Source organism: Alphaproteobacteria bacterium GM7ARS4 (assembly GCA_014332745.1).
Taxonomy (GTDB): domain Bacteria; phylum Pseudomonadota; class Alphaproteobacteria; order GM7ARS4; family GM7ARS4; genus GM7ARS4.
This window is the reverse complement of sequence record JACONL010000001.1, coordinates 410,329-467,999: the sequence shown is the minus strand read 5'-3', so window position 1 is coordinate 467,999 and position 57,671 is coordinate 410,329. Positions and strand designations below refer to the sequence as shown.

The 57,671-nt window shown below is 52.8% G+C and carries 58 protein-coding genes, 1 tRNA gene and 1 other RNA gene (1 of these 60 running past the window's edge); 34 read left to right on the top strand and 26 right to left on the bottom strand.

The window, feature by feature from the left end:
* The 7 genes from atpD to tsaE all read right to left on the bottom strand — a co-directional run.
* On the bottom strand, window positions 1-735 hold the 5' portion of the coding sequence (atpD, locus tag GDA54_02325; GenBank protein MBC6497144.1) for a F0F1 ATP synthase subunit beta. Its footprint begins 726 nt before the window's first position; the window shows 735 of its 1,461 coding nt (coding positions 1-735); the start codon lies at window positions 733-735; its stop codon lies beyond the left edge, outside the window.
* 36 nt (window positions 736-771) lie between these two features.
* Window positions 772-1,749: an ATP synthase F1 subunit gamma gene (gene atpG, locus GDA54_02320; GenBank protein MBC6497143.1), complete on the bottom strand. Its 978-nt coding sequence runs from the start codon at window positions 1,747-1,749 to the stop codon at window positions 772-774.
* On the bottom strand, window positions 1,736-3,292 hold the full coding sequence (locus GDA54_02315) for a F0F1 ATP synthase subunit alpha (protein ID MBC6497142.1): 1,557 nt from the start codon (window positions 3,290-3,292) through the stop codon (window positions 1,736-1,738). Before GDA54_02315 ends, atpG begins: the two co-directional genes overlap by 14 nt.
* Complete coding sequence (gene atpH, locus GDA54_02310; protein ID MBC6497141.1) at window positions 3,289-3,849, bottom strand: ATP synthase F1 subunit delta; 561 nt, start codon at window positions 3,847-3,849, stop codon at window positions 3,289-3,291. Before atpH ends, GDA54_02315 begins: the two co-directional genes overlap by 4 nt.
* Window positions 3,850-3,984: 135 nt before the next feature.
* The gene (locus tag GDA54_02305) at window positions 3,985-4,740 is read right to left on the bottom strand and encodes a nucleotidyltransferase family protein (GenBank protein MBC6497140.1); all 756 of its coding nucleotides are present in this window, start codon (window positions 4,738-4,740) and stop codon (window positions 3,985-3,987) included.
* The gene (locus GDA54_02300) at window positions 4,741-5,814 is read right to left on the bottom strand and encodes a phosphotransferase (protein MBC6497139.1); all 1,074 of its coding nucleotides are present in this window, start codon (window positions 5,812-5,814) and stop codon (window positions 4,741-4,743) included.
* Window positions 5,792-6,340: a tRNA (adenosine(37)-N6)-threonylcarbamoyltransferase complex ATPase subunit type 1 TsaE gene (tsaE, locus tag GDA54_02295; GenBank protein ID MBC6497138.1), complete on the bottom strand. Its 549-nt coding sequence runs from the start codon at window positions 6,338-6,340 to the stop codon at window positions 5,792-5,794. Before tsaE ends, GDA54_02300 begins: the two co-directional genes overlap by 23 nt.
* Before the next feature lie 102 nt (window positions 6,341-6,442).
* Between tsaE and lepB the strand changes: the two genes are divergently transcribed.
* The 7 genes from lepB to GDA54_02260 are packed head-to-tail and all read left to right on the top strand — an operon-like array spanning window position 6,443 to window position 12,500.
* Complete coding sequence (gene lepB / locus GDA54_02290) at window positions 6,443-7,234, top strand: signal peptidase I (GenBank protein MBC6497137.1); 792 nt, start codon at window positions 6,443-6,445, stop codon at window positions 7,232-7,234.
* A gap of 38 nt (window positions 7,235-7,272) precedes the next feature.
* Window positions 7,273-7,992: a hypothetical protein gene (locus GDA54_02285; GenBank protein MBC6497136.1), complete on the top strand. Its 720-nt coding sequence runs from the start codon at window positions 7,273-7,275 to the stop codon at window positions 7,990-7,992.
* A gap of 23 nt (window positions 7,993-8,015) precedes the next feature.
* On the top strand, window positions 8,016-8,930 hold the full coding sequence (gene era / locus GDA54_02280; GenBank protein ID MBC6497135.1) for a GTPase Era: 915 nt from the start codon (window positions 8,016-8,018) through the stop codon (window positions 8,928-8,930).
* On the top strand, window positions 8,927-9,778 hold the full coding sequence (locus tag GDA54_02275) for a recombination protein O N-terminal domain-containing protein (protein ID MBC6497134.1): 852 nt from the start codon (window positions 8,927-8,929) through the stop codon (window positions 9,776-9,778). Before era ends, GDA54_02275 begins: the two co-directional genes overlap by 4 nt.
* Window positions 9,697-10,581 (top strand): hypothetical protein, encoded by an 885-nt coding sequence (locus GDA54_02270; protein ID MBC6497133.1) that lies wholly within the window; start codon window positions 9,697-9,699, stop codon window positions 10,579-10,581. Before GDA54_02275 ends, GDA54_02270 begins: the two co-directional genes overlap by 82 nt.
* A gap of 6 nt (window positions 10,582-10,587) precedes the next feature.
* Entirely contained in the window at window positions 10,588-11,979 is a 1,392-nt protein-coding gene (locus tag GDA54_02265) for an HAD-IA family hydrolase (protein ID MBC6497132.1), read from the top strand.
* 11 nt (window positions 11,980-11,990) lie between these two features.
* On the top strand, window positions 11,991-12,500 hold the full coding sequence (locus GDA54_02260) for a hypothetical protein (GenBank protein MBC6497131.1): 510 nt from the start codon (window positions 11,991-11,993) through the stop codon (window positions 12,498-12,500).
* 26 nt (window positions 12,501-12,526) lie between these two features.
* Here the strand turns inward: GDA54_02260 and GDA54_02255 are convergent, their stop codons facing one another.
* Window positions 12,527-14,638 carry a carbon starvation protein A gene (locus tag GDA54_02255; protein ID MBC6497130.1) on the bottom strand — a complete coding sequence of 704 codons (2,112 nt, stop codon included), beginning with the start codon at window positions 14,636-14,638 and terminating at the stop codon, window positions 12,527-12,529.
* Between the two features lie 136 nt (window positions 14,639-14,774).
* Here GDA54_02255 and GDA54_02250 point away from each other — a divergent pair, with 136 nt between their 5' ends.
* The 8 genes from GDA54_02250 to gmk all read left to right on the top strand — a co-directional run bounded on the left by GDA54_02250 (window position 14,775) and on the right by gmk (window position 22,449).
* Window positions 14,775-15,878 carry a hypothetical protein gene (locus tag GDA54_02250; protein ID MBC6497129.1) on the top strand — a complete coding sequence of 368 codons (1,104 nt, stop codon included), beginning with the start codon at window positions 14,775-14,777 and terminating at the stop codon, window positions 15,876-15,878.
* A 146-nt stretch (window positions 15,879-16,024) separates the two neighbouring features.
* On the top strand, window positions 16,025-17,146 hold the full coding sequence (locus tag GDA54_02245; protein MBC6497128.1) for a hypothetical protein: 1,122 nt from the start codon (window positions 16,025-16,027) through the stop codon (window positions 17,144-17,146).
* A gap of 73 nt (window positions 17,147-17,219) precedes the next feature.
* Window positions 17,220-18,182 carry an ACP S-malonyltransferase gene (gene fabD, locus GDA54_02240; protein ID MBC6497127.1) on the top strand — a complete coding sequence of 321 codons (963 nt, stop codon included), beginning with the start codon at window positions 17,220-17,222 and terminating at the stop codon, window positions 18,180-18,182.
* Window positions 18,173-18,934, top strand: coding sequence for a 3-oxoacyl-[acyl-carrier-protein] reductase (fabG, locus tag GDA54_02235; protein ID MBC6497126.1), 762 nt, complete (start codon window positions 18,173-18,175; stop codon window positions 18,932-18,934). The genes fabD and fabG overlap by 10 nt, the downstream gene beginning before the upstream one ends.
* Window positions 18,935-19,056: 122 nt before the next feature.
* Window positions 19,057-19,296: an acyl carrier protein gene (locus GDA54_02230; GenBank protein MBC6497125.1), complete on the top strand. Its 240-nt coding sequence runs from the start codon at window positions 19,057-19,059 to the stop codon at window positions 19,294-19,296.
* A 69-nt stretch (window positions 19,297-19,365) separates the two neighbouring features.
* A complete protein-coding gene (fabF, locus tag GDA54_02225; GenBank protein MBC6497124.1) occupies window positions 19,366-20,643 on the top strand; it encodes a beta-ketoacyl-ACP synthase II in 1,278 nt (425 codons plus the stop codon).
* Window positions 20,644-20,649: 6 nt separating this feature from the next.
* On the top strand, window positions 20,650-21,774 hold the full coding sequence (mltG, locus tag GDA54_02220) for an endolytic transglycosylase MltG (GenBank protein ID MBC6497123.1): 1,125 nt from the start codon (window positions 20,650-20,652) through the stop codon (window positions 21,772-21,774).
* Between the two features lie 6 nt (window positions 21,775-21,780).
* Window positions 21,781-22,449, top strand: a complete 669-nt coding sequence (gene gmk, locus GDA54_02215; GenBank protein MBC6497122.1) for a guanylate kinase — start codon at window positions 21,781-21,783, stop codon at window positions 22,447-22,449.
* Window positions 22,450-22,463: 14 nt separating this feature from the next.
* Here gmk and rsmA read toward each other — a convergent pair whose 3' ends face one another.
* The 7 genes from rsmA to GDA54_02180 are packed head-to-tail and all read right to left on the bottom strand — an operon-like array spanning window position 22,464 to window position 30,213.
* Complete coding sequence (rsmA, locus tag GDA54_02210; protein MBC6497121.1) at window positions 22,464-23,342, bottom strand: ribosomal RNA small subunit methyltransferase A; 879 nt, start codon at window positions 23,340-23,342, stop codon at window positions 22,464-22,466.
* Window positions 23,339-24,376, bottom strand: coding sequence for a 4-hydroxythreonine-4-phosphate dehydrogenase PdxA (gene pdxA, locus GDA54_02205; GenBank protein ID MBC6497120.1), 1,038 nt, complete (start codon window positions 24,374-24,376; stop codon window positions 23,339-23,341). Before pdxA ends, rsmA begins: the two co-directional genes overlap by 4 nt.
* Window positions 24,377-24,396: 20 nt before the next feature.
* Window positions 24,397-25,713 (bottom strand): peptidylprolyl isomerase, encoded by a 1,317-nt coding sequence (locus tag GDA54_02200; protein MBC6497119.1) that lies wholly within the window; start codon window positions 25,711-25,713, stop codon window positions 24,397-24,399.
* Between the two features lie 15 nt (window positions 25,714-25,728).
* Window positions 25,729-27,960: an LPS-assembly protein LptD gene (locus GDA54_02195; GenBank protein ID MBC6497118.1), complete on the bottom strand. Its 2,232-nt coding sequence runs from the start codon at window positions 27,958-27,960 to the stop codon at window positions 25,729-25,731.
* The gene (locus GDA54_02190) at window positions 27,957-28,754 is read right to left on the bottom strand and encodes an LptF/LptG family permease (protein MBC6497117.1); all 798 of its coding nucleotides are present in this window, start codon (window positions 28,752-28,754) and stop codon (window positions 27,957-27,959) included. The genes GDA54_02195 and GDA54_02190 overlap by 4 nt, the downstream gene beginning before the upstream one ends.
* On the bottom strand, window positions 28,724-28,927 hold the full coding sequence (locus GDA54_02185) for a hypothetical protein (protein ID MBC6497116.1): 204 nt from the start codon (window positions 28,925-28,927) through the stop codon (window positions 28,724-28,726). Before GDA54_02185 ends, GDA54_02190 begins: the two co-directional genes overlap by 31 nt.
* 53 nt (window positions 28,928-28,980) lie before the next feature.
* The gene (locus GDA54_02180; GenBank protein ID MBC6497115.1) at window positions 28,981-30,213 is read right to left on the bottom strand and encodes an LptF/LptG family permease; all 1,233 of its coding nucleotides are present in this window, start codon (window positions 30,211-30,213) and stop codon (window positions 28,981-28,983) included.
* Window positions 30,214-30,285: 72 nt separating this feature from the next.
* Between GDA54_02180 and GDA54_02175 the strand changes: the two genes are divergently transcribed.
* From GDA54_02175 to ndk, 3 genes are read left to right on the top strand one after another with little or no spacing between them, the layout of a single operon-like run.
* Window positions 30,286-31,794: a leucyl aminopeptidase gene (locus GDA54_02175; GenBank protein ID MBC6497114.1), complete on the top strand. Its 1,509-nt coding sequence runs from the start codon at window positions 30,286-30,288 to the stop codon at window positions 31,792-31,794.
* Window positions 31,791-32,369, top strand: a complete 579-nt coding sequence (locus GDA54_02170) for a DNA polymerase III subunit chi (GenBank protein ID MBC6497113.1) — start codon at window positions 31,791-31,793, stop codon at window positions 32,367-32,369. Before GDA54_02175 ends, GDA54_02170 begins: the two co-directional genes overlap by 4 nt.
* Window positions 32,366-32,806 carry a nucleoside-diphosphate kinase gene (gene ndk / locus GDA54_02165; protein MBC6497112.1) on the top strand — a complete coding sequence of 147 codons (441 nt, stop codon included), beginning with the start codon at window positions 32,366-32,368 and terminating at the stop codon, window positions 32,804-32,806. The genes GDA54_02170 and ndk overlap by 4 nt, the downstream gene beginning before the upstream one ends.
* Before the next feature lie 67 nt (window positions 32,807-32,873).
* On the opposite strand, the gene GDA54_02160 is transcribed toward ndk, so the two are convergent.
* Window positions 32,874-33,002: an aa3-type cytochrome c oxidase subunit IV gene (locus GDA54_02160; GenBank protein MBC6497111.1), complete on the bottom strand. Its 129-nt coding sequence runs from the start codon at window positions 33,000-33,002 to the stop codon at window positions 32,874-32,876.
* 71 nt (window positions 33,003-33,073) lie between these two features.
* On the opposite strand from GDA54_02160, the gene hisE reads away from it, so the two are divergent.
* Window positions 33,074-33,430, top strand: coding sequence for a phosphoribosyl-ATP diphosphatase (hisE, locus tag GDA54_02155; GenBank protein ID MBC6497110.1), 357 nt, complete (start codon window positions 33,074-33,076; stop codon window positions 33,428-33,430).
* 29 nt (window positions 33,431-33,459) lie between these two features.
* Here the strand turns inward: hisE and GDA54_02150 are convergent, their stop codons facing one another.
* A complete protein-coding gene (locus GDA54_02150) occupies window positions 33,460-34,395 on the bottom strand; it encodes a site-specific DNA-methyltransferase (GenBank protein ID MBC6497109.1) in 936 nt (311 codons plus the stop codon).
* Window positions 34,376-34,549 carry a hypothetical protein gene (locus GDA54_02145; protein ID MBC6497108.1) on the bottom strand — a complete coding sequence of 58 codons (174 nt, stop codon included), beginning with the start codon at window positions 34,547-34,549 and terminating at the stop codon, window positions 34,376-34,378. The genes GDA54_02150 and GDA54_02145 overlap by 20 nt, the downstream gene beginning before the upstream one ends.
* Window positions 34,550-34,573: 24 nt before the next feature.
* Here GDA54_02145 and GDA54_02140 point away from each other — a divergent pair, with 24 nt between their 5' ends.
* Window positions 34,574-34,936 carry an HIT domain-containing protein gene (locus GDA54_02140; protein MBC6497107.1) on the top strand — a complete coding sequence of 121 codons (363 nt, stop codon included), beginning with the start codon at window positions 34,574-34,576 and terminating at the stop codon, window positions 34,934-34,936.
* A gap of 1 nt (window position 34,937) precedes the next feature.
* Window positions 34,938-35,483 (top strand): TrmH family RNA methyltransferase, encoded by a 546-nt coding sequence (locus GDA54_02135; GenBank protein MBC6497106.1) that lies wholly within the window; start codon window positions 34,938-34,940, stop codon window positions 35,481-35,483.
* On the opposite strand, the gene GDA54_02130 is transcribed toward GDA54_02135, so the two are convergent.
* Window positions 35,465-35,537, bottom strand: a tRNA-Thr gene (locus GDA54_02130). The two genes, GDA54_02135 and GDA54_02130, sit on opposite strands and share 19 nt — an antisense overlap.
* 54 nt (window positions 35,538-35,591) lie before the next feature.
* Here GDA54_02130 and pyrD point away from each other — a divergent pair.
* Both pyrD and GDA54_02120 read left to right on the top strand, forming a co-directional pair.
* Window positions 35,592-36,812, top strand: coding sequence for a dihydroorotate dehydrogenase (quinone) (pyrD, locus tag GDA54_02125; GenBank protein ID MBC6497105.1), 1,221 nt, complete (start codon window positions 35,592-35,594; stop codon window positions 36,810-36,812).
* A 9-nt stretch (window positions 36,813-36,821) separates the two neighbouring features.
* Window positions 36,822-37,808 (top strand): hypothetical protein, encoded by a 987-nt coding sequence (locus GDA54_02120; protein ID MBC6497104.1) that lies wholly within the window; start codon window positions 36,822-36,824, stop codon window positions 37,806-37,808.
* Here the strand turns inward: GDA54_02120 and GDA54_02115 are convergent.
* The 5 genes from GDA54_02115 to GDA54_02095 form a co-directional block, all read right to left on the bottom strand.
* The gene (locus GDA54_02115) at window positions 37,787-38,806 is read right to left on the bottom strand and encodes a methylmalonyl Co-A mutase-associated GTPase MeaB (GenBank protein MBC6497103.1); all 1,020 of its coding nucleotides are present in this window, start codon (window positions 38,804-38,806) and stop codon (window positions 37,787-37,789) included. The two genes, GDA54_02120 and GDA54_02115, sit on opposite strands and share 22 nt — an antisense overlap.
* A 65-nt stretch (window positions 38,807-38,871) precedes the next feature.
* Window positions 38,872-41,208 (bottom strand): glycine--tRNA ligase subunit beta, encoded by a 2,337-nt coding sequence (locus tag GDA54_02110; GenBank protein ID MBC6497102.1) that lies wholly within the window; start codon window positions 41,206-41,208, stop codon window positions 38,872-38,874.
* Window positions 41,201-42,127: a glycine--tRNA ligase subunit alpha gene (locus GDA54_02105; GenBank protein ID MBC6497101.1), complete on the bottom strand. Its 927-nt coding sequence runs from the start codon at window positions 42,125-42,127 to the stop codon at window positions 41,201-41,203. Before GDA54_02105 ends, GDA54_02110 begins: the two co-directional genes overlap by 8 nt.
* Before the next feature lie 113 nt (window positions 42,128-42,240).
* Window positions 42,241-43,182, bottom strand: coding sequence for a methyltransferase (locus GDA54_02100; GenBank protein MBC6497100.1), 942 nt, complete (start codon window positions 43,180-43,182; stop codon window positions 42,241-42,243).
* A gap of 9 nt (window positions 43,183-43,191) precedes the next feature.
* Window positions 43,192-43,407 (bottom strand): hypothetical protein, encoded by a 216-nt coding sequence (locus tag GDA54_02095; protein ID MBC6497099.1) that lies wholly within the window; start codon window positions 43,405-43,407, stop codon window positions 43,192-43,194.
* Between the two features lie 130 nt (window positions 43,408-43,537).
* Here GDA54_02095 and GDA54_02090 point away from each other — a divergent pair, with 130 nt between their 5' ends.
* The 4 genes from GDA54_02090 to GDA54_02075 all read left to right on the top strand — a co-directional run bounded on the left by GDA54_02090 (window position 43,538) and on the right by GDA54_02075 (window position 47,723).
* Window positions 43,538-44,587 (top strand): polyprenyl synthetase family protein, encoded by a 1,050-nt coding sequence (locus GDA54_02090; protein ID MBC6497098.1) that lies wholly within the window; start codon window positions 43,538-43,540, stop codon window positions 44,585-44,587.
* A complete protein-coding gene (locus tag GDA54_02085) occupies window positions 44,556-45,656 on the top strand; it encodes a tyrosine-type recombinase/integrase (GenBank protein ID MBC6497097.1) in 1,101 nt (366 codons plus the stop codon). The genes GDA54_02090 and GDA54_02085 overlap by 32 nt, the downstream gene beginning before the upstream one ends.
* Before the next feature lie 82 nt (window positions 45,657-45,738).
* Entirely contained in the window at window positions 45,739-46,719 is a 981-nt protein-coding gene (locus tag GDA54_02080; protein MBC6497096.1) for a CoA ester lyase, read from the top strand.
* 41 nt (window positions 46,720-46,760) lie between these two features.
* On the top strand, window positions 46,761-47,723 hold the full coding sequence (locus tag GDA54_02075; GenBank protein ID MBC6497095.1) for an acetyl-CoA carboxylase carboxyltransferase subunit alpha: 963 nt from the start codon (window positions 46,761-46,763) through the stop codon (window positions 47,721-47,723).
* 4 nt (window positions 47,724-47,727) lie between these two features.
* On the opposite strand, the gene secA is transcribed toward GDA54_02075, so the two are convergent.
* Window positions 47,728-50,487 carry a preprotein translocase subunit SecA gene (gene secA / locus GDA54_02070; protein ID MBC6497094.1) on the bottom strand — a complete coding sequence of 920 codons (2,760 nt, stop codon included), beginning with the start codon at window positions 50,485-50,487 and terminating at the stop codon, window positions 47,728-47,730.
* Between the two features lie 196 nt (window positions 50,488-50,683).
* On the opposite strand from secA, the gene guaA reads away from it, so the two are divergent.
* Genes guaA through GDA54_02050 form a run of 4 tightly spaced genes read left to right on the top strand, consistent with a single transcriptional unit; the run spans window position 50,684 to window position 53,977 of the window.
* Window positions 50,684-52,237, top strand: a complete 1,554-nt coding sequence (guaA, locus tag GDA54_02065; protein MBC6497093.1) for a glutamine-hydrolyzing GMP synthase — start codon at window positions 50,684-50,686, stop codon at window positions 52,235-52,237.
* 23 nt (window positions 52,238-52,260) lie between these two features.
* Window positions 52,261-53,301, top strand: a complete 1,041-nt coding sequence (locus tag GDA54_02060; protein MBC6497092.1) for a hypothetical protein — start codon at window positions 52,261-52,263, stop codon at window positions 53,299-53,301.
* Entirely contained in the window at window positions 53,285-53,623 is a 339-nt protein-coding gene (locus GDA54_02055; protein MBC6497091.1) for a multidrug efflux SMR transporter, read from the top strand. The genes GDA54_02060 and GDA54_02055 overlap by 17 nt, the downstream gene beginning before the upstream one ends.
* 6 nt (window positions 53,624-53,629) lie before the next feature.
* Window positions 53,630-53,977, top strand: a complete 348-nt coding sequence (locus GDA54_02050) for a hypothetical protein (GenBank protein MBC6497090.1) — start codon at window positions 53,630-53,632, stop codon at window positions 53,975-53,977.
* Between the two features lie 14 nt (window positions 53,978-53,991).
* On the opposite strand, the gene thyX is transcribed toward GDA54_02050, so the two are convergent.
* Entirely contained in the window at window positions 53,992-54,981 is a 990-nt protein-coding gene (gene thyX, locus GDA54_02045; GenBank protein ID MBC6497089.1) for an FAD-dependent thymidylate synthase, read from the bottom strand.
* Window positions 54,982-55,131: 150 nt separating this feature from the next.
* Between thyX and ssrA the strand changes: the two genes are divergently transcribed.
* The 3 genes from ssrA to fumC all read left to right on the top strand — a co-directional run bounded on the left by ssrA (window position 55,132) and on the right by fumC (window position 57,654).
* Window positions 55,132-55,430: a transfer-messenger RNA gene (ssrA, locus tag GDA54_02040) on the top strand.
* 127 nt (window positions 55,431-55,557) lie between these two features.
* Entirely contained in the window at window positions 55,558-56,184 is a 627-nt protein-coding gene (locus GDA54_02035; GenBank protein MBC6497088.1) for a hypothetical protein, read from the top strand.
* A gap of 51 nt (window positions 56,185-56,235) precedes the next feature.
* Complete coding sequence (fumC, locus tag GDA54_02030) at window positions 56,236-57,654, top strand: class II fumarate hydratase (GenBank protein ID MBC6497087.1); 1,419 nt, start codon at window positions 56,236-56,238, stop codon at window positions 57,652-57,654.
* The last annotated feature ends 17 nt before the right edge of the window (window positions 57,655-57,671 follow it).

Here is a 57,671-nt window from a genome sequence, read left to right as displayed (position 1 = left end):
CGTCAACCCCGTCAAACCAACCCGCGCACGCGCCCCCGGCGGCTCGTTCATCTGCCCATACACCAAGGCCGCCTTTGACTGCCCCTCAGGCTGTATCACCCCCGACTCCATCATCTCGTGATACAAATCGTTACCCTCACGAGTCCGCTCCCCAACGCCAGCAAACACCGAATAACCCCCATGCCCCTTCGCCACATTGTTGATGAGCTCCATAATAAGAACGGTCTTGCCAACGCCAGCACCCCCAAATAAGCCAATCTTCCCACCCTTCGAGTAAGGCGCAAGTAAATCCACCACCTTAATCCCCGTCACTAAAACCTCCGTCTCCGTCGCCTGGTCGATGAATTCAGGCGCAGGCTTGTGAATGGGCGACAGCGCCGTCGCCTTCACAGCGCCACGCTCGTCAATAGGCTCGCCTATGACATTGATAATACGCCCCAAAGTGCCCGGACCAACAGGAACAGAAATGGCGCGACCACTATCATGGACATCCATGCCACGACTGAGGCCCTCAGTGCTATCCATGGCAACCGTCCTCACGGTATTCTCACCAAGATGTCCCGCCACCTCTAAGACAAGACGCCTCTCTAAACCCTGCACCTCAAGCGCCTGATAAATAGGCGGTAACGCCCCTTCCTCGAAGGCAACATCAACGACCGCCCCCATCACTTGCGCTATGCGCCCTTTCCCCTTCTCCGCTTTATGTTCTACTTTATGTTTCGCTGTTTCCGCCATAACCTCTTCTCCTCTACGACAATAGCATAACCAATTTTAAAGGGCTTCTGCCCCTGATATAATCTCTATCAATTCCCGAGTAATCATAGCCTGACGCTTGCGATTATACTCTAACGTCAAACGGCTCATCATGTCCTCAGCATTCCTTGTGGCATTATCCATCGCCGTCATCCGCGCCCCATGCTCACTGGCGCTACTCTCTAGCAACGCCTGATAGAGAACCCAACGCAAACGATAAAACGCCATATCCTCAAACAACGCCTCGTCATCTGGCTCGAAACGATGGACGCCATCTCGCGCAATGTCAAGAGCGTTCGATGGCCGCGCCTCCGCATCACCACGCTCTCCCTCCATACCACCATAAGCCCCCATTGTCTCAGCCCCACCAAGAGGCATAAGAGGCATACATGTGATGATTTGCGTGATGGCGGTGCGAAAACGCGCATAGTACAGCGTCACCTTCCCCAATTGGCCCTCCGCCATAGAGGCGCGCACCATATCCTCTATGGCGCGCGCCTTGTCTTCATCCGTCATGACATTCTTTTCATCGATACGTATCAACGTGATGGCATGGCTTGAGCGGCGAGCAAACGGAAGAAGACCTTGATAGCCTTTCCGACCAACACACAGGACGTGATAGACCTCCCCTCTCTTGATGCCCTCAATCATATCCAGACGCACAGCACGCACAATCCCCGCATTAAAGCTGCCACACAAGCCACGCATCGACGTCATACAGATGATACGATGCGGGTGACGCAACGCCTCCTCCTTCTCCCCGCCCTCGCCCTCTGTCGCCATCGACAACAAGGGATGACAAAGGCCACGCTGACGATATTCCTCCGTGAGGCGACGCATGACATGATGGACTCCCCGCCCATGGGCACGCGCCTCCACCGCCGCGCTCTGGGCTCTACGCAAACGCGCCGCCGCAACCATTTTCATAGCCGATGTAATCTTACGAGTCGAACGCACAGACATAATGCGATGACGCAAAGCCTTAAGCTGCGACACGAGCCCCCTCCTTCTCGAAACGAGACGCCACCGACGTGATAACCTCTTGCAGGCGCTTTTCGATAGCGGGAGAGAGCTGCCCCGCCTGACGGATGTCGTCTAAGAGAGACTGCCCCGAACGACGTAGCTCCTCACGCAACGCCTGCTCAAAGGACGAAATATCCGCCAAAGGAATAGAGTCCAAATAGCCACGCACACCTGAGAAAATCACCGCCACTTGTTCCTCCACAGGAAGAGGCTCGTATTGCGGTTGCTTTAATAATTCCGTCAACCGCTGTCCTCGCGCCAGCAACTGCCTCGTCGATTCATCTAAATCGCTGGCAAACTGAGAAAATGCCTCCATCTCTCGATATTGCGCTAAATCGAGTTTGATACTTCCCGCCACCTGTTTCATAGCTTTCATTTGCGCCGCTGAACCAACACGACTGACAGAAATACCCACATTCACGGCTGGGCGCACCCCCTTGTAAAACAAATCCGTCTCTAGGAAAATTTGCCCATCAGTAATGGAAATGACATTGGTGGGAATATAGGCCGAGACATCCCCCGCTTGCGTCTCAATGACGGGAAGAGCCGTCAGAGAACCACCCCCCTCAGCATCACTCATCTTAGCCGCACGCTCCAAAAGACGCGAGTGAAGGTAAAAAACATCCCCCGGATAAGCCTCCCGACCCGGCGGACGGCGCAAGAGCAAAGACATCTGACGATAGGCAACGGCTTGGCGCGATAAATCATCATAAAAAATCACAGCATGCATGCCATTATCACGAAAATACTCACCCATCGCACAGCCACCATAAGGCGCTAAAAACTGCAAAGGCGCTGACTCAGACGCCGACGCCGACACAATGATGCTGTAGTCCAAAGCGCCATGCTCCTCTAACGCCTTGACAAGACGCGCCACCGTCGAACGCTTTTGCCCTATCCCCACGTAAATACAGAATAATTTGTCCTTATCGTCCTTTGCCGCATCGTTCATCTTCTTTTGATTGAGAATGGTGTCGATGATGACAGCCGTCTTGCCCGTCTGGCGGTCACCAATGATCAGCTCCCTCTGCCCTCGCCCAATGGGAATAAGGCTGTCGATCGCCTTGATTCCCGTCTGCATAGGCTCATGAACAGACTTCCTCGCAATAATCCCCGGCGCCTTACGTTCTACCCGCGACGTCTGTGTCGCCTTGAGAGCGCCCTTGCCATCAATAGGCTCGCCTAAAGCATTGACAACGCGACCCAATAATTCCTTACCCACAGGCACAGAGAGAATTGAGCCACTACGCTTGACAACATCACCCTCTTTAATCGCCTTATCCTCGCCAAAAATGACAACACCCACATTGTCATGCTCCAGATTGAGCGCCATGCCTTGCCTGCCCCCGTCGAATTCCACCATCTCCCCCGCCTCTACATTGTCCAAACCATAAACACGAGCAATCCCATCACCCACAGAAATGACATTGCCAATCTCGGAAATCTCACCCTCACTCTTAAAATTCTCTATATGACGCCCTAGTAAAGACGCTATCTCTGACGCTTGAATCTTCATACTGCCTCACCTTGCATACGCTGTTCTAATTGCCTTAACTGCGATGATAACGACCCATCAAAACGCACCGAGCCCACATCAACCACAATGCCCGATAATAACGAAGAGTCCTCGACCACCTCCATCGATATATCCCCCCCATAGCCCGCCTTCAATGCCCCCTCTATGTCCTTCCTCTGTGCCGCCGTCAAGCCCCATGCCGAACGCACACACACCCGCTGCGTGGCGCGCTCCTTGTTCATCACCATGCGCCACGCCTCCAAAATCTCAGGCAAAAAACCTAAACGCCCACGCAACGCTAACACATGCAAAAAACGCCTCATGACATCACAAACACCCAACCGCTCGCCCACAAAAACAACAACCGCCTTGCGCGCCGCCTCGTTCAATAAAGGATGTGATAACAAAGGACGCACGCCCCTCGTCTCTACCAACGCCTGCAATGAATCGCCGTCACGCACGACATCATCCAATACACCCTCCTTGCGCGCCACACCATACAACGCACGGGCATAACGCAACGGAAAGCGCTTCGATAAAACAGATGACGATGCCATGAACCAAATCCTAAAAACAATGTCGCCGCAAAAACGCACCCTCACTCAGACGCACGCCACGCCTCCCCATGCCTTACCATAAGAAAGACAGAGACGCAAGAAAATCACATGACGTTTATCGGCTTTTACGCGCCTTTATGGCGCTCTCGATAAACCCGTCCACTGCGCACTGGCGCGCACATGGTCAAGGCTCGATAGGTGATACCACACGCCGCCATAGGTCACGCCATAGAGACGTCCCTTGCGCCACGCCTCGTCATAGAGACGCCTCAAAGAAAAAGACACAAGCCCCTGAGTCTCGGCAAAAAGATGGGGTGAGAGCAATTGTATCCCGCTAAAGACATAGGAAAAAGGCTTGCTCCCTCGAAACAAACGCCCCCAGCCGCGCCATGACTCCTCCATATCAAAATCCCCCACCAACTCCTCATGCATGGGAACGGGTGTCGGGAGCACCATCATCGCAATATCCATGCGCTTCCCATCCCATCGCTCCACCAAACGCTGAAAAACATGGCTGTCGCCCTCCTCCCGCCACACAATGTCGCCATTGACAACAAAAAAAGGCTTGTCGCCTAAGAGAGGAAGCGCCTTTTTCACCCCCCCACCACTTTCCAATGACTCCTCCTCCACACTCACATGGAGGGACATAGAGGGACATGACGCCCCATAGGCATCAACACACGCACTGACCTGCTGTGCAAGATGACGCGCATTGACAACGCAACATTCTATGCCAAAACGACTCATATGGTCTAAGGCGCGCACAAGGCAACTCTTGCCCTGTATCTCAATCAAAGGCTTTGCAAGAGACGCCGTGAGGGGACGCAAACGCCGCCCTTCCCCCGCACATAAAATCATGCCCCGAGAAAACGCACCGCCCGTCACGTCCACTTAACCGTCACCTTCACCCACAAGCTCCTTGTGAAAAAGACGCTTGTCTCGAGGAAGATAACGCTCGAACCATTCCTTAATGGACGCCACACTGGCATGCTCTAACGAGTCCTCCAACAACGCCATCACCCTCGGCATATAGTGCTGATACCCCTCCTTCTTGTCGCGCATGGCAAGGCGCATGAAAATCCCCGCTATTTTGCAAAGACGCTGACTATTGAACAGAGCGCAATGATGTAAAAACGTCTCCCTCTCTCCCTCAGGAAGAGACGCCATATAACGCTCCATCATGGCATGACGCATAGCGCTGTCCTGTGGCACACGCACATCATACAAGAGAGAAACAACGTCATACGCCACACTCCCACGCACCGCATCTTGAAAGTCCAATAAACCACAACAGCGCGGCGGAAGCTCATCAGCAAGGAACATGATGTTATCCGCATGAAAATCCCGCAATGTCACCACCCACGCCCCCGTCTCTTCCAACCCCCGCACCACAGGGTCTAACAGCATGCGCCACCTGTCTAAAAAATTTTGCTTGTCCTTCTCACGCAATGTCACGCCACAGGCTGACACATACCAATCCACAAAAAGGCGATGTTCTCTCTGTAAAGCCTCCATATCATAGGGAGGCAAAAATAACGCCTGCTTATCCCCCTTCGAACGGCTGTGCAATGTCGCCAAAACATCTATGGCACATTCATAGAGCATCCTCTTGCGCCCCGCCCGCCCGCCACGCAAAAGCATGCCATAGACGTTTTTCTCGCCAAAATCCTCGATAAGCGCAAGGTGACGGGAAAAATCATACACATAGACATGAGGCGTGCGCAAACCAACAGAACGCAAATAATGGCCAGCGCGAAAAAATGTCCCCACATCCTCAGGAGGAGGCGCATGGACAAGAAGCACCAACGGAAGAGAAGACACATCATCTCTAGACTCTCCCCCGCCCCCGACCCCACCACGCACCCGCCAATAACGCCGCCCTGACGCATCCCCCGCCAAACGCTCGAGAGTCGGACTCGCCCATCCCTGCTGGCAGACAAAATCAACAAACGCCTTTTGAACCATCGTCCTCTCGCATTTTCTCCTCTATGGCGCCCAAGCGACCAACCCAATCATCACCAAACGCTGTCATCACAATATGTCTATCACAATCGCCATCAGCAAAGGATAATGTTATCTCTAAACGCTCTTCACCCGCAAAGAGTTCCTTCCCATGCTCAAACCACTCGATGAGACATATGCCCCCTTGACGACATTCCTCGAGCCCCAACGCCTCTAACGCACGCACCGACTCCACACGATAGAGATCCACATGCCACAAGGACAGCATACCCATATCATAGCATTGCATGAGCGCATAGCTCGGACTAGGAACAGCATCGAGGACAACGCCATAATGCGCCGCCAAGCGCAAGAGCATAGAACGCACAAAATACGTCTTGCCCACCCCTAAAACGCCATAGAGGCCAACAACATCACCTTGACGCAAGAACAACGACAACACATGCGCTAAGCGGGCGCATGCCTCTTGTCCCCTCTTCGACCATCTGTGTGTTCGCGTATGTATGACCTGTCCTCCATCGAACGCCATGACGTCATGCGCCCTCAAACCATGCGCTATGTTGCGGATATTTTACACTTGCATTCTACCCCATCCTACCATAGAAAGAAGGCATAGGAAAATATGTGCGCTATGGCCTCACCTCCCCGCGATTATCAACCCGTTTGGCGTTTTTTGTCGACACTCTATGCTCTTGTGCGTGAGCCCATGCGTATCTTTGTCTTTGCGCTCCTGACAGCCCTTGCCATTCGCTCTTTTTTGTTCGAGCCTTTCACCATTCCCTCGACCTCGATGGTGCCGTCCTTGCTTGTAGGCGACTATATCTTCGTCTCGAAGTATGCCTATGGCTATTCCCGCTATTCCTTACCCTTCAGTCCGCCTCTCTTCAGTGGCCGTATCGGGCAGGACGCGACGCCAGAAAGAGGCGATGTGATCGTCTTTCGCAATCCTAAACAACAAGATAAAGACTACGTCAAAAGGCTCATCGGTCTGCCCGGCGACTTCGTGCAAATGAAAAAGGGATTACTCTATATTAACGATCAGCCCATACAACGACACTATATAGGAGAAGTCCATGGGAGCGACTATGTCGGCCTGCACTATGATGTCTATCACCATTATGAAGAAACCATGCCTAACGCCGTGTCCTATAAAACGTTGGAACGCAACAACCGCTCGGCCTTCGATGATACAGCGCGTATCAAAGTGCCTGAAGACCATTATTTCTTTATGGGCGATAACCGCGACGACTCCAGCGATAGTCGCGACATCGTCCATGTGGGATTCGTCCATAAGAAATACTTGATAGGACGCCTCGACATGGTCTTTTTCTCACGTATCCCCCGAACGCAAGAAGAACCCTTCAACCTATGGCGGTGGCTCACAGCCTATCGACAGGAACGCTTCTTCATGTCGCCACGCTAACACATCACGCAACAAAGCACAGGACAGACTGACAACATATGCGCCTATTGTCTCTTTTTAGAACAAGACGCCATGCCAAAAGCGCATGGGAAGAGTGGCTCGACTATCAATTCACCCATAAAAAATGGCATGACGCCTCATGGAACAGGGAACATCCTGAATTTCAGAGGCTGGAATTCGTAGGCGACCGTATCCTCAACATGATTATCTCCATGTTCCTCTATGACTCCTTTCCCCGCGACAAAGAGGGTGAGCTGTCGCGACGCTGCGCCTATCTGGCATCATCATCCTGCCTCAATAAGATAGGAACGCGCCACCATATCACGCCTATCCTCTTTAGCGCCAATCAGAACACGCCCAATATCGAAAAAATTAAGCCTGAACGCCTCGTCGCCGACGCCATCGAAGCCGCCATCGGCGCCGTCTATCTGGACGGAGGCATGGCGCACGCAAAACGACTCGTCTGGCGATTATGGAAAGACGATATTCTCAACCAACCCGATACCGCCCCCAAAGACGCAAAAACAGCCCTCCAAGAATGGACCATGAAACAAGACGGACTCCATCTCCCGCTCTATAACGTGGTGAGAAAAACCCAAAACACCAACGGACTGATGTCCTTCACCGTCAATGTGCGCGTCGGCTCGCTACGCGCCAAAGGGCAAGGGTATAATGTGCGCCAAGCAGAAAAAGATGCCGCCTTCAATCTCATCTCGACCCATATCAAGGATATTGTCGAAGACGTCAAACAAAACTGAGACTCTATCATACACATCCATTCGTGTCCCATCGTCCCCCACCCCAGACCCAACAAAAAAGTCTCATGGTCGGTATTGTCGGACTCACCAACGCCGGCAAGTCAACCCTCGTCAATGCCCTCATAGGCGACTATGTCTCCATCGCCACGCCAAAGCCACAGACAACAAGAGAGTCCTTGCGCGCCATCCTCCATCATGGGAAGAGCCAAATCATCCTCACCGATAGTCCTGGCTTCTTCGACAGCAAAACACCGCGCCAACATGCGATGCTTAAAACAGCAAGACGCGTCATTCACACAAGCGAAGCGCTCCTCCTCCTCATCGATTGTCTACGCCTTCCGCCCATCCATCTTCTCCATCAGCTGCGCCAACAAGACATCCCCACTGACAAAAAAATGGTCGTCCTCAATAAAATTGACCGCATCGATAAAAAAAAATTGCTCCCCCTTGCGCAAAAAATACACACAAACGCCCCAGACATATCGCTCTGGATGGTATCGGCGCGCACAAACAGCGGACTAGAAAAACTCACGCGCCATATGGACAGCATCGCCCTCACACAGCCATGGCCCTACCCACCAGACACACAGAGCGACCAAACACTCCAACAACGCGCATGCGAACTCACCCGTGAACAGCTCATGCGTCACTTAGCCCATGAAATTCCCTACGCCATCGACGTCTATACCGATATGTGGCATGACGACAAAAAAGGCTATACCATACGCCAACGTATCGTCTTAGGGAAGGAAAGCCATAAAGCCATCGTTCTCGGCAAAGGCGGCGCATGTATCAAAGCCATCGGTATGCGCGCCCGCTCAGCCCTCACCCAACAGCTCAAGCGTGATGTCCAGCTCTTCCTGCGCGTCTGCGTCCACAAGAATAAGAATGCGCCTCACACACCCCACCATACGCCCACCTATGGTGAGACCCCATGAAAACATGGCATGACCACGCCCTCCTGCTCGATGTGAAACGCCACAGCGAATCGGCATGCATCGCCTCTGTCTTGTCGAAGCACCATGGCCTCTATACGGGATTCGTCCATGGCGGACGTAGTAAAAAACGCATGAGCACATGGCAAGCAGGCACGCTCCTGACTCTCACATGGCGCGCCCGTCTCGACTCCCATATGGGCTTCTTCACCCACACACCAGAATATGGCGCGCCTACACCCCCCCAGCTGACGCTCTATAACCACCCGCAAGCACTCGCATGTTTCGCCAGCGCCTTGACCTTTGCGCGTCAACACGCCCAACCGCGACAGAAAGAAAGCGCCCTCTATCATAGTTTGTGCGCCTTGCGCCGCCAACTCCACGCCTCACATCCTTCACAGAACGACAGCATGCGAGTCGCCCAACGATACGCATGTTGGGAATATGATTTCCTCGCCATGATGGGTTATGGGCTGGATTTAAGGGATTGCGCCTCTGGCACGCCATGCCATGCGCGCGACCTTATCTATGTCTCTCCTAAAAGCGGCCATGCCGTCAGCGCCGACAAAGGAAGAGCATGGGCAAGAAAACTCTTGCCTCTCCCGCCCTTCCTATGCCACTATGCGCACCATAGGACATTGTCGCCACAGCCATCACGCCAAGACATCTTTGATGCCCTCAATATGAGCGGGTATTTCTTGGAAAAACATCTCTGTCATCGCCATCCCCTGCCATACCAACGCCGCCTTATCCTGTTCGACATTGCACGATGCCCCCAACCAAAAAGCGCCTCGCCATCCTCTACTCGGGACAACCAAGAGATCTCAGAGCATGCGCACAAAATCACATAGAGTGCCTCCATAAACCAAATCCCCAATGGCATAAGGATGTCTTTGCCCATATCTGGTATGACCCCGACTCTGACCTGTCCAATGATGCTGTCCATAATGCGTATCTCCAGCCATGCGATAGAGATATAGAACCCTTTATCCGCACCACATGGAAACCCAAAGCCTTCACCACAGAAAAACCTAAGACTTTTTCCCTGCCCAACGTCTCTGACGCCTTCCACGAGAAATATCGTATCCCTGTCGTCATGTCCCTCTTCACTTCATTACAACAAGCCAATCGCCTAAAAAAAGACTATGAAAAAAAGTGCGGGATGCCTTATGACTGCGTCCTACGCCTCAGAACCGATAGTTATTTTCTCAAACCCCTTATCCTTGACGAGTATGACGCCACAGGTCACCATGTCTATGGCATCGACTATCCCTTCACCATACGCTATCATTTTAAGGGGCTACGCTACTGCAAACGCCGCATGCTCTATCGAAAGACCTACCGCACGATGTCTTACCCCGTCATTAGCGATAATTTCGCCTTCGGCAGCTCAAAAGCCATGGATGTCTTTGCCATGACAAGCGAGAGGCTTCCCCATGACATTCCCTTCTACCAAGAAAGGGATGTCACCCATGGTGAGATCTGGCCCGTTACAGAATTCGTTCTCAGCACGACTCTCCACAGGCATGGTATCCCCATCATCGCCACACAACTCCCCGTTGTCCTCTACCGCTGGTATCAAAAATACCATAAGCAGAACGCCCTACAACGACGTGTGGCGTCCATAAAACGCCGACTCTCTCTTGCTCCTTGAAGCGCTATGGAAAGAGCCTATCCTCTCCTTGTTATCTTCGATATGGATGGCGTGCTTATCGATAGCCGCGACACCCATTTCGACACCCTCAATGCCGCCCTCGCCCCCCATGGCAAAGACTATGTCATCAGCCGTCAAGAACATCTCTCGACCTATGATGGACTGCCCACAAGAGAAAAACTGAGGCGCTTGTCCCAGACAAAAAACCTGCCCTTAGCGCTCCATGAGCGCATATGGAAAGACAAGCAAGATGCCACCATCCAAGCCTTTCGCCTCTTAGGCAAGGACGGCGAGCTTATCAGCGTGTTTCAGCAATTACGCAAAGAAGGATACAAAATAGCCGTTGCCAGCAACAGCATACGCAACACCGTCTCTCTTCTCCTCGCCCGCTTAGGCTTGCATGAGTTTATCGACTATGTCATCAGCGCCGAAGATGTCGTCAGCGATAAGCCTCACCCCGAAATGTATTGGCGTTGCATGATGGCGCTCAAAACAATCCCCGACAAGACCATCATCGTCGAAGATAGTCCCGTCGGCTTACAAGGCGGCCATGACAGCAAAGCCCATGTTATCCATGTGAAAAACAGGCTGGATGTGAATAAGGCGTTGCTTGAGAAAATACGAGACACCTTCGCCACCAGCCATAGCGCACCCCCCATCCCATGGACGGACGAACAGATGACGATCCTTATCCCCATGGCGGGACTGGGGTCACGATTCACGCAAGCAGGCTACACATTCCCAAAACCGCTTATCGAAGTCTCAGGCAAACCTATGATTCAACTTGTCGTTGAGAATCTCAATATCAAGGGACAGTATGTTTTTATCGTCCAAAAAGAACATTATGAACGCTATTCTTTGCATTACTTGCTCAATCTGATAGCCCCTCAATGTTCCATCGTCCAATGTGATGGGCTCACAGAAGGAGCAGCATGCACGTCCCTCTTGGCGGAAAAGCACATCGACAATGGACGTCCCTTGCTTATTGCCAACTCAGACCAATTCATGGAGTGGGATACCCATAAATGCATGAGTCGTTTTTTTGCTAAAGACATCCATGGGGGAATCCTCACGTTCGAGAGCATTCACCCTAAATGGAGCTATGCCAAATTAGGCGACAATGGCTTCGTCAGTGAAGTGGCAGAGAAAAAACCCATTAGCCATCATGCCACAACAGGCGTCTATTTCTGGAAAGAGGGGCGCGACTATGTTCGCTATGCCAAACGCATGATAGAGAAGGACATACGCACCAATAACGAATTTTATATCGCTCCCGTCTTCAATCACGCCATAGAGGATGGACGGAACATTCGTATCCAACATATCAAAACCATGTGGGGATTAGGAACACCTGAGGACCTCACCTATTTCCTAGAACATTACAAAGGCCCCCTATAGACGCCGCGCCTATGCATATTATCGCCCACAGGGCAAATGTGGACGGGGTCAATAGCGCCACAGAAAATCACCCCACCCATGTCGATAAAGCCCATACACAGGGATTCGATGTGGAAATTGACATGTGGTATGTGGCGGGAAAGACTCCCTTGTTTCTGGGGCATGACGCTCCCCTCTATCCTATCACCCATGCATGGCTTGCTGAACGTGGCCATTATCTATGGGTTCATTGTAAGAATATCGATGCCCTCCATTTCTGTGCAACGCACAAGCATTTAGGCTTTGACTTTTTTTGGCATGAAGGCGATGCCTATACGCTCACCCATAAAGGCTTCATATGGACGTATCCTCGCCAACCCCATACATCCCGCTGTATCCTCGTGAAACCAGAATTGTGGCAAACACCCCCCTACCAGCTGCCTTCCCCCTTATGTGTTGGACTCTGCACCGATAGGCCGCGCGCATGGCAACAGCGTCTCCTGTCGTCCCCCCCATCATCCCCCCCGTCATTTTTGTCGTGAGGTCTCTTTTGCCTTGCGCCTCGTCTTTAGCGGGATGATGGCGCTGTAGGCGATGCCCATACAGCGGGTGTCGCCATAGAGCGCCAACAGGCTTTCACGGCAGACAAGACGATCGTCCATGTGACAAAGACAAAGAAGAGCGTCAATGCCGTGTTGATATAGTCATTGGCGATGAGCTGGTAGGCTTGTTCCTGTAGGGAGGGCGCAAGACTGCCGTCCCGTAAGCCTTGCTCGAGCCATTGGGCGTGGCTCAGAAAACCTGTGCGTCTGTCATCGCTAAACACTTTATGCCATGACGCGCTTGTCGTCACAAGCAACATCCACGCCATGGGGCAAGCCGTTATCCATGCATAGCGCGCCTTTTGGTGCTTCACGAGGAGGATGGTGCATATGGCGAGCGCCATGACACCAAGCATCTGATTTGAGATACCAAAGAGGGGCCAGAGGCTATTAATCCCCCCCAGCGGGTCGAGCGTGCCGTGATAAAGGAAATACCCCCATGCGCCACAAAAGAGGGCGCTCGTCAGCAAGGCGCCGGGCGTCCAACTCACATCACGAAAGCGGGGAAAGACTTGGGCGAGGACATCCTGGAGCATGAAACGTCCCACCCGTGTCCCCGCATCGAGAGTCGTCAAAATAAAGAGCGCCTCGAACATAATGGCGAAATGATACCAGAGCGCCATAAGACGCTCTGCCGTGACAGAGGAAAACAGAGTCGCCATGCCGACAGCAAGGGAGGGAGCGCCACCCGTGCGCGCAAAAAGTGTCTCTTCACCCATCATACGCGCTAATTCCTCCATGCGGGGCGCGCTCACGTCATATCCCCATCCCGTGATCACCGCCGCCGCGACAGTCGGGTCAGAGGATGTGAGACTCGAAGGCGCATTGATGGCAAAATAGACACCGGGCTCTAGGACAGATGCCGCAATGACCGCCATAATGGCGACACACATCTCCACCGCCATCGCCCCATAGCCAATGAATCGTATGTCACCCTCACTCTTCAACATTTTTGGCGTTGTCCCCGAACAGACAAGGGCATGAAAGCCAGAAATAGCGCCGCACGCAATGGTGATAAAGACAAAGGGAAAAACAGAACCCGCAAACACAGGACCACTGCCATCAATGAACGAGGTGAGCGCTGGCATATGAAGATCTGGACGCAAGATGATAATGGCACACGCCATCATGACAACCGTGCCAAGCTTCATAAATGTCGATAAATAATCACGGGGAGCAAGGAGCAACCACACAGGCAAAGCGCTGGCGAAAAACCCGTAGATGATCAACATCAACGCAATCTGTGACGCATCGAAATAGAACCACTGACGCAACGACTCGTGCGTATCCAACATACCGCCAGCGACAACAGCCATGAGCAATAACGCAACGCCTATCAATGTCCCTTCAATGACACGACCGGGGCGCACGCGACGCATATGAAAGCCCATGAGGATGGCGATAGGAATCGTCAACGCCACCGTCGCCGTCGCCCACGGGCTATGCTTCATGGCATTGGCAACGACCAAGCCAAGAACAGCAATGAGAATCACCATAATGACAAGCAACCCGATAAGCGCAACACCGCCCACAAAGGGACCCAGCTCGTCACGCGCCATCTTCCCCAAAGAACGCCCATCACGACGAGTCGAGAAAAATAAGACGACCATGTCCTGCACACACCCGCCTAACACAGCCCCTATCAAAATCCACAATGTGCCCGGAAGATAGCCAAATTGCACCGCTAACGTTGGCCCTATCAAAGGACCAGGACCAGCAATGGCCGCAAAATGATGCCCAAACACGACCCAACGATTTGTCGGCACATAGTTATGCCCGTCCTCCAGACGCACCGCCGGCGTCACACGACTAGGGTCAAGAGCAAGCACCTTCGCCGCAATAAACGCGCTATAGAAACGATAGCCTAAACTGGCACAGCATAACGCCGCCACCATAAGCCACAGGCTGTTGATAGGCTCACCGCGATGAAAGGCGATGGTCGCAATAGACCATACAGCAAGGACGCATACACACGCCCACAACAATGCCTGAACAAAAGGCGCGCGCCCCAACGCCACAAGCACATCCCCTAGCTTATCCCCTCTCCCCCTCCCTCTCCTATGAAACCATCCGCCCATCATAAAGCCTCTCGCCCCGCCCCTCAGTTCATGTCCTCTTCACCCTCACGCATGTGCTATACTACAGCACGACAGCACACGTTTGCAATATGGATTTCCCCAGCCAACGCTTATGCCAACGCTCCAGCCAACGCTCATGCCTAAAAACAAGAAACTCGCCCTCCTCTATTATGGCATGCCGTCCCCCTATTGCATGCATCTATGCCACCAAAGCCATCTCTCTGCCATCAGAGACCCTAACCCCTCATGGGATATTGATGTCTTTGCCCATCTCTTCTGCCCCCCAGCATACAAGAGGGAGACAGAACATGAGGACACAGACACCCCCACAGAGACCCTCCACAGAGCATCACCATGGCCCTATGGCATACCCAGCCTGACCCGATTAATCAACGCCATGTGGCGACCAAAAGGCTTGGTGATAGAACATCCTCCCTCTCCCAAGACCCTCCATACGCCTCAAGAACGCACACCGCCCCACACCTCCCCCCACACCTCTATGGCATGTCGTCAGCCTTACCACCAAGATGTGCTGAGCGCATGCGCCTCCCACGTCTTAACAAAAGGCGCAAGGCCAGCATTTTGGCGCGACGTCCTCACAGCCTATGGCATCGACATCGCCAGCACCCTCAAATCGATAACAGAAAAGAAGGACGCCTTCTCCTATGATGCGACTCTGTGCATGCGTATGGATGTTATCTTCCCCCATACAAGCGCCTTCATCCTCCCCACCAGCCTGCCATCTGATATTTTTGTGCCTCGAGAGCCATCTCTGACAATGGCTTGCGCCTTTGGGCGTTCTTCATCTATGGACATTTATGGGCGACTCTTTAAACATCTCCCCTCCCTCCTCACATCATCCCCCTCGCCCACCAGTCGCCAAGACGCCCATCACGATAGCCGTCTCTCTCTAGAGAGCCTCACCCCCTTAAGCTATCGCCATGACCACATACCCGCTCTCTACCTCTATGACGAGAGGGAAAAAAGCCTCCAACGAGACGTGCCACAAAGAGTTCGCGCCCTACAACAGCACATAGAGCATATCAAACAACGTTTACGCAAAACAAAACACAACGCCTCACGCCATGAAGACACCCCCGCCCCAGCGCCGCATGACGTCAAGGCGCTCAGGGAGGCTATCGCCCCCTTGAAAGAGGATATTATCGCCCTCTATCGTCTGTTCGATAGCACCCTCCCCGCCCAACAATGGTCCACCGCATGGCGCAAGGAACATTTCTAAGACGTTCCCACCCCAGCAGACATCATGAGAAAGAGCATAGCATGTTTCTAGAAATCACCTCCCCACAACCACCAAAGGAAGACCATGAAAACGGAAGCCCCCCAAAAGGTTCACGTGGAGAGTCGCGTAAAAGCCCAAGAAAACGCATGGCGCTCCTCTATTCAGGACAACCACGCCATATCTTAGAGTGCGCCGACAACCATAGAACATCCCTCCACAAGAAGAATCCCACATGGGATATCGATATCTTCGCCCATATCCCCTACCCCCTGACAATGGAGAGACAAAAAAATATCGAGGCCATTCACTTCATGCGTGGCTTTTGGCGCTATGGTATCGACTCCCTCAAAGACCTTCTCCATACCCTATGGACGCCGCGCCATGTCATCATCGAAGACCCCATGAAGCAGGGAGGCTATTTCGATGAAGGCGATAAACACGACCCGCCGCCATGGCGTCTCGATGCGCACTACGCTATCACCGAGACTTTCCCACCAAAAAAGAACAGATACCTCAACACCCTTCCCATGTTCTATAGCATCGAGATAGCCAATGGCCTCAAATGCGCCTTCGAGAAAGCCCATGGGTTTGTCTATGATTGTGTCGTCCGTATGAGAAGCGACATTTTCTTCTTAAAAGAGCTCAAGCCCATGGCATGCTATGACCTCAATGCCCTTCATTGTTTCACAGACAATCAACATCGTATCCATGATGTGTTTGCCTTTGGCACATCCCGTATCATGGATCTTTATGGTCGAGTCTTTGCCGACCTCATGGCCATCTATGACGTCATCCAACAACATCCCGACTTCGCACCCTATAAAGGCATGGCGACCATCAATCCACGCCTCTTATACACACAAATGGCCATCATCCATAAGATTCCCCTCCACAATTTAGGCAGCTACCATTGGGTGCTCTACAGAATGCAAAAATTCCACTTGGAACGTTGTCGCGAGATTTACGCCCACTATCGTCGATTAGAGCATATGCTTCGACAATGGGAACGCCCCCGCACACAACAGGCTTCAAACAGTGCCTTAGGTGCTGAGACCTCTCAGCAAGAGCATGCGCCCCCTTCTTTCAGCCAGGCCCACGCCATGCTTCGTGTTATGGAAACGTCCCTCAAGGAGTATCTTCTTGGCGGCGAAGAAGGCTTCATTCCCGTCGAACGTGTCGTCCCTCAATTTCCCTATCCCAGAAGCTTAGACGACCTTGTGCCTTCATCCATCAAAGAAGACCTTGACACATCCGTCTCGACGGCATAAGGGTATGGTGAGAGGACGGGCGTTACCATGAAAATCGTCATCGGTGGCATATCATTGAGTCGTGGTAGGTAACATGGGTGTCAGTTTTTTATTTTCAGGACAGGCATCCCATTATGTCGGCATGGGCAAGGCGCTCTATGATGGCTTTGAGCAGGCGCGCGCTGTCTTCGATGAAGTTGACTCGGCATTGTCCCAATATCTGTTTCGCCTGATGACAGAGGGGACGGAGGAATCGTTGCGACAAACCATGAATGCCCAGCCAGCCATCATGGCGGTGAGCGTTGCGGCGTATCGTTGCTTTCACCATGAGACGGGTGGCGCATGCGCGCCTTTATTCCATGCGGGACATTCCTTGGGTGAGTATTCGGCGCTTGTCTGTGCGGGGAGTCTTGACCTCACCGCATGCGCGCACTTGTTGCGTTTGCGCGGCCAATCCATGCAGAAGGCTGTCCCAGAAGGCGAAGGCTCGATGGCGGCTGTCCTTGGCTTAGATATCGATGCCGTCATGGCGTGCGCGCGCATCGCCAGTGAGGAGACACAAGGATGTTGTGTCGCCGCCAATGATAATGCCCCTGGACAAGTCGTCATCGCCGGCGATAAAGCCAGCGTTGCCCACGCACAAAGAGAAGCAGAAAAACATGGCGCAAAGAAGGTTCTTCCCCTCAATGTCAGCGCACCTTTCCATTGCCCCTTGATGCAACCAGCCGCTGAGACGATGGCAGAGGCGTTAGCGCAAACAGAATTGAAAGACCCCACACCGCCCATTATCTCCAACGTGACAGCGCGGGAAGAATGTCATGGCGACTCCATACGGAAACGATTGGTGGAACAAATCACCGCCATGGTCCGTTGGCGCGACTCCATGCTCTACCTTCAGGATAAAGGAACAGAGATGTTTATAGAGTATGGGCCTCGACCGATCCTCTGTGGCATGATGAAACGTATTGCCCCAACCCTGTCCTGTTCCCATGTGGGAGACGAGAAAAGCCTCCGTGCGACATGCGCCCTCTGGGAGAGCCTTCAATCATGTCCTTAGAACAGCCTTTCTTTTCGCTCACGGGGAAAACAGCCCTCATCACCGGCGCCAGTGGCGGTATTGGCAGAGCCATTGCCGACACACTCAACCGACAAGGCGCTCATGTCATCCTCACAGGGCGCAATGCTACAGCCCTAGCCTCTTGCGCCGACAGCCTCGCCAACAAAAACTATACCCTTATCCCCATAGACTTAACAAAAGAACGGGATGCCCCAAAAGCGTTAGCGACACGCGCTCTCGAGGAAAGAGAGACCATCGACATCCTTGTCAATAATGCTGGGATGACGCGCGACCAGCTGCTCCTACGGCTCAAAGATAGTGATTGGCATGATGTGGTGGAGACGAATCTCACCGCCCTTTTTCGCCTCTGTCGCGCCGTCGTGCCTCTTATGATGAAAAAACGCTGGGGACGCATTATCAGCATCTCGTCCATCGTTGGACGCATGGGGAATGCCGGGCAAACAGCCTATAGCGCCACAAAAGCAGGCATGGAAGGATTCAGCCGTTCTCTGGCAAAAGAAGTGGCACGTCGCCATATCACCGTCAATTGTATCGCCCCCGGCTTCATTACGACACCCATGACAGACGCCCTTGACGATAGGCTCAAGCAAGACATGCGCGCCCATATCCCCATAGGACGATTCGGACAGCCCCATGATGTCGCCACAGCTGTCGCCTTTCTAGCAAGCGAACAGGCATCCTATATCACTGGAGAAACCCTCCATGTCAATGGCGGGATGATGATGGCATGAGACACTGATGATGAAAAGATAGAGGCACATGCGTCCATGATAGTCATTGACAGGAAAACAGAATTCCTATAGAAGCCATGAGTGAGAGGGCAACCCGATAGATTTATTTATGGAGTGTCGCCATGAGCACAATACAAGAACGGGTCACAAAGATTATCGTCGATCAACTGGGTGTCGAGAAAGAAAAAGTCGTCGATGATGCCAGTTTCATAGATGATCTTGGTGCCGATAGCCTCGATACGGTGGAGTTGGTGATGGCTTTCGAAGAGGAATTCGAATGCGAGATCACGGACGAACAGGCATCGACGATACAGACGGTGAAAAACGCCATTGATTTTCTTGAAAAGAACAAGGCGTCCTAGGGCGAATATCGTTTTCTGTCTCGTCCATATGCTTTAGACGGCGCTTTAGACGCCTCAGGATGGTCTCTTATGTCGGAACGTGTTGTCGTCACAGGGCTTGGTTTGATATGTCCTCTCGCATGCGGTGTCGAGGCGAGTTGGAAACGCCTGATAGAGGGTGAGAGTGGTATCGATGTCATTCGCTCCTTTGATACGGAGGGGTGGCGCTGTCGTATTGCTGGTGAAATCCCTGTGCGCCAAAATGATGAGGACAAAGAAGACGTTTTTTGTCCTGATGATTGGATTCCAGCGCGGGAACGCAAGCATGTAGACCCTTTTATCGTCTATGCGCGTGTCGCTGCCACCCAAGCCATTAGAGATTCTGGCTGGACACCCTCTCATGAAGAAGAGCTCGCGCGAAGTGGTGTCGTCTTTGGTTCTGGCATAGGAGGATTGGATGGTATTTACAAAAATGCTGTTGCCCTTCATGAGAAAGGCCATCGTCGCGTGTCGCCTTTTTTTGTGCCAGCCTCTCTTATCAACCTTGCGGCTGGCGGCATTTCTATCGAGCATGGCTGGCAGGGGCCCAATGTGTCTCTCGTCACGGCATGTTCGTCTGGCGCCCATGCCATAGGCGATGCTGCCGCCTTGGTGAGACGAGGCGACGCCGATGTCGTTGTCGCTGGTGGTGCTGAGTCCGCCATTAATCCATTAGGCGTCAGTGGCTTTGCGGCTATGCGCGCCCTCTCGACCAACTTCAATGATCGGCCAACCCAAGCCTCGAGGCCTTGGGACACAGAACGTGATGGCTTTGTCATGGGCGATGGCGCTGGCGCCGTCATCATCGAGTCATACAGCCACGCCAAGAAACGAGGCGCGCATATCTATGCTGAAGTCTTAGGCTATGGACTCTCTGGCGATGCCTATCACATCACTGCTCCCCATGCCGAAGGACGAGGCGCATGGCAAGCCATGCGGAGCGCCCTACGAAACGCTCAGCTGAACCCCGATGACATCAGCTATATCAACGCCCACGGTACCTCCACGCCTTTAGGCGATGGCGTCGAAATCAATGCTGTGCGCAAAGCCTTTGGCCATGATGCCTCACATGTCCCGATGTCGTCCACAAAATCCTCTGTCGGCCACCTTTTAGGCGCCGCCGGGAGTGTGGAAGCTATCTTCTGTATCCTCGCACAGCGCGATGGCGTCATCCCCCCCACCATCAATCTCAACAACATCGACCCCGCATGCCAAGACATGGACCTTGTGGCAAAAACAGCGCGCACAAAAAAGCTACGCTATACGCTCTCCAATTCCTTTGGCTTCGGAGGCACGAACGCCACACTTATCTTTGCCCCACCGCCCTAAGGGACCATGATGACAGAAAAATATGACGGAAAAAAACGATATGCCGTCCTCAGAGAGACCATACGCGCCCTATGGCGTCGGTGTTTTCTCCCGTTATCGACCATGTCCCTACCCTTATGCCTTGTCTCGTATAAGAAACACCATATTTTTACCGCGCTCCTCGTCGCCGCCATCGCTATCCCCTTCCTCGTCATCGGTGATAGCCTCTTACGCCCTCTAGCGCGCCATATAGACAAACCCTTCACCCTCGTTATCGAAGCGGGCGACACCCCCGCCAGTGTCGCAAGGCGCATGCAACGCAACCACATCCCCATCAATGCCAGCGCCTTTCTCTACACATTACGTATCACAGGCGACCATGACGACCTCAAGGTTGGCACATATCACATAGACCCGCAACAATCCCTCCTCGAGGCCATCGACAGGATGGTACAAGGACGCTCTGTCCTCCTACGCCTCACCATTCCAGAAGGCTATAGCCTCGCCCAAGCCATCGACATCATCAATAACACACAAAACCTACGCGGGCATGTCCCGTCCAATCTGTGGGAAGGAGCGTTATTCCCCGATACCTACCTCTATCGCCATGGCGAACAACGTGCGACCCTCATCCGTCGCATGCGCGACAAGGCGGACGAGACCCTCCAGAAGATATGGCAGACGCGCGACAACGACCTCCCCATCGAGACAGCCTATGATATGCTCATCCTCGCCTCCATTGTCGAAAAAGAGACAGGACAAGCATCGGAACGCGCCCGTATCGCCGCCGTCTTTCACAATCGTCTCAGACGTGGCATGCGCCTCGAGTCCGACCCAACAGTCATCTACGGAATCACAGGAGGCACGCCCCTTGGACGCCCGTTGTTCTATAGCGACCTCAGACGTCACAGCGCATGGAATACCTACCGTATCAAAGGGCTTCCCCCTTCGCCTATTTGCCTACCAGGGGCAGATGCCTTGCAGGCGGTGGCACATCCCATCACAAGCAACGAACTCTTTTTTGTCGCCAACGGCACGGGTGGGCATACATTTGCCGAAAATTATGAAGACCATCAAAAGAATGTCGAGCAATGGCGCGCATGGCAAAGACAACATCAAAACAAAAAGAAAGACGGCGAAGAGGAACGATAAGAACCTATGGCAAACGCCCCTATCGAAAGACAAGGCATGATGATGGTCATCTCCTCACCATCGGGGGCCGGCAAAACATCGATTTCCCGCGGCATGATAGCGCAAGAATGCTCTGACCATCTTATGCTCTCTGTCTCAGCGACAACCCGTCCCCGCCGTCCCTTTGAAATCGAAGGCGTCCATTATCACTTCATGGATAAAGCGCAATTCGACAGATTGTGCCAACGCCACGCCTTCCTCGAACATGCGCACGTCTATGGCTATCACTATGGGACATTGAAAGAACCCGTGACGTCTTCCCTCCAAAAAGGACAAGATGTCCTCTTCGATATCGATTGGCAAGGCGCGCAAGCGCTCAAACGCCACCATCCCCACCATACCGTCAGCCTCTTCATCCTTCCCCCCTCCCTCAAAGCCCTAGAACAGAGGCTTAAGAAACGTGAACATGAAGGTGAGTCCCAAGATAATAGCGCCTATCGCCTACAGCACGCAGAACAAGACATCGCCCGATGGCGTCACTATGACTATGTGCTTATCAATGACGACCTGTCAGAGGCTATCGCCCAAGCGCGCGCCATTCTCGCCGCCGAACGCCTCAAAAGACAACGACTCATCGGCATGGAGTCGTGGATACACACACTTCACACTATCCCCTCTCAACAGAGGAAGGGATAGACCCCTCACACCCCTCACACCCTTCCGAGGGAAGCCGTGTAGCATTGCGCCAAACGATAGAAACATGGCGGTGGCACATCTTGCGGACGCAACGTGCCATCGATGTTGGCGTCAGCGCAAAGCCTTGCGCCGCCTCCTTCAAGACCAGCAAGAGACGTGGCAAGCATTTTACGCCTCATGCCAAAGGCTAGACGGAGAATCTTGTCTAGATCAGCCTCAACCACATCCATCTGGGGTTTTTCTCGCCTTCGCAACATCACGAGTTGCGAATCAACCTTTGGGGGTGGCATGAAGTTACGCCTATGAATCATGAAGAGCGGTTTCACGTGAAAAACACGCTGCACGGCAACCGAGAGGCGACCATAATCACGCCCTGCTGTCGCATGGAGACGACTCACCAACTCTTTCTGCGCTGTTATCAAGATCTCCCCATAGGACGCGCTCTCACGTAGCCACATCGCCAAGAGGGGAGACGAGAGATGGTAAGGGATATTGGCGACAATCTTGAGAGGATGGTGCGAGAGGCGATGGCGACGGGCGAGCTGCGGTATATCCAAGCGAAGAACATCATCAGCAAGCACCGTCATACGTTTTTGCGCATGAGACGATAAAAGCGTGAGAGCATCGAGACAGCGCCTATCATTCTCAACGGCATAGACATGGCGCGCGCCTAAGAGCAAAAGGGCGCGACTGAGCGAGCCAATACCCGCCCCAATATCGAAGACAACGGCATGCGTCAAGGGAAGGGCGGCGCGCGCTATGCGCAATAACAAAGGGTCATTCAGGAGAAAATGCTGTCCGCGATGGGGACGAGGAATGACACCATAGGCTTTCCTCAACAGAGAAGAGGAGGGAAGACACATGGTGTCTTCCTTCAGGGCGTCTTCCCTCATGCTGTCTCAGCCATGCGTCTCTGTGCCAAACCCCATGCGAGAGAAAGCGCTGCTATGATGCTCTCAACACGCGCTGTGCCTGAGTCAACAATATCGAAGGCAACGCCATGGGCGGGCGATGTGCGAATGAAAGGAATGCCGAGTGTCACATTGACGCCTCTCTCGAAGCATAAGAGCTTAAAGGGGATAAGCCCTTGGTCGTGATAGAGACAGATGATGGCGTCATAAGGGGTATGCGTGTGGGATAAAAAGAGCGTGTCGGCTGGCACGGGGCCTTCTACGTGGATGGAACGCTGACGGAGCATATCGATGGCGGGCTGGAGGATTGTTTGTTCTTCTGTTCCCATGCGTCCCGATTCGCCAGCATGGGGATTCAGGGCGGCAAGGGCGAGACGCGGGCGCGCAATGGCAAAGTCACGGATAAGGGCGTCGTGGACAATGGCCGTTTTTGACATAATGCGCTGAGGCGAGAGCTGGGCGATGACATCGGCAAAGGGACAATGTCCCGTTATCAAGGCAACCCGCCATGATGCCTCAATATCACATAACATCATCACAGGCGTACCACCGCCGTAACGCGCCATCATCTCCGTATGCCCGGGGAAAGAACAGCCAGCAGCATAGAGCGATGCCTTGTGGATGGGATTGGTCACAATGGCGGACGCATGGCCTTGTTGCACAAAGCGACATGCTGTATCGATGCTGGATAACACCTGCTCTTGATGGGAGAGACATGGCACGCCCCAACGCACCTCCTCTTGCAACGGAAGAGGAATGACGGGAAGGCGCTCAGGAAAGACGGCATGGGCTTCACGAGGATGGCTGATGGGTTGTATGGGAACGGCATCGGGATGGGAAAAACGCATGCGGACAGCCCGCTCGAGACACGCCACATCACCTATCACGAAAAAAGAGGGGACATCCTGAGACGTCTCCCGCCTATGATAGGCTCGACTCAGCTGATGCCATGCGACAACGCTCAATTGGGGCGCAATGCCAGACGGCTCTCCCATGGTGACAGCGATAGGAGGCATGGCACGACTCTCGTCATCCATCAGAGACGCCTTTCCACATAGGACGACCGCCACAAGTCGCGAATACGCTTCTGCACAAGCCTCTCCAAACGTCGATAAAAGATACGCTCATGGGCCACATCCCGACTGGGAAGAGCCACTTGCCGTGTTTCCCGCTTGCATAATTTGAGGAAAGCATAGCTATCATACGTCTCTAAAATGTCCGTCACGCCTCTCTCTGGTAGCACCTCGATAGCATTCTTAAACAGCGCCGACAAATCTTCTATCCCCATCTTGCCTAAATCCAAGACACGAATATCATCGATGGCGTCATAGGCATCATCAATGGGACAAGCGCGCCCAGGTTGCTTGGCAATACGTTGTGCTGCCTCGATATGGGTGCGCGCATCCTCTCTCCCCTTGTCAATAGAGACCTGCCTCAGGGCAACCCCAAGAGAATTTTCCTCAGCAAAAAGACGCCTATCTCGAACATAGAGAATATAGACTCCCCCCGACACGATAAGCGGCCCTTGAATATGCCCGATAGATGTCTTTTGCACAGCATCTCGTAGCTCTTGTGCTATATCGTCCAGACTCACCCATCCTATATTGCCTCCCGCCGCTGCCGACGCTGATTGCGAATACTGACGCGCAAGAAGAGAAAACTCATTCGCCAAATTCCGACTGGCCGACAAGACTCCATACACACGAAAAGCCGTATCCATAGATGTCGCCTTATCATCTTCGTCAATGATAGGAAGAAAAATCTCACTGATAAGATATTCATCACGCTTTTCGCGACTTTGGTAAGATTGTAGAAAATCGGCGATCTCGCCATCACTCACACGCACCTCAGGACGCAAAAAAGAACTCACATAGTTATCCCAATAGAGTTGGGCTTCCAATTGGCCAAACCATGCCGCACGGTCATAGCCTTGCTTGTCCATATAGTCCTCAAATTGTCCCTCAGGGACGTTGTTGAGACGCTCTAAATGGCGAAGAGCATCACTGATCTGTTGTGGCGTAATGTCCACAGCGGCGCGCACGGCCTCTTGCTTTTTAAGAATTTCCAAGATGAGATTCTCTAACACACGAGGACGAATGTCATCACGTAACGCCTTGCTGTCCTCCAAGTCTAGACTCTTAATGAAGAGCGTCATACGCTGTTCCACCTCCCCAAGGGTGACAGCCTCGTCATTGACAATGGCGGCAATACCATCGGCAGCTGAGCCATGAGGTACGCCATGAGATATGACACCACACAGAAGCGCCATCCATGCCAAAAAGCGCATGCGCCCCCGCCCGCCTCCTTCGCTGAGACAGCGGGTTGTGATATATCTTGTGATAGGGTGCGTCATAGGTCCCATGGGGTGTTAGCGCACAGACGCCCCTCCCAGATGCTTTAGTTTAAAAATAAAGTTGATGCTATCACTTGGCTCGTAATCCCTATCACGGGTGAAGTTTCTCCTAAAATCGACTCCCCATTCCAAGCAATCACAGGGACGATGAACGAAGGAAAAGCGGTAGTCCAATGTCTGATGTTCTGTAATATCATAGTTAATGCTAGCCCTGACATTCACAGCACTCCCCAGTGGGAAGGAAATACCATGCGTCATATCCTCTCGCCCGCCTCCTCGAGAACTACGTCTTTGTCTGCCAAGGGCTGTAATCCTCTCTCCGATTTTGCTGTAAGAGGAGGTAATACGTATACTGCCCAGAGAGAGAGCGCTGTTAACTTTATGTGACCGCCAATCCACGCCTTTGGGACGCAAAATGCCGTCATAAGAGAGGGTGAGACGTTGCAACAGGCTGAATTTTCCGCCTAAGAGGAGGTAGGAAAGTCTGTCATCGAGCCCTGAGCCAAGTTCATAATCGGTGCTCTTATCGAATCGATAGCTTTGACCGACAAAGATGTCGCTATAAAAGAGTCCGTCACTGCCTTCTTGTGAGAATGTCACGCCATAATCGACATGTTTGCCCGACTCGAGAACATCGCTTCCTATCAAATGATTCTCCTCAAAGAGCGCCAATGGATTCCACTCGAAGCCGATACTCTCATCATCCGTAATACGGTCATCCCTCAGCCCATTGGGCGCCACAGCCAGCAACCAAGAAGGCTCTATCATATATGTCACCTTATCGCCCACATGCACCATAGGAAAACGCCAACGTAGCGATGCTCGAGGGACAAAGCGAAACAGGGTGCGCTTGTTGTTTGGTGTCTCTGTGTCTTCCCAATCGAAAAAGTAGGCATCCGTGCGTAAAAAGCCTTTCGCATCGAACCTGTGACCAGACTCGAGCAGGAAAGGTTGGTGTAGCGTCAATTCCGTCGACAGGCGTTGTTTATCCTCTCTATCGTTGCGGTCGAGACGAACGGACTCCACATCCATAGCCCAGGACGTGCCATTCGTCCCCCTATCGCTCCCATAATGGTAAGAGAAGAACGGCAGGACATCGGCTTGCTCCGCCTTTTTGGCAGAGGGACGTAAATCCTGAAAAGACATGGTGCGTATTTCCACATAGCTGTTGCCAAAAAATCCCTCTCCGTAAATTTCCCTCTTCAATACCTGTAAATTCTCGCCAATGCGAAAAAGTTTGGAAAATGTATCATCACTGGTGTGATAGACGTCCCATCCCCAACGTATATGGGGCGTGATACCAAAATTGGCGCGCGTATGGACATACCCCCTCGTAATCCTTGATTGATCCGTTCTCTCAAAAGAGGCGGCGGAGGTGACAGCGCCCTCAACGAGTAGCGCCCCTTGTGGCGTGTTCCACCGCATCTCCCCCTGAAAGAGCCATCCCGTCAAGCGATAGTATATAGGTGTCATGGTCGCATCGAGAGATGGCGTCGGCGCAAAATAATACGGCATGCCGATAAAAACACCTAAAGGAGAGTGACGCCCAAAGATAGGACGAAGGAAGCCACTTCGACGTTTCACCCGCGGGTCGGGATGGGCGTAATAAGGAAGGTAAAAGACAGGAAAACCAAAGAGAGTCAGGGTGACGTGGTAGTAACGTATCTCTTGGTTGCGGTCGTCATGTTCGACGGTTTCAGCGTAAAGAGCCCATGTGGGTGGTGCATAGAATTCCCCTATCAAAGAACAACGGGCACAAGGCGTATATCCCGCCCTCTTCATAACGATTTTGCGCGACTCGTCTGGTGTCAGCACACCACTCACAGCGGCGACACGCTCTTTCTGCCGTAAGACCATCTGCACGGCTTGAACAATGCCACGGCTCAAATCTCGACTGAGTTCCGCCCGCTCAGACACCATGACATCACCAGAGGGAAAAAACAAACGCACAGAGCCTTCAGCAAGCACCTTGTCACTCTTCCTCATCAAAATGACCTTCTGTGCCGTCAAGACATAGTCGCCATAGGCAATATGCACATCCCCCTCAGCGACGACATGACCCTTCTCCTTGAGGTGCGTCATCGACTCTGCGGAAATATAGAGCTTGTCGCTTTGCTCCTCGTTCCCGTCATTGGCCATCACATCGCCTTGTGCCATGCCATATCCCAAGAGCGTCATCACGACAGCAAGACCATAGCGCCCCATACGTCCCCCATCTCCAGAGTCACGATACCATGCCTTTTTCATTGATAGGACTCACGATAAGACAAGAGTAACGAACTGAAGGCAACGACAACGACCACAGGAATCGATGCCGCAAGGAAAAACGGAATCTGTTCCGCTTCGCCCCGCCCATAGAGAAATTCGGAAAAAATGAAAATGATGAACCCTATGATGATGGTGGCAAGAGACACAATGAACATTCCTCCAAAACCACGTAAAGGAATCATAAGCGCGCATAAGACCGATAACGCCCCCATCCCTGCCGTGAAAAATGGCAACATCACAAGAAAGTAAAAATACATGAGGTGACGGCGTGGCGAAAAACCCGTCTCTTCCATGAGCTGAGAGAACGCAGAGAGATTCCACACCGACACGGCTTCAGGGGGCGTGAAGTTATCCTGTATCTTATCGAAACGTGTCTTTGCTGGATAGGCTATTTTTTCCACTCGACGCGACACGCCATCCGCCTTTGTGACGAGGACATTGTCCAAAGACCATATGTCATACCCGCCAGCCCCATCATGCTCGTCTCCGCTCTCTATGAGAGCCGTCTTTGCGTCCCATCTCTTCAAGAAGCGATTGTCATAGTCAAAAAAGACCATGCTGACATCAGAGAGCGTATTATCACGGCGACTCAACTGTCGGGCATGGATAATGACATTCTCTGATGCGTTTGTCTCCTTGAGCCACAAGCCCGCAGGGGATAAGGCAATATCGCCATCAATGCCACGAAAATAACGATTTTCTAAGTCTAAAAAATTCTTCATGGAGAAAGCCGTCGCAGGACTCAAAAAGAGGACAACGACAGAACCCACCACCAACGCTGGAGGAAAAAAAGCATTTTCGATGCGGCCATCGCCGCACTGGCCGTGAGGGGAATGCCCGTCCGTGTCCCTGCGCGCCTTATCCACTCGAGCCACTCACCGACAAAGACGACAAACAAAAGAAACAAAGTCGTCACAAGGAGCACAAAGGCAAAACGCTTTGCCATATACACCCCCAACGTGGAAGAAAATGGTGGTAACAAACTCATGACAGAACACGCTATCGCCTCGCCATGCCCATCACGCCACGCTTGACCAGCCATCGCGCCACAGCGCCATAGATGTCTTTGTGCCAACGATAGACGGCATCAGCCCACGCTGACGTCCGTTCAGGGTATCGAAGGTGATAAAGAAGACCGCCCACAATAACCAGCCACAAGACATAAGGAATGGCGATGACCCAGAGAAAGCGATACGCCCAGTAATAAGAGGCAATAAGGCCAAATTGCGCTAAGGCAATACAGATGACAGCCGCTAAAATGGGTTTCTTATTGTAGCGACGCGAGTGATGTGCTGTCAGCATAAACACCACGGCGATGAGGGCATAGAGAAAGATACGCGAAGAGTCGAGGAGACGCTTATGGCGTTCCACAGAAAAGAGCGCGTCTTGCTTCTTGCTTGGCGGTGAGAAAAGTTCGTGAAATGTATATTCGGTGGGTTTTTTCACCTGTCGCCGTTGATAATCGGTGCTGTAGAGGAGCATGTCATATTCCTCAAAATCAAGGGTTTCAAGCACAAGATGTTCTCGAGACAATCTCTGCCGTGAGCCTTCGATGAGCCTGAGGCGAATGCCATGCTCAGTGCGTATGAGATTGCCCTTTTGTGCCACGATCGTCACTGGATACTCTTTTTCTCGATTGTCATGGATGAACAGCTGCGAGACAGCGCCCTCCCTATCTTTTTTTGGCACATAGATAATGACATTATCGCCAAGACCGACGAAGCGCCCTTCACGGATAGGAACATACGCCGCATTTTGACGCAAATCGTGACGCAAGTCGCGAAACATAGAATGACTCATCGGCACGATATAAAAGGACAATAAAATCCCTAAGAGAACAAGCGCGCCAGACATGACAAACATGGGACGCGCCAGACGCATATTGGATAAGCCACTGGCGCGCATGACCGTGAGCTCGCTATTGACCTCCAATTGATGATACACGTAGATCACCGCCACGGCGCAGGCAAACGGCATCATGACGCTGATAAGAGACGGCATGAGGAACAAAAAAAGGGGAAGAATCGCTGTGGCTGACGCCCCATAGTCGATAATGAAGTTGAGAAGACTCATGGATTTCCCTAAAATCGCCAAGAACAAAAGCACAAAGACGACGAAGAGAAACATGCCCATCCCATACCACACGATGTAACGGTCGATGACGTGATGTTTTATGCCTCGAGCCTTCTTCTTTGCAAAGAAAGGAAAAGAATATCTTGAAAAAAAGGACATGCGATTCTATGGTAAAGTCCGTGGCGTGCTGTCGTCTCGCAGTATATATGACAATGGGTGATTCGTCTATTGATGATTAAATGCTCTTTTCGTGATAGTCAAAAAAAACGGGAGACATGGGCAGGGGATGTCCTTGTTCTTCCTATGTTCGAGGATGAATCTCTGGATATGACGGGTGTCGTAGGAGACCCGTCTCTCTATCGTGGCGTGTTAGCCCATATCGAGGCATGTCGTTTTCGCGGGAAGAGTGGCGAGCATATGGTTTTATCGCCTCCCGATGGCGTCACGGCATTCCATGTCATTCTTGTCTTAGGGTTTGGGAAAAAGGACTCCCTTGATGTGGAGGCTGTGGAGAAGGCAGCGCGCTGTTGCGCTAAGCAAGCACAGGCATTGGGGGCGCGCTCCCTTCTAGCAGTCTTTATGGATGGCGTGTTTTCCGCAGACCAGCTTGTGACATGGGCAAGCGGTGTGAGTCTGATGACATATCGCTTCGACTCTTACATCGCCTCAAAGGACGAGTCCGACAGGCGCGAGCTAGAGACGCTCACCATTGAGAGCGCCCATGCGTCAGCGTGCGCCGACAGGTGGGAGAAGGAGAAGAACGTCCTCGATGGCGTCGCCCTCACCCGTGACCTTGTCAATGAACCTCCCAACATCCTCACACCACCGGCCTTTGCTGAACGTCTTCGGGCGTTGGAGGCGTTGGGGGTGGAGGTTTCTCTCCATGACAACGTCTCTTTAGAGAAGGAAGGCATGCGCGCCATGCTCGGCGTCGCGCAGGGAAGCGTGTATCCCCCCTCTATGGTCGTGATGAGGTGGCGAGGAAGCACAGGAAAGGACCAAACCCGTCCCGTGACCTTCATTGGCAAGGGCGTGACGTTCGACACAGGAGGTGTGTCATTGAAGCCGTCAGCGGGTATGGAAGAAATGAAGAGCGATATGGGGGGTGCGGGCGTTGTGGCGGGACTGCTCCATGCTCTTGCGGCGCGCAAGGCATCGGTGCATGCCGTTGGTATTGTTGGCCTTGTGGAAAATGCCGTGTCGGGAACGGCGCAACGTCCTAGCGACATCGTCATATCACGGGCTGGTAAGAGCATCGAAGTCCTCAATACAGATGCCGAAGGACGTCTCGTCCTTGCCGACCTCCTATCCTACGCCCAAGACCATATCACACCCCGCATGATTGTGGATTTAGCGACATTGACAGGGGCGATGGTTATCGCCTTAGGCTATGAATATGCCGGATTCTTCAGCAATGATGATACTCTCGCCAACCAATTGACAGACGTGGGACGCCATATCAATGAAAAAGTGTGGCGTATGCCTCTTCACAAGGCATACGACAAAATGCTCGATAGCAAGGTGGCGGATATGCAAAATGTCACCAATCAACGTTCAGCTGGCAGTATTACCGCCGCCCAATTTCTCCAACGATTCGTCCATAAAGACATGGCATGGGCCCATATCGACATCGCTGGCGTCACATATCACAAAAAGCCCTCCTTCCTCAGCCCCTATGGCGCCAGTGGATTCGGTGTGCGTCTCCTCGACCGCCTCGTCTCCCAACATTATGAGTCATGACTCCCTCCTCACAGCGCGCGACGTTTTACATCGCGGCGCGAGAACATCACCCTGCCATCCTCTATAAGCTCCTGCTCAAAATCATTGACGCTAACCCGCCACATCGGGTGGTTGTGCTCTGTGCCCATCAGGAACAAGACCATGACCTCACCGCCCAACTGTGGACATTGGGAAGGAACACATTCCTTCCCCATGGCAATCACGAAGACGGCATGCCAAACTATCAGCCTATATGGCTCACATCCTCACAAGAGACATCACGCCATCCCCCAAATGCCAAGGAACACACACCCCACGTCCTCGTCACCTATGGGGACGCCCTCCCAACGACACAAGACTCACAAGCCACATTTTTCCAAGCCCATAGACACGCCTACGAACGTTTTGTTCTCTTGATAGACCATAAAAACGACGGGACAGATGAAGCCTATCTTGCCCAATGCCAAAACGCATGGGGACAACAGGATACCATGAAAGCCTATCGACATACGGGAAAGGCATGGCATCATATCCCCATAACCGACAAAATGACCGACAAAGAACACCACGCCACAGAGCAAGGAGACAGACCATGACCAAAAGAACGCCCGAAAGAACGCATGAGAGAACACTTTGTATTATCAAACCCGATGCTGTTCTCCGCAACTTTCAAGAGAGTATCACAAAAGACATTCGAGAGAGAGGCTACACCATCGTCAAAGATGCGCGCCTCACATTGACAAGGCAACAGGCGGAGGAATTCTATGGCGAGCATAAAGACAGGCCATTTTTCGATAGCCTCTGTTCCTTCATGACATCCCATGACATCATCGTCTATGTTCTCGAGAAAGAGAATGCGGTACAGGCATGGCGTCAAGACATCGGCAACACAGACCCCACAACGGAGAAGAGAGAGACCTTGCGTAAGCGATACGGCTTTTCAAAAGAGAGCAACGCCCTCCACGGCTCTGACTCCCTAGAGAACGCCCAACGCGAGATTGCGTTTTTCTTTCCCGCCAAAGCGCGCCCTTGACGTCGCCACCCGTGATATACTGATAGCGCTCATGACAATGTTCTTAGCGACCAGCATGTCGCCCGAGTCATGGCGACAAGTAGAGACCAAGTCCCACAAGGATGATGGCCGTGACGACAGACGACCATATGACAATCCCCATAAAGAGATTCCAATCTTGGCGGTGACGCTCTAAATCTTGCTTGTCTAAACTCATGGCAGTGACTCCTTTTACAAACGTGAAAAACAGAGTAAGTAGATATGAAACGCCATTATAGGGGATAGGTGATGTCTGTAAAGCCAAATCGACCGACGCATGTCCCCCCCCATGTTTTAGAGAGGCTCTTTGCGCGTATCCGACAGCGCCAGCGTCATGGTGATACAGCGCGTTCTTATACGGCGCAATTGCTCGCTGGTGGGCGGGCGCTATGCGTGCGTAAATTGGGTGAAGAGCATATGGAAGTCCTCCTCGCTGCTCTCACAGGCACAAAAACAGAGCTCACCCAAGAGAGCGCTGACATGCTCTATCATATGCTTGTCCTGTGGGCTCAATGTGATGTTGAGCCGTCAGCCGTATGGGAGACCCTCGAGCAACGTTTTGCCCGCTCAGGCCTCGTGGAAAAAGCGGAACGGACGAAACAATGAGGGCGTGAGAGATAAGAGTCCCACAGGCGTCATCGCTCCATTGATGATGTTCTTGCTGAGGACGCCACGTCCCCTATAGCTGGCTGAGCGCCTTGCTCCTCCAATCGTTTTTTTGCAAGGCTTATATAGTCCTGATGGATGTCTATGCCGATACCCCTCCTGTTGGTATTTCTTGTGGCAAGCAAGGTTGTTCCACTCCCCATAAACGGGTCAAGGACGACTTGCCCTTCCTTTGAGAACAGCCGTATGAGTGTTTCCATGAGGGCGACAGGCTTCACCGTCAGGTGACGATTGTACTTCTCCCTGAAAGGTTTTTCCACATGTAGCAGGGTAGATGGCGTATGGCCATTCAATGTCGTATTGTTTAAGTCGATGAGCCCTGTTTCCCACGCTAACCAATTTTCTATGAGCGTGCCTTGCGTTGGTTTTTGCGCGATGATGATTGGCTCGAATTGAGGGCGCAATTGCGCTGTTTTTCTCCCGCCAAGCTTTTCTAGGATACTCTGTTTTTCTTTGTCGCTCTTATTCATTTTGCGGACAAAATGCTCCATGCCGAAGGCTTTGCCTTGTGCTCTCGTATAGTGCCAAGCATATAGGTCGCGTATCTCGAAGCCGACATTTTCTAAGGCGATAGCGATTCTGTGAGAAAGGCGCGGGCTACTGAATGCTATGAAGAAGCCACCATGTCGCAAGACCTTAATAGACTGCTCTGCGACCTTTTCGAAAAAAGCCTGTAAATCTTCACCTTGTTTTTTATCGAACTTCATCCCCACAGGCAAGCCACCAACAACGCCAGCCTTGTTCGCTTTTTGTCGCAGTTTGGTGTCGTCCCAACGGGCATCCATGCCATCAATACCATATGGCGGGTCTGTGGCGATGAGATGGACAGAGTTTTCTTCCATAGCGCCCATCACATCGATGCAGTTGCCACACCTTATATCATTGTCAAAGGCACATCTCTTCATCGCATGCCACCCGCTCCTTATGGGAAAGACTCCCGTAGTATGTCTCATGGACATTGGTTGTCAAGGGACTCTTGCAGTGACACGCCTGAGCGTCTATAAAGCCCGTAGACCCACACACACCATATCCCACACACACCATATTCATGTGTGCCATCAACAGAAGAAGAGGTGCGATGCTATGCCCTATGATTCATCAAACATTTTTGCCCAAATCGTGCGTGGCACATTGCCAGCCAAGAAAGTCTATGAAGATGACCATGTCATCGCTTTCCATGACATTCGCCCCTTGGCGGATGTCCATGTCCTTGTCATTCCAAAGGGTGCTTATGACACCATGTCCGATTTTGCCCATAACGGCACGGATACAGAGATAACGGCATTGGTGCGCGCCATTGGCAAAGTCGCATCCCTCATGAGTCTCGAAGAGCATGGCTATCGTGTCATTATCAATCAGGGACAACATGGCGGGCAGGAGGTTGCCCATGTCCATGCCCATATCATAGGAGGCAACGCCTTAGGCCCTATGCTGTCACTGGCCTAGCATGGACACACCTCATGGCGTCTGTGGATGGCAAGCGCGTGCAAAGACGTCAAGGCGCGGCTATTATTGCGTTGCTCTGGAGCAACCTCGATTCGAAGAGAATGTGGGCGCTGTCTTGCGCGCATGTGGCGTCTATGAAGCAAATTTAGTCGTCTTAAGGCAGGGAGGACGGCTCGCCTTAGGAGGACAAGACACACTACGTAGTCATCGTCATATCCCCGTTGTCATTGTGGAGGATATTTTCACGGCGCTTCCCATCAATTGCACGCCTGTTGCCGTTGATTTCATCGAAGGCGCATGCCCCTTGCCTCACTACGTCCACCCCGAACGCGCCTTTTACATCTTCGGTCCCGAAAATGGAACATTAGCGCCAAACATCGTCAAAGCATGCCACCATGCGATCTATGTCCCCACCCAAATCTCTATGAATCTGGCGGCAAGCGTCAATGTCGTCCTCTATGACAGGGCGGCGAAACGCAACGAATGGCCACAACGCCTACAACGAGGAGAAAGAAACAAAGCGAAGGGTGCCCCCGACAGGACTTGAACCTGTAACCTACCGCTTACAAGGCGGTCGCTCTACCAATTGAGCCACAGGGGCATGCCATGCCATGCTCTTTGTCCCATCCTAGCATAAAAAGACACACAAGAGATAGTGCTATCCCTCTCAGTGTGGTATGATGACGAAAAAGGACCATGCGCCATGATGCTCTATAGCCCCACGCTCCCCCTGAAGAAACGGGAGACACAGCATAACGCACAACACACAAGCTGTGCGCATGGGGACACGCATGAGAATAACGGCTGTGCCAAACGCTATCCTATCAGACGCTTTCTCAATCGTCTCGCTCTGTCTTATGCCCATAGCTTAGACGAAGAGACAGCCCATGCCATGAGCCTTGTGGCGTTGCGTATGGGGTTAGGGCGTGTTCTCGCACTTCCCCGACCATCCCTTCATCCATCTTTAGCGCGCACCCTCTGTGGCAAGACACTCGCCCATCCCATCATGCTCGCCGCTGGGTTTGACAAAAACGCCAGCGCCGTCGCCCCGCTCCTTGCCTCGCCTCTCAGCGGCCTAGAGGTAGGGACGGTGACACGCCAACGACAAAAAGGCAACTCACGCCCGCGCCTTTTTCGCGCCCCACCCCACACTATCCACAACCGATACGGCCTCAACAATGACGGCATCGACGCCATCATCCCACGATTACAGACAAGACGACGCGCACAAGATAAACTCGTTGGCCTCAGTCTCGGCTATGGTCACACAAAAACAACAGAGCAAGACATCATCGGCGACATCACAGACTCCCTCACACGCCTCAGCAGAGAAAAGCCAGTCATCGACTATGTCGCCCTCAATCTCTCATGTCCCAACATATCCCACACGCCCGATATGTTTTTCCAAAACGCCCTCGCCCCTTTGGCGCGACTCCTAAAGGCGAGCATGCCCCTTTGTCCCTATCCCCTCTTTATCAAAATTCCCTTGACGCTAGACAAGGAGACCTATGACGCCATCACCCACCATGCCCTCAAACATCGCCTGCATGGACTCATCATTGGCAATAGCATTCCCCGTCCCTATACGCCACCACGCACCACATCACCCATCACATGTGGCGTCTCAGGCAAGCCCTTGACAAGCCACGCCCTCACAGCACTACGCCACGTCCATAAGGCGCGACAGACATATAAGGGACAGCTGACACTTATCAGCAGTGGCGGGCTCATGGATGGAGACGATGCCTATGAACGCCTGAACGCTGGCGCCGATATGCTCCAAATCTATACAGCCCTTATCTATGACGGAGTCCCATGCGTCTATGATATGCTCTCTACCATCACATCGAGGATGGCGACCCCATCCTCCTCCTGACGCTCACCCATGAAGCCTATCTCCCCAGCGCTGATTCCTCATGTGGCGTGGTGTCTCGACGAGACAAGAGCCTTCATACGCCTTCGTGGGCCAGCGTGCGTGACCTTCCTCCAGAGGCTTATCACATGCGATGTGACACATGTGACGGATGACAGAAGCGCATGGGGGGCGTTGCTGACACCGCAGGGGCGTGTCCTTTATGATTTTTTTCTTGTGAAAGAGGGCGACCATGGCATGCTCCTTGAATGCCACGAGGCGCACAGGGAGTCTCTGACAACGACGCTCCAACGCTATCGTTTAGGCGCGCAGCTCACCATCGATAGGGGCGACCTTGTGAGCGCTGTTATTTTTGGCGCTGACGAAGAGGCGGTGACGCATCATCTCCCTCTCAATATGCCCCCGCCCCATGTACGACATGAAGGGTATGACGCTGTCACGAGACGCCATCAAGACAGGATTTTCTATTATGACCCACGCCATAGGATAGGAGGCGTGCGGGTGTGTCAGCCACATGCCATGCTGAGCGCGTTCGAGACCATGATGACAGAGCGCAACGTCCCGCGCACAGCTCTCGATGTCTATACCCGCTTTCGCCTTATCCATACGTTGCCACAAGGCATACCCGATTTCGAGTCTGGCGTCAGCCTCCCCCTCGATAACAACATGGACTCGCTCCATGCCATCAGCTGGGATAAGGGGTGTTACATCGGCCAAGAAGTCACAGCCCGTATCAAGCACCGAAGCAAAAGGCGTTATCACTTGCGCTGTTTTTCCCTAGGCGACCTCCCACGTGAAGCCCTCCATGCCCAAGACACGACACCCCTCACCCTCTTTTATCACGGGAAAGAGAGAGGGACGTTACGCCATTATCAACGTCCCTATGGCATGGCCTTGATACGAATCGACAGCCCCCCTCTGGAAGGGGACGGAACAGAAGGCGCATGGCGCTATGACAAGACAGGCCATCGCCTCACTTACAAGGAAGACGGCTTGTGAAAACGTTGCTCCTCTTGGGTGAGAAGGGTCGTCAATGTGTGAAAGGGACGGTTCTCTATATCCTCTGACGTTATCAATTGGTGGGCTTTGCTATGTTCGAGAAACGCCACACCGCAACGTTCTCGGATAAGACGCTCAAGCCAATGGCGTATCTGACGCGCGCGTCTGGCACGCAAGGGAACAGCGCCATCTTGCTGTTTGACACGGATGGCGTCCTCTATCTGTGCCAACAGCCCATCGACGTGCCTATCCTTATCATGGGCGTGTGTCGAGACAGAACACAGACGTATGTCGTTCGCGCCCCCCTGCAAAGAAAGAGCCGACACCATATCACCATAACTCTTTTGTCCCTTGTCTAAGTCGCTCTTTGTCATGAGGATAATGTCGGGAATTTCCATAATCCCCGCCTTGAGGAATTGGAGACTATCGCCAGCCTGTGGCTGAAGGCAGAGCATCACGAGGTCAGTGCAATGGCGTATGTCTGTCTCTGATTGTCCCACCCCCACCGTTTCAACAATGACGATATCGAAGAGGCTACGTAGCAGAAGCGTCATGAAGAACGTAGAGTGCGCAATACCACCCAACTGGTCTCGCGCGGCACAAGAGCGAATAAAGAGGGGCGTCGCCATGCCTCTATGGTCTAGATGATGGCGAAAACGCACCCTGTCACCAAGAAGAGAGCCACCACTCACAGGGGAAGACGGGTCAATAGCCACCACCGCCATAGAGCGTTGTTGTCGCGCCCACCGCACGAGCATCTGCCCTATCAAAGTCGATTTGCCCACGCCGGGCGCGCCCGTCACCCCAAGAACATAGCCACTCTCCTCATAGGACATAAGATGCGCCTCATCGAGCAAAAGCCCGAGATGATGGCGGCGCGAAGAGGCACGTAACCAATGGCCTTCAAATTGATTAAGGACAGAGGCAAGGAGAGCTTTTCCTCCCCCCTTCACATCAAAGCGTATGTCCTCTAAAGAGACTCGGGGCGGAACATTCATCTACACATGATACCTATGCCACATACCGACACCACACAACCATGCCACATAATCATGTCACATAATCACGTCTCAGGGGCTTGGCGATTCTGGAGCGCCTTGAAATCGACAACGGAGTCGAACAGCCCGCACACAGACGACACAAGAGCCAGACGATTATCCCTCTGTGCCTTGTCGTCACAATGCACTTTCACGCCATCGAAAAAAGCGTTGAGAGGCTCTTGTAAGGTAGCAAGCCCACACAAGAGAGATGTCAAGGACTCAGCGCCATACTGCCCATCCAGCCTTTTTTGCTGTTCCACCATAGACAGATAGACATCATGGAGCTTCTGTTCATGCGCGCCTTCAGCGCCAGCGGCAAACAGAGAGGGGCGAATGGCATGGGAAACGCGGGGGGAGGAGGATGTCGCACCAGCCTGTCCCGCCCCCCGCGCCACCATAGGCGAGAGCATACGTTCGGCACGGCGATATAATTGACGCACAAGAGCGCCCTTATCGTCTTCGAGAAATCTGTCCAACACATGAATGCGCGCACACAACAAGGCCATATCGCCATGCCATAGGGGACGTGGCGTTGCCTCTGTTGTCTCATGGGTTTCCACAGGCACAAGCACGGCATCGATACATTCCGTGTGGCGCACATGTCCCTGTAGAAAGGGACGTAAGCGCCCTAAGACAAAGGCGAGCAAGCCCTCTTCGTCCAGAGGGCTCTCTTTGAGCATGGCGTGTTCTTGATAGAGGGTATGGCTCTGACGGAAGAGAGAGAGCACAGAAACAGACACGGGAGAGGCACAGGCACTCGCTGTGTCATCGCGCTTGTGGCTATCCCCCGTATGCCTGTCATCTCTGTGGGCATGGCTGATGGCAAGGCAAAGACGTATCACGCCAAGACATGCGCGGCGCAAGGCATAGGGGTCTTTAGAGGCTGTTGGTTTCATGCCCACGCCCCAAAATCCTACGAGATGGTCGATTTTGTCGGCAAGGGCAACGACCATGCCTTCCTTCGTTGAGGGGCATGCCTGTTCCTCTGCCTGTGGCTGATAATGTTCTGTGATGGCGCGACTGATGGACGATGTCATCGCCTTGTCCCTCGTGATGTAAAGCCCCCCCATAATGCCTTGTAGTGACGGGAATTCCTGCACCATCTGTGATGATAGGTCGGCTTTAGCGTAAAGGGCGGCTTGATAGGCATCCTTGCTCTCCATAGAGAGCATAGCGCAAAGGCGCGTTACCAATGCCGCCATACGCAAGGATTTATCCCGTAGAGACCCTAAATCTTGGTGATAGGCAAGGTAGGGAAGCCGTTCCTCTAGAAAGAACGCCATGCCATGACGGGCGTCGCGTTCCATGAAGAAACGGGCGTCCCGTAGGCGCGCCGCCAAGACGCGCCCATACCCTCGGGCGATAGGCTCACAATGGCGTCCCCTGTCGCCATCGATGACAGCCACAGCGCGCGATGCCAATGCGCCATCTTGCGTCCATAGAGGCATGATCTTTTGTTGTTCTCTCATCACGACACATGAAACAGCTGGCGGTAACGCCAAGGCATCTTCATCAAGGGCGACCAGCACAGGGAAAGGGCGCTCAGCGTGATGTGCCACACTCTCCAAGAGAGGTTCATCAGGACTGAGCGCCCACGCATGGCGAGCAAGGAGGGTGTCAATGGACGCCTTCAAGGCGTCTTTCCTCTTGCCTCTCTCTAAAAACACAGACTGCTTTTGTAACGCCTTCTCGTAATCATCCCATGACGCCCACACCTTCTTATCACGTCCTGGCAAAAACAGAGTATCATCGTCATGCATCTCGTCAGGCGTCTCGTCAGGCGTCTCGTCAGGGGTGTCATGGTGCCACATGGCGGGACGTCCACAGGATGTATCACCTAGACACATGCGGCCAGACAACGCCTTGCCATCGAAAAAGGCGTCTAACGCCACAAGGGGACGCACCCATGCGATGGCGCTCTTACCCCAACGCATAGGGTTCTTCCATTGAAATTGTCGAAGGACATCCTCTACAACATGAGGCATCATGGCGGCAACAGCGCGCGCTGGATGGTTGACAAGGACAGAGATGACACGCCCACGCGGACTTTGGGTAAAGGAATAGCGTTCCTTATCCTCCAATCCGTTCACGCCATAGGCGCGCAAGAATCCGTTGAGGGCTTTGGCCGAGGCATCGGCAGAAGGGCCGTATTTCCTTGTGGCGGTGGAGTCGATACGACATGGCATGCCAGAAGCCCATAAACACAGACGTTTTGCTGTTGCCCGCGCGCCTATCTCGTCATAGGTGAGGCCTTGTTCGCGCACACTCTTTGACAGCACATCACGCCCCCGCCTCTCAGCCCATGCCTGCACCGAGACAGGAAGGTCTTCCATAGACAAGACAAGGATAAAATCAGCCATCAGTGGCGACTCCCTCACCCATAGCGTTCATATTTTTCATGTCTTTCATGCCTTTCATGTCTTGTTCTTCCCTGTTCATCCAATGGGACACGCACGAACGCGCAAGATGGCGAACACGGGCGATATGAGCTTGGCGCTCATGGACGCCTAACACGCCACGCGCCTCGATGACATTAAAGTGATGGCTTGCCTGTAAGCACCATTCCCACGCTGGATAGATTAATGCGCCCTCTTGGCGCTTCAATAAGGCTAAGCAATTCTTCTCTGCGTCCCTAAAACCCTGACGTATCATCTGGACAGGGGCTTCCTCGAAATTATAGAGGCAATGCTCCCTCTCTGAAGATAAAAAGATGTCGCCATAGCGCGTCCCCCGTGAGTCCCATAGGATGTCATAGACATTGTCGCATTGCTGTAAATAGAGAGCAAGACGCTCGACGCCATAGGTTATCTCTAAAGACACAGGCGCGCAATCGACTCCGCCCATCTGCTGAAAATAGGTGAGTTGCGTGATCTCCATGCCGTCACACCATACTTCCCACCCCAAACCCCATGCGGCAAGGCTGGGACTCTGCCAATCATCCTCCATAAGACGGATGTCATGGGCATCCTCCTCTAGCCCCAATGCCTTGAGACTCCCTAAATAGAGGGGAAGAAGAGCCGATGGCGACGGTTTCAATAACACTTGAAATTGATAATAGTGCTGTAGACGATGGGGATTATCGCCATAACGCCCATCACTGGGACGCCGACAAGGCTGAACATAACAGACACGCCTTGGCGTCTTCCCTAACGACCATAACGCCGTCGCTGGATGAAATGTGCCCGCCCCCATCGGCATATCATAAGGCTGTAAGACGACACATCCTTGCTCATCCCAATACGCCTGCAACCTCATGAGAATCTGCTGAAGAGAAAGCATGGGACATCCTTTGAAACGACATGATGATACCAGCCCATAAGATAGGCCATCGGGGGGATAGGCCATCGGGATACGCATGCCCTACCATAGATGATAGGGTTCACGCAATGACCTTAGCCGCCTGCCAAGGCTGAACCATGGCGTAGCACACCCTCGATAACGGGATTGAAACGCCCATCAAACTCATGGAGCGTCACATGGTGGATGGACGAGGCGTTAGAACGCGCGCCATAACCGCCTCTCCTGTCGCCAGCTTTATGAGCATAAAAAATAGTGCGTATGGGGTGCGCATGGGAACGCCCATAGAGAAACCATCGCACCGCCACATGCCATCCCAAGCGCCTGAGAACACACGTCACATGCTCTGTATGGTCGGCATGGACAATCAAGCACAGCATGCCGTCTGGCTTGGCATAGCGCACAGCGGACGACACCCATTCCCCTAAGGTGCTGTCTCCAAGCATAAAAGCGCACGCCCGTTGCGGGTGACGCGGCGCATGCTGACACGCCCTCTTATGCCCTCCCTGGCGCCCCCCCTCACGCCCCCCGTCACGCCCCCCGTCACGCCATGGCGGATTAACCATGACAATATCGAAACGCTTGCGCGCCATAAGAGGCTTTGCCACACGCATATCACCCCATAAGACCTGCGCATGGGTGGAAAATCCGTTATCCGCCAGATTACGCCGCGCATAGGGTAACAGCGCATGTTGTGTCTCGATGCCTGTCACATGGAGTGCCATGCGCGCCCGTTGCGCCCTCGACAGCAAACATAAGCTCACCATGCCTGTTCCCATCCCCATGTCAAGGCAACGGAGAGGACGCATAGACGACACCCGCCTCGACATGCCCCGTTGCCCCCGTCGCCCCCGCAGCCATGACGCCAAAGGCACGCATGCCGCTAAAAACACCCCATCAAAGGGCGCACGATATCCTTGTCCCCGTGGCGGTTGACGAAAAGACAGACGCCCCCCCAGTAAGGACTCGCCCCTTCCATCACGCCCCCTTCCATCACATATGTCACCCCTCATGCCATCACCCATATCATCCCGCATGCCATCACATCACTTATGGGACGCTTGTCCTAACATCTCAAGAGCCATGCCTTGACGCCATGCCTCCCAGCGTAACGCCCGCCACGCCTTGTCATAATCGCACCCCATAACCATCAGGCGACAGGCAATGGCATCGATACCCCCAATCATCGCCGCGCTTTGCTCGTCAAACAGAATGACATCAATGCCATAGGCTGTCATGACATCTTGGGCCCATGTGAGCATCACCCTATCATTGCTTCGGAAAAGCTCTCGCATGATGTTTGTCACGTCTTATGTGGCTGTGCTATGGAACAGAGCATGGGGGTCTTGTTATGCCTTGACATCGTTATGGATATGGTTAGCTTCTCAGATTATGGCAGTCATTTTTCCCCTTGACAAGCATACGACAAACAAGGATGGCGCTCTTGCGGCGTTGTTGGCGGAGGACGCCCGTGTCATCGAGACGCTCATGACAGAGCGTCATCACTATGGCGTGATGTCATCACCCCTCTCCAATGGCACACGTCCCGACATCACGGAAGAGATTATCACCCATCTCATCGCCAGCGGCGGTAAAAGGCTACGCGCCTTGCTGACTCTCGCCAGCGCCTATCTCTGTCACTATCGAGGGGATGTCCATTATGCTCTTGCCACATGTATCGAACTCATTCACAACGCCACCCTCCTCCATGATGACGTGGTCGATTCCAGTGCCATGCGCCGAGGGAAAAAAACAGCGCATCTCATATGGGGCAATAAAGCCAGTATCCTCGTGGGTGATTTCATGCTGGCCCGCGCCTTCCAACTCATGCTACGGAGCGACGATAGCGCCATACACCATCTCATGTGTGAGACAGCCTCATGCATTGCCGAAGGCGAAGTCATGCAACTCGCCCATATCGGCGCCATTGAAAGCACAGAACATCATTATGTGGAAATTATCACCGCAAAAACGGCGCGCCTGTTCGCCACCGCCTGTCGTATAGGCGCTATGCTCGCCAAAAAGAGCCCATCCGCCCAACAAGCCCTCGAGAGTTTTGGCCTCAATCTCGGTATTGCCTTCCAAATCACCGATGACATCCTCGATTATCAACAAGGACGCATGACACTCCATAAAAAAAGCGGTAATGACTTCTTCGAAGGGAAAATTACCCTGCCCGTTATCCTCGCCTTCCTACGTTCTGACCCCATCGAACGCCAATTCTGGCAACGATGTCTGCAAGAGCGAAAAGCGCAACAAGAGGATTTCCCCCACGCCATCCATCTCATCAAAAAATATCATATCGACCGAGACTGCCTCTCACGCGCTCAACATTACGCCACCATCGCCAAAGAATCCCTCAGCCTCTTCGAAAAAAGCCCATGGCGCAACGCCCTTGTCCAATCTGTCGATGACTGCCTCTTACGGGCCGAAAACGCCTAAACGCCCGACACCACCCGCCCTCACACTCTTCCTCGAAGCAACCGCCTATGGAAAAGGCGCAAGCCCGCACACCCTCGACGCCTACAAACGCGATATACAAGATTTCTATCACTTCCTCCACAACACACCCCATATGCCATCATCGCCAGAACAATGCCAGCCACACCATATCCACGCCTACCAAGAAAATCTCCGCACACAACAACGACACCCCCATACCATCAAAAGACGCCTCTCCGCCTTACGCCAATTTTATACCTTCCTCACCACTGAACAACCAGAGAACCTCTCTCATGAGAGCCCTTCTCATGACGACAGGCTAAAACATCCCTCTTCACAAAATCCCCCCATCAAAAATCCCCCTCTCAAAAATCCCATGCGTGAGGTGTCATCGCCTCGTTCGCACCGTCTCTTGCCAGATATTCTCTCACCAGAGGAGGTCGTGCGTCTGTTGGAGTCTATCGAGACAATGGGATTGCCCTATGGGCATGCGGCGCGTCTCTCATGCCTTGTCGAGATATTATATTCCTGTGGCGTGCGTATTCACGAACTCGTCAGTTTGCAGCGCACCCATGTGCGCCTCGATGATAAAGACATCACAGACGATGGCGCTCACCTCCATATCATAGGAAAAGGCGAAAAGCCACGCCTCGTCCCGCTCAATCACCATGCAGAAAAATCCCTCCGCCTATGGGGCGACATATTAGATACCCTTGCCGTGACAGATGTCTTTTATGCGCGCACGCCCTACCTGTTCCCCTCAAAAAGAAGCAAACAAGGCTATATGACGCGCCACCGCGTGAGTCAACTCCTCAAAGAACTCGCAACGCACGCCCATATCCCCACCGAACGAGTCTCCCCGCATCAACTACGCCATGCGTTCGCCAGCCACATGTTACAGGGAGGCGCCGACCTCCATAGTCTACAACGCATGCTCGGCCATAAGGATCTCAGCACGACACAAATCTATACCCACATACAAGACGCCCAATTGGTGAAAGCATTGACGCGCTACCATCCCCTCTCGTCCCTTTCTCAAGGAACAGCGCCGCCGCACAAGACGTCATGACGCCATAACAGGCATTGACAAACGCCTGCGAACAAGACATACTCGCCACCGATAGATAACCCAGAAAACAAGGTCATATGCCATGAGTTTTACCGTCATAGAACAAGCCGAACCCCGATTAAATCGCTCTGAACTTGCTGTCCCCGGCTCGTCACCCAATTTTTTCGAAAAGGCAGCGGCCAGTGATGTCGATGTCATTTTCCTCGACCTAGAGGATGCTGTGGCGCCAGACGAAAAGGAACAAGCGCGCAAAAATATCATCCAAGCCCTCAACGATATTGATTGGAAAGGGAAAACCATGTCGGTGCGTATCAACGGCTTGGATACCCATTACATGTATCGGGATGTGGTGGATGTGCTAGAACAAGCAGGCAACCATCTCGACCTCATCATGATTCCTAAGGCGGGCTGTGCTCAAGATATTTACGCCATCGACATGCTCGTGTCACAAATCGAAGTGGCATCAAAGCTCAAAAAACGTATCGGCTTCGAAATGATTATCGAGACGGCTCTTGGCATGCAAAATGTCTTCGACATCGCTCAAGCAAGCACGCGCAATGAATCCCTTCATTTTGGCGTTGCCGATTATGCAGCCTCAACAAAGGCTAAGACAACCGTCATTGGCGGGCCTAACCCCAACTATCACGTCTTGACAGATCCTGACGATAAGGGAAAGCGGGACGTGCATTGGGGCGACATGTGGCATTATGCCATTGCCAAGATGGTCGTGGCAGCGCGCGCCAATGGCTTGCGCCCCATCGACGGCCCTTTTGGCGACTTTAACGATTCTGACGGCTATCAAGCCCAAGCACACAGAGCAGCAACATTAGGGTGCGAAGGGAAATGGGCTATCCATCCCTCACAAATCACCCTCGCCAATGATGTGTTTACGCCAACGAAGGAAGAAACGACAAAAGCCCAACGTATCCTCGACGCTATGGCACAAGCACAAAAAGAAGGGCGAGGCGCCGTGACCCTCGATGGACGCCTTATCGATATTGCCTCTATTCGCCAAGCGGACGTCATGGTGAAAAAAGCACAAGCCATCGCCGCGAAACGCTAGCGCCTCCATATGTCTCTCACGCCCTTGATGTCGTCGACTCTATGCGTCACTTTCTCGATTTCGAAAAGCCCCTCTATGCCCTCGAAGCGAAAATAGAAGAGTTACGCAATCTCGATGAAGAGTCCCATGGCGTCAATCTCGCTGAGGACATCCTCAAACTCAAGGAAAAAGCCCATGCCTTCCTCGAAGAGACCTATCGTCAGCTGACACCATGGCAAAAAGTCTTGGTGGCGCGCCATCCCCAACGCCCTCACCTGTCTGATTATATCGACGCCCTCTTCTCTGATTTTGTCGCCCTCAAGGGCGACAGATACTTTGCAGAAGACCCCGCTATCCTCTGTGGCGTCGCCCGTTTCCACGATAAGCCTGTGTGCGTCATGGGACACCGCAAGGGAAAGGACACGCAGACACGCTTGCATCATAATTTTGGCATGGCACATCCTGAAGGCTATCGCAAGGCTGTGCGTATCATGCATCTTGCCGACCGCTTTCACCTTCCTATCATCTCCTTTATCGATACGCCCGGCGCCTACCCCGGCGTCGAAGCAGAAATGCGAGGACAAGCCGAAGCCATCGCCCAAGCCATCAACGCATGCCTCCATGTGAAGACGCCCTTTATCAGCATTATCACCGGCGAAGGAGGCTCTGGCGGCGCTATCGCCCTCGCCACCGCTAACGCCATCTTCATGCTCGAACATGCCGTCTATTCCGTCATCACACCCGAAGCATGCTCGTCCATCCTCTGGCGCAATAAAGACCATAGCCAAACCGCCGCTCAAGCCATGAAAATGACAGCACAGGACTTGAAACAGCTGGGACTCATCGATGATATTATCCCCGAACCATTAGGAGGCGCCCATCGCAACTATCCTGAAACCATCGCCATGATAGAACAGACATTAGAACGTTCCATGAGACAACTCTCAAGCCTCGATAGAGAGACGCTCCATCGACAAAAAAGAGACAAATTCCTCGCCCAAACCCGCCAATTTGTGACGCCATAACCGCCTATATTCTTCCTCCTAAAGGCTTGCGTCTCAATGGCTTCTTCCCTTTGCCCTTGTCAAAAGAGGCGGCGCGGCGGCGCTGATGGCGCGACGGCACGCGCGATAACGTCTTGCCTCCCTCCAGACGAGTCCCTTGACGGACTTTGCCGCCGCCCGCCACGCCATTCGTCGCCATGTCGCCTAACATCGTCTCTAGTTGGGGACGCCGCTCAACCCTCTTTTCTTGCGCCTTATGGCGCTCCACACGCTCAAAGGACGTATCACCAGACGCCATCTCCATATGGCATGTCGCCATGACGATATTCTCACGAAAACGCTCTAACATGACAGAAAATAAATTAAACGCCTCACGTTTATACTCGTGCAACGGGTCTTTCTGAGCATACGCACGCAAATTGATGCCCTGCCTGACATAATCCAACTGCGATAAATGCTCCTTCCACACATGGTCAAACATCTGCAAAAACATCGCCTTCTCAGCGCGCTTCATCATCTCTTCGCCATAGGTCGCACGCTTCGATGCATACATATCATCCACATGAGTCACAACTCTCTCCTTGAGAGACGTGCGCAACGCCTCAGTGTCGTCACCATCGCCATGCGCTAACGCCTCTATCCACGCCGAAAAAGGAATGTCGACACCACTCAAACGCAAGACAGCCCTCTGCAACGTCTCAACGTCCCACATGCTCCTCTCTTCCGTGTGCTGTGTATGGACATCGACCAACTCCTCGAGCTGAGAGCGACGCATATCGAGCAAAATATCATCGAAAGCCTCCGCATGCATATACTCACGGCGCTGTTCATAGACAATGTGACGTTGCTCGCTCATGACATCATCAAAGCGCAATAAGTGCTTCCGTATCTCGAAGTTGCGCGCCTCAACTTTCCGTTGGGCGCTGGCAATGGCCTTATTGACCCATGGGTGAGTGATGGCTTCATCATCAACAACACCGAAACGCTCCATCATTTTCTCGAGACGCTCACCCCCAAAAATACGCATCAAATCATCCTCGAGAGATAAAAAGAATTGAGACGCGCCGGGGTCTCCCTGCCTGCCAGAACGCCCGCGTAACTGATTGTCGATCCGCCGCGCCTCATGGCGTTCCGTGCCAATGACGTATAAGCCACCAGCCTCAATGACGCGTTCCTTAGCGCGCGCATGCTCTTTGCGTATATCACGCTCCTTCGCCTTCAGCGCTGCCTCGTCCTTGATAGTCGCTAACCCATCACGAAGCATCATATCGATATTGCCCCCCAACTGAATGTCAGTGCCTCGTCCCGCCATGTTCGTGGCGATTGTGACGGCGCGATAACACCCAGCGCGCGCAATGATCTGCGCCTCTTGCTCGTGATAGCGGGCATTCAACACATGATGCCTGATACCCATATCCTTGAGGCGAGACGACAAAGCCTCAGACTTCTCAATACTCACCGTGCCTACCAAAACAGGCTGTCCACGCTCATGACACTCCTTAATGAGAAGGACAATGGCGACTATCTTGTCGCGATGTCGCCTATAAATCTCGTCATCCTTATCAACACGCGCCACCAGCTGATGGGTCGGCACAGAAACAACCTTCATCCCATAAATAGAGAGAAACTCGTCACGCTCCGTCATGGCTGTCCCTGTCATGCCCGCTAGTCTGGGATATAAACGAAAGTAGTTCTGAAATGTGATGCTCGCTAATGTCTGATTCTCCGCTTGAATCGTGACGCCCTCCTTTGCCTCCAACGCCTGATGCAATCCCTCAGAAAAACGCCGCCCCTCCATGACACGCCCCGTAAACTCGTCAATGAGAAAAACAGCACCATCACGCACGATATAATCAACATCCCGATGAAAAAGCGTATGCGCCTTGAGCGCCTGCGTGACATGGTGCACAAGAGACATGTTGCCAATGTCATATAAGCCACCATCCAATAGCCCCAATGCCGTCAAAGCCTTCTCCACAGCTTCGACGCCAGACTCCGTCAAGGTCACAGCGCGGCCCTTTTCATCTTTCTCGTAATCCTGAGGCGTCAAACGACCAATGATCGGGTCAATGCTCTGATACTCCCGCGACGAATCCGATGACGCACCAGAAATAATGAGAGGCGTGCGCGCTTCATCGATAAGAATGGAGTCCACTTCATCGATAATGGCATAGTGAAAGGGGCGCTGAACCTGTTCCTCCACACGATGGGCCATATTGTCACGCAAATAATCAAAACCTAACTCGTTATTCGTGGCATAGAGCACATCACAGAGATAGGCTTTCTTACGCTCAGGAAACGGCATCGCATGCGTCAAACAGCCAACACTGAGCCCCAAAAAACGATAAATCTGCCCCATCCACTCCGAGTCGCGTTTAGCAAGATAATCATTGACCGTCACGACATGGACACCCTTGCCACACAACGCATTCACATAAACAGCGAGAGTCGAAACAAGCGTCTTGCCCTCCCCCGTCTTCATCTCAGCAATACGCCCATGGTGCAAAATCATCCCGCCTATCAACTGGACATGATAATGCTTCTGCCTGAGGGTGCGCCACGCCGCTTCACGCACGACAGCAAACGCCTCCACAAGCACAGAAGATAACGACTCGCCAGCACATACCCGTCTTCGTAAATCATCAGAGTATGCCCTGAGCGCATCATCGGACAATGCCCGCATGGTCTCGCCCTTCGCCTCGATGGCATCCGCCACTGGTTCTAACTTTTTTATAAATCGAGATGAGGGGTCACCCACAAATCTCTTCATCAATGATGTCCACATGACTCTATCCTCTCCATCTATGCTTTCCTTGTCACCCCCTCACGAATATGCTAGTGATAGCACAAAATGCCCCTTGAAAAGAAATAAGAACGCAAAGAGGACATACAAAGAAGGTAACCCACATACAACAACACGAAAAGGTCATGACACACAACCACACAGAGTCGCCCTAGCACCCCTAGTCCCATTATCTCTCATGTCTCGTCCCATTGACACTATCCTCATCATCGATTGTGGCTCTCAGTTCACCCAACTCATCGCCAGACGGGTGAGGGAACAGCATGTCTATAGTATCATACGCCCGCCTACACTTCCCTATGACGATTTCACCGCCATCGCCCCCAAAGGCGTCATTATCTCTGGGAGTCATTTTTCCGTCCATGACACCCATGCGCCTCAGATTCCCGCCTTCGTCATGGAGGCTGGCGTGCCTATCCTCGGTATCTGCTACGGACAGCAATGGCTCTGTCAGCATTTCGGAGGCGTCATAAAACAAAGCACAGCGCGCGAATTTGGGCGCGCACAAATCACGGTCACCAAATCCTCCCCTCTCTTCCAAGGCGTATGGTCTTGCCATGACAAAGCCGATGTCTGGATGTCCCATGGCGATACAATCCTTACACTCCCCTCCCCCATCAAGAGCCTCGCACAGAGCGACGCCATCCCTAATGCCATCTTCGCATGGGACGAACGGAAAATCTATGGTGTGCAATTCCATCCCGAAGTCGTCCATACACCGCAAGGAAGCGCCCTGTTGCGCCAATTCGTTCGCGGTATCGCACAATGCGCACCCACATGGACAGAAGAGCATATCGTCGATGCCCTCACCCATCGAATCAAAGAACAAGTCGGCCATGAAAAAGTGCTCTGCGCCCTCTCTGGGGGTGTCGACTCTGCCGTGACAGCAGCCCTCCTCCACAGAGCCATCGGCAATAACCTCACATGCCTCTTCATCGATAATGGACTGCTCAGAGAAGGCGAAGGTGAAAACATCATGGCTCTCGCTCAAGCCCACATCCCATGTGAGACCATACAGCTCAACAAACAACAGACATTTCTCAGCAAACTGAAAGGCGTCACCGACCCCGAAGAAAAAAGACGTGTCATTGGCCACACATTCATTGAATGCTTCACGGAAGCCACCGCCAGCCTCAAAACACCCATCCCCTTTCTCGCCCAAGGAACACTCTATCCCGACGTCATCGAATCGACACAGACAGCACACGCCAAACCCATTAAATCACACCATAATGTGGGAGGCTTGCCCGACCATATGGCCATGACATTGGTAGAACCCTTACGTTCCTTGTTTAAGGATGAAGTGCGCCTCATAGGAAAGACACTGGGCTTGCCAGACGCCTTCCTCAAACGCCACCCTTTCCCCGGCCCCGGACTCGCTGTTCGTATACCCGGCGCCATTACCAAAAAGAAACTCGATATCTTGCGCCATGCCGACCGCCTTTATAGAGATGAACTGAAAAAAGCGGGACTCTATGACGCCATATGGCAAGCCTTCGCCGTCCTCCTGCCTGTGCGCTCCGTTGGCGTCATGGGCGATAAACGCTCCTATGACTATGCCCTCAGTTTACGCGCCATCACCAGCCAAGACGGCATGACAGCATCCGTCTACCCCTTCGACATAGACGTCTTAGGAACAATCGCCACCCGTATCGTCAATAACGTCGAGGGCGTCAATCGAGTCCTCTACGATATAACCTCAAAACCCCCCGCCACCATCGAGTGGGAATAGGGGCAAGCACATAGAGACATCATATGGCACAGAATATAGCACAGAATATAGCACAGAAAGAATATAGCGCGGGGGAAGACCCCCTTTTTCATCGTCATCGACAGAGCGTATATTCCCAACATGGCGAAGATGGACTCTTGCGCTATTTTTTCCAAGAAATAGGCTTAAAAAAGGGGACATTTCTCGAAGTGGGCGGCCATGACGGCATTTTTCTGTCCAATTGTCGCCAGCTCTTCGAAAAAGGATGGAGCGGCATCTTCATCGAAGCTGATAAACAGCTCTTCCAGAAACTCCAAGAGAATTATCGCCATGCGCCATCTATCCAAACATTCCACGCCCATGTGACAACGCAAGCGCCCTATTCCCTCGACTCATTCGTCAAAAAGGCTCAGCACACAGCATGCCATTTTCTCTCTCTCGATATCGATTCTTATGACCTCGCTTTGTGGAAGTCCCTGAAGAGGATACGCCCCGTGTGTGTCTGTATCGAATATGACATCGCTATCCCCTTCGACACACGCCACGAATGCCCACCCTCAACACCCCAAGAGAGACATCCCTTGAGAAACGCCGCCCTCTCAATCTATGAATGGGCATCGTCCCAGCATTATTCCCTCGTCGCCGCCACAGCGACAAATCTCCTCTTCATCGATAATCACCATATAAAAGGCACAATCCAAACACTCACCTACGGACAATTCCTCGACTATGGCGTAAGACATTTTCGTGATTTTATAGAACGCTACGCCTTTAACCATGATGGACGGCTCATCGCTCTCTATCAGGACCGCGCGTTCTTACGTAACGTCATCGCCGTGCCGGGCACACCCTATTACATGGCACAACCCATCCCAAAGGGATTCCTCTTCCCTCTCTTCGGACATAAAACGCTCCTCTCACGATGTCAACGCTTCTGCGCTGTGTTCTTAAACCGCCTCGCCATCATGACCAGACCATGGCTATGGAGAGATTTCTTCCTCTGCAAGAGAGACAAAAAAACAACATCATCACCCATAAACCCTATGAAGACACACAAGCACCCACATCATGCCTCCTCTCACTGACACATCGTCCTATGCCTACCTGATGGCGGCCATTCTCTTCGAGGTCACGGGAACGTTGCTCCTCCCCCTCTCCGACAATTTCACGAAAATTCTTCCCACCATATCCTTAACCATCTGTTATATGGCGGCCTTTTACTGCCTCACCTTCGCTATCAAAACCATCCCCATCGCCCTCGTCTATGCCACATGGAGTGGCTTAGGGATTTTCCTTATCGCCCTCTTCTCTTATGTTGTCTATGGACAGAGCCTGTCATGGCTTGCAATCTTGGGCCTGTTCTTTATTATCATGGGCGTCTCCCTCGTCACATTGTTCCGTTCATAAAAGACCATGACAATACGCCATCCCCTTCGTCTCGCCTTGCTCTGTGGTGCTCTTCTCATAAGCACCCATACCCCTCTCCTCCATGCCTACAGCGACAAGACATGGCTCGGGCAGTGGCACACAAGGGACGGCTGGGGCTCGGACTATACCATCACCTTGTCCCAAAACGGACAGGCGCATTCCTCCTATGGCGATGGCTTAGACGGCACATGGCGCGAAAAAGATGGCGGTATCTTCATACAATGGCGCAATAACGCCACAGACTTCCTCTTCCAAGGCGTCATGGGACGCCAACGCCTCTTCGTCCACCCGTCAGAACCCAGCTTCAACTATAGCGCTGGACTACAACGATAAGAACGCCTCACCCTCTATGGCAGGGAAAAATGTTCTTTGAGCTCCGCTATCTCCCTCGCTGACAACCCATAATCCTCGTAATTGGGTGTCTCGCCACGCACCATCCGCCGCACAACATCCCTCTGTCCTGCCGATAAATGCACAGCCCCTAAGCGATAATCGTCAAATGCCTCGCATGTCAAGGGAAGCCACGGACGCATGATCTTATTGTAGATCGTCTCGGCATAGGCGCGTATCTCGTATTGGGCATGGGCATGACAGCGCAACGCCAAAAAATGCAACAAATTATGGACATCGCTCTTCCAATACCACTCCGTGTAGATATTCACGGGAAGAACAGCGCGCGCCAATTCACGAGCAACGCCATAGCCTTCCCCCTTTCCCTTCTTCTTCCCTAAAAGAGTAAGATAGGCGTTATAAGCCGCTTTCGATGCCTTCCTGATATGCTCCACAGCATGACGCGCCCGCTCCTTTGGTAGAAGAGCACCACGCCCTTGCTTATTGTCGGTAGATTGCGCCGCCATATGCGCCAAAGGAGGCGCATCACCCGAAGGCACACCACCAAAAAGGTCGGGACAAGACATCTTCTCCGTCTTCTCTTGACGGACAAGGGCTTCTAACCACGCCTTGTCTGGAATATAAAACTCGTCCTTCATCAGCGAATAACGCGCCGAATACTCGTTCACATTCGCTGTGCGATGACGAATCCACTGACGCGCCACAAAAATAGGCATCTTGACATGCAACTTCACCTCGCACATCTCAAAAGGTGTCGTGTGCCGATGGCGCAATAAATAACGAATGAGCGCCCTGTCCTCACGACTCGTCTTCGTGCCATCGCCATACGAAACACGCGCCGCCTGCACGATCGCCTTGTCATTGCCCATATAGTCAACAACACGCACAAACCCATGGTCCAACACCCTGTAAGATGTCCCGTTATTAATCATCTTGTCCAACGCCACCGAATGGGGACGCATCGAAACTGCCCTCATACCCGTCATATCCTTGTTGCGTACCGTCCCTCACCCCTCTCTCACAGACTCTTACCATACACAACACACCCCAAAATGGAAAGCCCCGAAACATACAAAGGCAACCGCCTACAGACCATACCACACAGAGCCACACGCGCCCCATGCGCACAAGATTTTCCCGTTGCAATCCGTCGCCACAAAGATTATACTGAGTCTCGTGAGGCTTCCTCACTATGGTGATAAACGCATTGCAGGAGTAACTGAACTGGACCCGGGGGCGGTACCCGGCACCTCCACCAAAAGACATAAGGGGGTGAGATAGGATCGACAGGCTGTGAAAAACTTTGCTTTTACCCGAATCTGGTTCATTCGAAAATCAGAACCAACTCACAAGTGCCAACGACAATGTTGCACTCGCTGCTTAACATCTAAGTAAGCGCGGCTCGGGAGGTGCCGGGCAACAGAAACCTCCCACCAACCCCGAAGACCGTCAACAGCATCGCCCTATGCCTCTTATCCCCGCCACGACAGCCACGACATATCCCACAACATATCTCGGGCGCATAATGTCCGCGCAACGTCTCCCATAAGGCGCATCATCGTATGGGTTCGGAAGATAAAAGCCTTATCCCCTACCGCCTATGGCTCGATGAGGGCATGCGACTCATCGCCAAACGCACCATCCAACATATCATCGCCCACGGCTTGCAAGGAAAACATCACCTCTACTTGACCTTTCGCACCGATAGAGACGACGTCACGATGGCAGAGTCCTTGCGAAAACGCTACCCTGAGAGAATGACAATCCTCCTACAACACCAATTCCAAAATCTCCAAACCAACGATGTCGCCTTCTCTGTAACCCTCTTCTTCCACAGACTCGCCTATCGCTTGTCTATCCCCTATGACGCCCTCGAGGAAATGCGCGACCCCATCGCCCCCATCGAATTGCACCTCACGCCAGCATGCTCCTCCACACAAGGGACGACCGACGCCAAAACACGCACAGAGACCAACATCACCGACCGCACAAAACCCATTATCCCCTTTCCCAAACGCACACCCATACGGCTCTCCCCTCCAAGCCAACAGACCACCCACAAAAAAACAACACAAACCTCAAAGACAAAAGACACAAAGGGAAAGGACAACAGACAAAAAACCGCACGCCTCATCCCTCTCATAGCACGCAAAAAGACACCGCCTCCCCCTCGAACACCCTCGCAATAAACCCTCCTCACAATAACCCCCCCTCACAATAGCCCCCCCCTCACAATAACAATGCCAAAGACACAGCCTACACACAGAACAGAACAGGATAGTCTCGGCCCTGTCGCCGTCGCCCATAACTGCTATTGGGGCGCGCAAACCCAAAGAAGTCTCGAAAACTTTGCCTTTCCAGCGCATACAGAGCGCATGCCACACGACATCATCCATGCTCTCGCCATACAAAAACACGCTGCCGCCCTCGCCAATATGGCCTTAGGCGTCCTCGATACCAAGCTCGGTAACGCCATCATTGCCGAAGCAAAAAAAATACAAAAAGGCATGATGGACGACCAGTTTCCCCTCGTCATATGGCAAACAGGCTCAGGCACCCAGAGCAATATGAATATCAACGAAGTCATCGCCAATAGCGCCAATGAACAATTGGGACAGCCGTTAGGCTCAAAATCCCCCGTCCACCCTAACGACCATTGTAATTGCTCGCAATCGTCCAATGATACATTCCCCACCGCCATGCATATCGCCGCTGTGCTCCTATGCCACAAGACACTCCTGCCAGCCATCGAACGCCTCAATGACGACCTCGCCAAAAAAACGCGCGCCTTCAAAGACATTATCAAGGTGGGACGCACCCATACACAAGACGCAACGCCTATCAGTCTGGGCCAAGTCTTTTCTGGCTATCACGCCATGACACAGGCAAGCGCGCAACGTATCCGCCATGCCCTCCAAGCCCTTTACGCCCTCGCCCAAGGGGGAAGCGCTGTCGGAACGGGACTCAATACACCTAAGGGATTCGCAGCGCAGTTCGCACGCCACGTAGCAGACATCACAGGCCACCCCTTCACAGCCACAGACAATACCTACGCCCACATGGCGGCTCATGACGACCTCGTCTCCTTCTCGGCAAGCCTCGAGACTCTCGCCGTAAGCCTCATGAAAATCGTCAATGATATACGCTTCCTCGCCTCAGGACCAAGAAGTGGCTTAGGCGAACTCATCCTCCCCGCCAACGAACCTGGTTCATCCATCATGCCCGGCAAAGTCAATCCCACACAATGCGAAAGCCTCAGCCAGATATGCGTCCAAGTCATGGGCAATCATAGCGCCGTGACAATCGCCGGCAGCCAAGGGCATTTCGAACTCAATGTCTACAAGCCCGTCATCATCCATAATGTCTTACGTTCCCTCTCCCTTCTCGCCCACGGCATCACGAATTTCCATCGCCATTGCCTCACTGGCGTGCGCCCTCACAAGCAACGTATCCAAGACCTCATGGAGCAATCGCTCATGCTCGTCACCGCCCTCAATCCCCACATCGGCTACGAGAACGCCGCCAAAATCGCTCAGAAAGCCCATCAAGACAACAGCACCCTGAAACAAGCAGCCATCGCCTTAGGGCTTGTCAATGAACAGCAATTTGACGCATGGGTGCGCCCTCAAGACATGATACGCCCCTATGAACCATCATAATGGCCACGGCTCATGTC

Excerpts from the sequence above, each read along its gene's own strand:
- atpH (MBC6497141.1), bottom strand. The coding sequence starts at position 3,849 with ATGGCATCGTCATCTGTTTTATCGAAGCGCTTTCCGTTGCGTTATGCC.
- GDA54_02105 (MBC6497101.1), bottom strand. The coding sequence starts at position 42,127 with ATGCTTTCTCTTCAGCAGATTCTCATGAGGTTGCAGGCGTATTGGGAT.
- GDA54_02085 (MBC6497097.1), top strand. The coding sequence starts at position 44,556 with ATGACTGCCTCTTACGGGCCGAAAACGCCTAAACGCCCGACACCACCC.
- GDA54_02200 (MBC6497119.1), bottom strand. The coding sequence starts at position 25,713 with ATGACGCACCCTATCACAAGATATATCACAACCCGCTGTCTCAGCGAA.
- GDA54_02315 (MBC6497142.1), bottom strand. The coding sequence starts at position 3,292 with ATGAAGATTCAAGCGTCAGAGATAGCGTCTTTACTAGGGCGTCATATA.
- GDA54_02120 (MBC6497104.1), top strand. The coding sequence starts at position 36,822 with ATGAAGCCTATCTCCCCAGCGCTGATTCCTCATGTGGCGTGGTGTCTC.
- GDA54_02185 (MBC6497116.1), bottom strand. The coding sequence starts at position 28,927 with ATGGCAAAGCGTTTTGCCTTTGTGCTCCTTGTGACGACTTTGTTTCTT.
- GDA54_02110 (MBC6497102.1), bottom strand. The coding sequence starts at position 41,208 with ATGGCTGATTTTATCCTTGTCTTGTCTATGGAAGACCTTCCTGTCTCG.
- fabD (MBC6497127.1), top strand. The coding sequence starts at position 17,220 with ATGGGTGTCAGTTTTTTATTTTCAGGACAGGCATCCCATTATGTCGGC.
- pdxA (MBC6497120.1), bottom strand. The coding sequence starts at position 24,376 with ATGCCTCCTATCGCTGTCACCATGGGAGAGCCGTCTGGCATTGCGCCC.
- GDA54_02160 (MBC6497111.1), bottom strand. The coding sequence starts at position 33,002 with ATGAGTTTAGACAAGCAAGATTTAGAGCGTCACCGCCAAGATTGGAAT.
- GDA54_02100 (MBC6497100.1), bottom strand. The coding sequence starts at position 43,182 with ATGCGGGATGATATGGGTGATGGCATGAGGGGTGACATATGTGATGGA.
- GDA54_02095 (MBC6497099.1), bottom strand. The coding sequence starts at position 43,407 with ATGCTCACATGGGCCCAAGATGTCATGACAGCCTATGGCATTGATGTC.
- tsaE (MBC6497138.1), bottom strand. The coding sequence starts at position 6,340 with ATGGCGTTCGATGGAGGACAGGTCATACATACGCGAACACACAGATGG.
- GDA54_02055 (MBC6497091.1), top strand. The coding sequence starts at position 53,285 with ATGCCTCCTCTCACTGACACATCGTCCTATGCCTACCTGATGGCGGCC.
- GDA54_02140 (MBC6497107.1), top strand. The coding sequence starts at position 34,574 with ATGCCCTATGATTCATCAAACATTTTTGCCCAAATCGTGCGTGGCACA.
- GDA54_02135 (MBC6497106.1), top strand. The coding sequence starts at position 34,938 with ATGGACACACCTCATGGCGTCTGTGGATGGCAAGCGCGTGCAAAGACG.
- GDA54_02270 (MBC6497133.1), top strand. The coding sequence starts at position 9,697 with ATGCCCCCAACCAAAAAGCGCCTCGCCATCCTCTACTCGGGACAACCA.
- fumC (MBC6497087.1), top strand. The coding sequence starts at position 56,236 with ATGCCAAAGACACAGCCTACACACAGAACAGAACAGGATAGTCTCGGC.
- GDA54_02260 (MBC6497131.1), top strand. The coding sequence starts at position 11,991 with ATGCATATTATCGCCCACAGGGCAAATGTGGACGGGGTCAATAGCGCC.
- GDA54_02195 (MBC6497118.1), bottom strand. The coding sequence starts at position 27,960 with ATGAAAAAGGCATGGTATCGTGACTCTGGAGATGGGGGACGTATGGGG.
- mltG (MBC6497123.1), top strand. The coding sequence starts at position 20,650 with ATGATGACAGAAAAATATGACGGAAAAAAACGATATGCCGTCCTCAGA.
- fabG (MBC6497126.1), top strand. The coding sequence starts at position 18,173 with ATGTCCTTAGAACAGCCTTTCTTTTCGCTCACGGGGAAAACAGCCCTC.
- GDA54_02300 (MBC6497139.1), bottom strand. The coding sequence starts at position 5,814 with ATGGTTCAAAAGGCGTTTGTTGATTTTGTCTGCCAGCAGGGATGGGCG.
- GDA54_02285 (MBC6497136.1), top strand. The coding sequence starts at position 7,273 with ATGCGCCTATTGTCTCTTTTTAGAACAAGACGCCATGCCAAAAGCGCA.
- GDA54_02080 (MBC6497096.1), top strand. The coding sequence starts at position 45,739 with ATGAGTTTTACCGTCATAGAACAAGCCGAACCCCGATTAAATCGCTCT.
- GDA54_02035 (MBC6497088.1), top strand. The coding sequence starts at position 55,558 with ATGGGTTCGGAAGATAAAAGCCTTATCCCCTACCGCCTATGGCTCGAT.
- GDA54_02150 (MBC6497109.1), bottom strand. The coding sequence starts at position 34,395 with ATGAAGAGATGTGCCTTTGACAATGATATAAGGTGTGGCAACTGCATC.
- guaA (MBC6497093.1), top strand. The coding sequence starts at position 50,684 with ATGTCTCGTCCCATTGACACTATCCTCATCATCGATTGTGGCTCTCAG.
- GDA54_02115 (MBC6497103.1), bottom strand. The coding sequence starts at position 38,806 with ATGAATGTTCCGCCCCGAGTCTCTTTAGAGGACATACGCTTTGATGTG.
- GDA54_02145 (MBC6497108.1), bottom strand. The coding sequence starts at position 34,549 with ATGGCACACATGAATATGGTGTGTGTGGGATATGGTGTGTGTGGGTCT.
- GDA54_02060 (MBC6497092.1), top strand. The coding sequence starts at position 52,261 with ATGGCACAGAATATAGCACAGAATATAGCACAGAAAGAATATAGCGCG.
- hisE (MBC6497110.1), top strand. The coding sequence starts at position 33,074 with ATGTCTGTAAAGCCAAATCGACCGACGCATGTCCCCCCCCATGTTTTA.
- gmk (MBC6497122.1), top strand. The coding sequence starts at position 21,781 with ATGGCAAACGCCCCTATCGAAAGACAAGGCATGATGATGGTCATCTCC.
- thyX (MBC6497089.1), bottom strand. The coding sequence starts at position 54,981 with ATGACGGGTATGAGGGCAGTTTCGATGCGTCCCCATTCGGTGGCGTTG.
- secA (MBC6497094.1), bottom strand. The coding sequence starts at position 50,487 with ATGTGGACATCATTGATGAAGAGATTTGTGGGTGACCCCTCATCTCGA.
- GDA54_02180 (MBC6497115.1), bottom strand. The coding sequence starts at position 30,213 with ATGTCCTTTTTTTCAAGATATTCTTTTCCTTTCTTTGCAAAGAAGAAG.
- GDA54_02265 (MBC6497132.1), top strand. The coding sequence starts at position 10,588 with ATGGAAAGAGCCTATCCTCTCCTTGTTATCTTCGATATGGATGGCGTG.
- GDA54_02230 (MBC6497125.1), top strand. The coding sequence starts at position 19,057 with ATGAGCACAATACAAGAACGGGTCACAAAGATTATCGTCGATCAACTG.
- lepB (MBC6497137.1), top strand. The coding sequence starts at position 6,443 with ATGGCCTCACCTCCCCGCGATTATCAACCCGTTTGGCGTTTTTTGTCG.
- GDA54_02250 (MBC6497129.1), top strand. The coding sequence starts at position 14,775 with ATGCCTAAAAACAAGAAACTCGCCCTCCTCTATTATGGCATGCCGTCC.
- rsmA (MBC6497121.1), bottom strand. The coding sequence starts at position 23,342 with ATGAGGGAAGACGCCCTGAAGGAAGACACCATGTGTCTTCCCTCCTCT.
- GDA54_02255 (MBC6497130.1), bottom strand. The coding sequence starts at position 14,638 with ATGGGCGGATGGTTTCATAGGAGAGGGAGGGGGAGAGGGGATAAGCTA.
- GDA54_02090 (MBC6497098.1), top strand. The coding sequence starts at position 43,538 with ATGGCAGTCATTTTTCCCCTTGACAAGCATACGACAAACAAGGATGGC.
- GDA54_02245 (MBC6497128.1), top strand. The coding sequence starts at position 16,025 with ATGGCGCTCCTCTATTCAGGACAACCACGCCATATCTTAGAGTGCGCC.
- ndk (MBC6497112.1), top strand. The coding sequence starts at position 32,366 with ATGACCAAAAGAACGCCCGAAAGAACGCATGAGAGAACACTTTGTATT.
- GDA54_02175 (MBC6497114.1), top strand. The coding sequence starts at position 30,286 with ATGATTAAATGCTCTTTTCGTGATAGTCAAAAAAAACGGGAGACATGG.
- GDA54_02075 (MBC6497095.1), top strand. The coding sequence starts at position 46,761 with ATGCGTCACTTTCTCGATTTCGAAAAGCCCCTCTATGCCCTCGAAGCG.
- GDA54_02170 (MBC6497113.1), top strand. The coding sequence starts at position 31,791 with ATGACTCCCTCCTCACAGCGCGCGACGTTTTACATCGCGGCGCGAGAA.
- GDA54_02275 (MBC6497134.1), top strand. The coding sequence starts at position 8,927 with ATGAAAACATGGCATGACCACGCCCTCCTGCTCGATGTGAAACGCCAC.
- fabF (MBC6497124.1), top strand. The coding sequence starts at position 19,366 with ATGTCGGAACGTGTTGTCGTCACAGGGCTTGGTTTGATATGTCCTCTC.
- GDA54_02050 (MBC6497090.1), top strand. The coding sequence starts at position 53,630 with ATGACAATACGCCATCCCCTTCGTCTCGCCTTGCTCTGTGGTGCTCTT.